Below are 49,965 nucleotides of genomic sequence, written 5' to 3' on the forward strand. Positions count from 1 at the left end.
AATACCGAATTGATCATGGTCTTTTCGCGGATGGCGTATTCTGCGATCACTTCTGCGCCCGAAGTAAGGTCGCGGGGGGTAGGGGGAAAGTAAAAACAGCGCCAGGCACTCACAAATACAATGAAGATGATCATCGCCACGAAAGGGATCTCGTATATTTTGATCTTAAAACGAGTGGTGCTCCAAAGTTCTTTTAAACGGGCCAGTCCCGATCTAAACTTAATATTTAAAAGGGCCGTTGCTGCTATTATCGAAATGAATATGTTAGCGGAGGTCAATGGAATAAAGGCCAGCTGTAAAATAAAAGGCATTACAGAAAAAACAGCTACTCCTAATAATATGGCCAGGGAAATAAGCAGGCCGGGTTTCAGGTCTATTTTAAACAGGTTAATGAGGCCAAAACCTGCAATAAACTGTATGATCGTTAAAAGCAGAATGATCATTATGCCGCTCATAAGGAAATTTTGTATTTGTTAAATGCTGCAATCGTATCCAGTAAAGCCTGTTTATTGGTAACGGTGTCAAACATCAGTCCGCCCCCTTTGGCGGTAATATACCAATTGGCTTTTGACGCTTCAGGACTGTTGGCCCAAATGGTCTTTAAACCGGAGAAATAATAGAATACGGCCGGCTCGGGCACATGAATGTTCAGGCCATGGGCGTTGAAATAATCGGTAGGCGGCACCAGTACCAATACTTTGTCGGCTGATCCTCTTTTTTCAAAAAAGCCGGCTACATTTTTGGCAAACAGGTAATCGGTTTGGTAGCGGGCCAGTTTTCGTTCTTCCAGGTCGAGGTTCAATTTCTGTTCTTTAAAATCTTCCCAATAGGGCATGATCCTTTGATCGAACCAGAATTTATTGGGGGTCAATCCGAAGAAGATCAGGAGCGCCATAATGGAAGTCACCAGTAAAATAAAGCCTTTAAAACCATTGGTGGCGGCGGGAGCGGTTTGCCTGGCTGCAGGTTTGGCCGCTGGCGATGCTGGAACCGGTTGGGGACTGCTGGTGGTTGCAGTACGTGCAGTCTTCTTTTTCTTCATCTAAATGGTTTTATATTTTCAATGGCTGCTAAGCAGGATCTCAGGCTCCATATCTGCGCACACGCGTTTAACGCCTTGATCTTACAAATATTATAACTTTTTATCAGGCTTCCGGGGACTATGCCGGAATAATTTCGGCAATTTTAAAAAAATAAAAACGAAAAATACCAAATGAAGGAAAATAAGCGGGAATAAAAAAGAGGCGTCCGCCAGCTGGCGAATGCCTCTTTACCCAGTGTGATCATAGATATTGGTGGGTTCTTCCGGAATTGGAATCAATCTGTTGTTACCCCCTGGGGGTGGTTTTTCAAAGTGTATTTCTGAACTAAAACAAACAGCTATGCTCTATGCATAGCACAGAACTAATTTCTTAAACTATATGTATGTGGAACTGCTTTCTTCCTGGGTGGTACACAGCGCCTACAAAATCTAAGGTCGCGGATCGTTTTTCGACAGTATATGTGGATTTCCTCTTTTCTCACTAAAATCATTCCTATCTCGTTGTTTCGAGAAAAAAATGTATATGATCAATAAATTTGGTTCGTTTAGTCACAAGCATTATGCCATCCTTTTTTCTCATTACAGGCGTTTCGCATATTCAATAAGTTGAACACTATTCATTTAGTTTTCATATACCTTATGCAGCCCCTGAAATGCCTGATAAAGCGCATGAACTATCTCTTTACATTATCTTATCGGTTATAAAAAGAAAGCAGGTGTGCCTGATAAGGATTGGCACACCTGCTTTGTAGAACTAAATAACACGATCTTTATTAATTCCAGGTGAAGTTGAGCGGTATATGCAGCTTAATGCCATAGTTCCTGCCCATATTGAACACACCGGTGCGGCCGGTTACATTATTAACTGCTGTGTATTTTAAACGGCTTAAATGGCTTTGCCAGGCAATATCGCCCAGGTTGTTTGCTGTAAAGCGAAGACTGAACAGCGTTTTTCCCTGCCGCACGATATCGCCGCCAATGCCGGCATTGATGAGCCAGTAGCCTGGTGTGGCGGTTTCTGTAGCAAAACCGGTAAAAGGATGATCTTGTTTAAATGTATAATCACTCTCGATATCGAGACGCAGATTACGTACCGTTTTTCCTTTGGGAAGCAGGCTTACGGCAAGGTCTGTGAAGAGCCGGGCAGCGGGAATGTTGGGAATATTCTTTGTGCCATCTACCGCTTCAGTAAATTGGGCCCGGGTATAAGAGAATGCATTTTTGAAGTGTAACCAGTCAAGCGGGTGGGGATGGATGTCAATGGCCAGTTCTGCACCATATAAATTCGCATCTTTCTGATCAAAACGATATACGGTCAACTCATCACCGGTTTCAGGATCGTTGAGGATTGAGTCGTTACCGGTACTGTTCAGCACTTTTTCATAAAAGATAAAATGATTGATATGGTTGTAGAACAGGCTGGTTTCCAGCGAAACGTGTTCAGAGTTCAGCTCGAAGCCGCCGTCTATCTGTAAACTGGTCTCAGACTTCAGGTCATTGTCACCGACCTCGTACCGGTTTGTGCCTTCATGTGCGCCATTGCTGGCCAGCTCTGCGAGATTGGGCGCTCTGAAACCACGCGCCACATTGAGCTTAAATGTGAGCAGCTCATTAGCGGCATAACTCAGCCCCACACTTCCTGATACATTGGAAAAATTACGGCTGAAGCCGGTGAATTTGGTCTCGTTATCAATATCCATCGCTTCCCCGTTCACGTGGCGGCTATCGAACCGGAGCCCGCCACTGAGCGACCATTTATTTTTATTGTAATGCGTGTATACAAAACCCCCAAGATCAAACAGATCGTAATCGGGAATAATCGCTTCCTCTGCCTTATTGGTATTGGTTTGCGACATACCGTTTACGCCGATCGTTGTTTTCCAGTATTGGGTGGAAGGCAAATGCCAGCGCAATGCATAATTCACCGTTCTCAAATTGAACCAGGCTTTGGGAGTATTTGCTTCATCGGGATTGCCGTATTCCTGCCGCTGGTTTTGCTGATACCCTAAAGCCAGATCCAGGCTGCCTTTACCTACTGAAAAATTGTTCTCGGATAAGATCTTAAAGTGACGGATATGCTGGTATGGGATCTGGGGACTTATTTTCTTAAAATCGTCGTCGCTTGCAATGCCTTCATCTCCGCCAGGCAGGGCTTTCAGAAAGGCGCCTGTAGCACTGTCGCGATCGCCTTCCACCATACCAATGCGTTGGTCAAAATTACTTACCAGTAAATGGCTATAACCCCAGGAGCCGTTATAGCCGAGCATGCCGCCGAAATTCTGGTTATAGAACTTCGAATTAAATACGCGGCCATCGTATTTATTCTTGTAATCCTCAGCGCCTTTGTATGAACCATATACATTCCAGCTAAACCCGTTCTTTGTGCCCGCCACATCGCCATAAAAACCGCGCAGCGCATTGTTGCTCTGGTATTCACTCAGGATGTTGGCGGTAATACGACCATCGGCAACCGGCCTTTGTGAAATGATATTGATCACACCCGCCAATGCATCACTGCCATACATCAGGGAAGCAGGGCCCTTTAATACCTCTATACGTTGAATGCTGTAATCGTCTATTTCAATACCATGTTCATCTCCCCATTGCTGGCCTTCCTGCCGCATGCCATCGTTGATGGTGACCACCCGGTTATAACCGAGGCCGCGGATAAAGGGTTTTGAAATGGCGGGGCCGGTGGACAAATTATTTACCCCCGGCACTGTTTTGGTCAACGCATCGATGGCATTGGTGGATGACACATTGAAAAGCTGTTCTTTCCTGATCACATCTACTGGCTGGGGCGATTGCCTGATGCGGGTAGCAGCCGACACGCCGGTCACCGTAACTTCCTCATTTTCCACCACGGCTTCTTTGAGGGAAAAATCCTTTTGTGTTTCACCCTGTACGGGTACTGATTCAATAATAGAAGAGTAACCCCGGTAGGTGATCTCAACCAGGTATTTACCGGTATTTAGATTGGTAATGCGGTACATGCCTTTATCGTCTGAGATCGTTCCCTTCTTCAGGTCATGTACATAAATGCTGGCGCCCGGCAGGGGCTCGCCTGTTTTGGCATCGGTTATTTTGCCGGTCAACAAGCTGGCCACCGGCGCAGCAACAGGTACCGGTTGGTTACCGGGAGCAAGTTCCTGCTGGCTATAGCTATAAAAATGAATTAGAGAATATATAAATGTAAGGATCGCACTTACTGATTTCATAAATGAATGATTGAAACAGTCCGTATGGCCTGGTTGGATTAAATTGACTGATTGGTTGTTAAGGGAGCGGAGCACAGATGGCAACAGGCACTGGTGCAAACATCAAATTATTGATGGCTATACCAATACGAGACATGCTGCTACTGCGGGAACTCAGCGGAGCTCAGGCCAGCACGGGGGGAGCGCGAAGCGAATGAAAATACTTATATACCGCAGGGATGGAAAAAACAGGAGCGGCTTGCGGCGGATTCTTCACTGCAACCGGTGGTGTGATAGCCGGAACGGTCGTTTCTGTGAATGGCAGATTGAAATCGTTGATACAACCGCAGGCAAACTGTATTTCCTGGCTGGAAATGGGTTTTGATGGTGTATTATGTTTACCGGGCGCATGCAGCCAGTTGTGCAGGTGAAGGCTCATGCCCATCTTCTGGCTGAACAGCAGAATAAGTAAGACGGTGCTGAGCTTTGTTATAATACGCTTTCCGGTCATCAGTCACAAAAGTAGATAAATTTGCAACAACAGTACAAAAAATAATGTGCTAATATGCTAATCAGCTAATGTGCTGATGCGCAGAAGGTAGTCTGCGCTTCGCGCCTCAGGCTTTAATGCAACTGCACAGCTGCTACAACTATAGACCTGCAAAAGATGTTCACCAAACCAGGTTATCACCTGTATTTATTAGCACATTAGCACATCAGCAAATCAGCTAATCAGCAAATCAGCTAATCCTGTTTTTCGCTCCCCAATCGCTCAGGCTGTTCAGCACGGCCTTGAGGGAATTGCCTTTTTCGGTGAGTTCATATTCTACGCGGGGAGGTACTTCAGCGTACACGAGCCGTTTAATGAGTCCGTCTTTTTCGAGCTCCCGCAACTGCAATACCAGCATGCGTTCTGTTACCTGCGGTATGGAGTCGCGCAGGGCGCTGTACCGCATTTTGCCATGGGTCAGGCGCCAGAGGATGGCCGGTTTCCATCTGCCGCCGATGGTGGAAAGCGTATAGGACATACCGCAATCCTTCTCCATTTGCTGTTTATTAAGGGTATTGGTTGAATTCTCCTTTCGCATTACTTACATTTTTGATAGTACCTAACAACATTTTATGTACCGGCAAATGTACTATGCAGCCAATAGTTTTGCAAGCAATAAAAATGATAACATGAAGAGTTTAACAAACAAGGTCGTATTCATTACCGGTGGAAGCCGGGGCATCGGAGCGGGTATAGCTAAACGTATGGCGGCTGCAGGCGCCGATGTGGTGATCACGTATGTGCAATCTGCCAGTCAGGCAAAACAGGTAACCGATGAAATCACAAAGACCGGAAGTAAGGGATTGGCCCTTCAGGTTGACAGTGCTTCACCAGATGCTATCAGCGGCGCGATAGAAAAAGCCGTTTCAACGTTTGGCCGCATCGACATCCTGGTTAATAATGCCGGTGTATATATTGCCAAACCATTGGCTGATCTAACGCTCGCCGATTTTGAGACCAGCGTGGCAGTGAATGTGCGCGCCGTTTTTGTCGCTGCGCAAAAAGCTGCTCAATACATGCAGTCCGGTGGCCGCATTATCACCATTGGCAGTAATATGGCAGAGCGGGTGACCTTCCCGACCGGAAGCCTGTATGCCATGAGTAAATCAGCTTTAATTGGTTTAACGAAAGGACTGGCCCGTGATCTTGGTGAAAAGGGCATTACAGTGAACCTGGTACAACCGGGTCCTATCGATACCGACATGAACCCGGCGACCAGTGCGCATGCCAGTATGCTCACCAGCGCCATGGCCGTTCAACAATATGGCAAACCGGAAGACATAGCCGAACTGGTTGCTTACCTGGCCAGTGCCGAAAGCTATTTTATGACCGGGGCTGCATTGACTATTGACGGCGGATTTAATATCTAATGAGATGCTGGTATTACAGAAGGTATTCTCTGCTCACTGGTATGGTGGGATTATTACTGTTATCACCAGGCGAATTTGGCAATAACTGTGCAAACTGCAGGATGATAAGCATCAAAAAACCCTCACGGTATTACTGTGAGGGTTTTGTATTTCGACATAATTGATGAGGCAGAGATAATAATGATAATAATGAAACGTTGAGAAGAGGGATTACAAAGACGAAAATGTACCTGAATCCTGCTCCCTGTAGGGCTTCACATCAAAAAATATTTACTCCATTGGACACACTTTTTAATACCAGTAACGCTGTTAAACGCTTTCCCACATGGTATTTTCGGTGGCTATCACCTGCATTGTTCCGTTAGAGGACAATGTTACATTCTTTAATGTGTACAAGCCGGGCTTACAGTTTCCTGGAACTGTTAAACCATCAACGATTGCTTCGGCCGGCAGACTGCCTCCATCACCGGCGTTAACCTTTTCAACGATTTCAATTGATTGCATCGGGCAGAAATAAAGTACCATTTTCCCGAAATTGCTTTCTAATCTAACCGGAGAAATGTTAGCTGTCACTGTTTCACCATGTGACAGTTTTTCTTCTTTCATTCTTTGTTGCAGTACATGCGGCTGAGAATAAGAAGTAATAACTACCGGTGTAGATTTTTCTGACTCTGTGGGCTTGCCCTTTGCACCAAAGAGATTGCTGAAAAGGGAGGTGTGTTCTTTTTTCATATCTCTTAAATTTTTAGTTACTAAAAACAATACTAAAAGAGGTCATCTTATACGTGCGTATAATTCTGGCTTAATAACTTATAGTTCCGATCTAAAAACAGTAAATAGGATACAGCATTGTACAATTCGTCTTTCTTCGGATCTGTTAGCGGTGTTATAAAGGTTCTAGTGCATATTATCGGCTCAAATAGGGTGGAGCTAAAAAGAGGATAATATGATTCAATGATTCTACTAAACTAGACAGCGTTTACCTGCAATTTGCTGCTTGTGTAATATTGGACTGGTGCATGCAAAAAGGTATGCTGAAACAAACTATGCTTTGATCTGGATGTTCTCAAAATGGAGATAATGACCCTGATGTGTTTCGTTAATTCGTCAATCGATCTGGTGCCTGTGTGAAGTTGTTGAATTATCTTCCCCCACTTTGCAAACACACTCGTAATGTGCATACTTCCTATGATAAAAGATCAAAAATTATGCCGGGCAAATTATCCTCACATGCTTCAATACGATCTGTTGTTCTTTTATGATTGCCTTAATTCATTTCGTTCTGTTCTCTTGTTAAACCGTTTTGTCGTTGCCTACACTTCTTTTACCTTACGATGATTTGCTGTTAAGCGTTGGGCAAAAAACGCTGCGTCGCACGCAGTGAAAGAAGTGTTAATACATGCCTGTACTCTTCACTGCATGTATCAAACTGGCCTTAACAAAACAATTGCCGAAGGTGATATTTCTTATTATGTCTTTCTAACCTAATTTAATCATTTTTTCTGGTAAACTAATGCATAAATCCACATTAAAATTTTTTTGCCAAAAGCAGAAAGGCATCACCCCGCGGTAAATGAAAAAGGGGCAATGCCTTTCTGGTGTATTGGTGCTAACAGTTAGTCTACTCAACAGGAATACTTTCCTCTTTCTCGCCGAAAACATATTTGTTAAACCATAGCCAGTTGTGCCAAACGGCTGCTAATCTTTCTTTGGGTTTACTGATGCTATGTCCGAACCCTTTGTAAACGATGAGTCGCGAGGGCACTTTGCGATCCTGCAAACCGCGATATAATTCATAGGCATTCGGAATGGGTACACGCTTGTCGAATTCGCCATGTTGGATGAGCGTAGGCGTAGTTGCCTGGTTAATGTTTGTCATCGGCGATGTTTTAAGATAGATCTCCATATCGTTCCAGGGAGTGTTCTGCAAATATTCGCGCGTAAATGGCGTTATGTCAGTGTTTACATAGTATGTCACCCAGTTTGAAATGCCCGCGCCTACCGAGATGGCTTTGAAAATATGGGTGTTGGTGGTTAAGAAAGCCGAGATATATCCTCCCTGGCTCCAGCCCATGGCGCCCATCCGCGCCGTATCGATCAAACCTTTGCTGTTTAAGTATTCTACGCCGCTCACTACATCCCACATATCACCCACGCCGAGGTTACGCACGTTCAGGGAACGGAACTTTTCTCCGTAGCCGGCACTGCCCCGGTAATTCACCCGCAGCACCAACGCGCCTTTCTCTACCCATTGAATGAGTGGATATACATATGCCGCCGTAGGATCCGGAATATCGGTTCCGGTTGGACCGCCATGGATCAATACCAACAGCGGGTATTTCTTTTTCGGGTCATAACTGGCCGGTTTCGATAGGACGCCTTCGATAGTTATACCGTCCCTGCTTTTCCATTGAATGACCTCACTCACGGGTGTCTTCCAGCCAGCAAGCTGTTCCGTGAAATTGGTGATCTTTTTCAGCGGTTGCCTGAATATGCCCGTATAACAATCGGTCATTTCATTATAATTCCGGGCGAGCAGTGCAATTTTATCGGTGTTCCTGCTGAAAGAGATCGCCATGGAAAGATCATAGGGGAGATCAACCACCTTCGTTTTACCTGTCTTGGTATCTACGGTGAACAGTTTCTGTTTGGTTTTTTCGAGCGCGCTGAGAAATAAGCCGTGTTTGTTCCAATCTACAATTGACCGGTATTCGTCGAGATCAGTGGCAATTTCCCGGCTGCTTTTCGTTTCCATATCATAGACGAACAAGCGATTGTTCTTATAATAGTCTGAAATACTGTCATTCACCGGGCTTTGATACACGAATGCCTTTCCGTCGGGACTCCAGCGGCCGATAAAATCGCCGGTAGGGTTGCGCACCAGGGTATCCACTTTTTTGGTGGCGATGGTAAGCAGCGCTATATCGGATGTAATGCCCGACAGGATGAGCGGATCACGCTGTTTGGTAAAGAGGATCTGTTTTCCATCGGGGCTCCAGGCATAATTGCCCACCGTGAAATGGCCACCGGTAAGCCTTTTAGCTACCGGCAGGACCATGCAATCTGATCTTTTCAATGCCGCCGTATCTTTCTTCGCCGTATCTTTTTTAGTGTCGTAACAGGGAAGATGACCGGCCATTACCACAGAGTCATAACTGAAATCGAGCAGCCACAGATGCCGGTGTTTGTATTCTTCTCCCTCCACGCCAAAAGCGCCATACCGGTCCTTAAGCGTCTTTTCCTGTTTGTTGTCGGGTTCTGTTTTCAGCAGGGCGATCTGTGTTCCGGTATTGTTCCAGCCATAACTTAAGATCCCTTCCTCTTCTTTGGTCACCTGCAGGGCTTCGCCCCCGGCTACAGCAATAATATACAGCTGCGTCTTATCGCCCCGGTCGGCCAAAAAGCTCACGAATCTGCTATCGGGTGTAAAACGGGCAGCATAGCTGCTTCCTTTGACGGTACGGGTAAGCTGCACCGGTGCTTCTCCATCGCGGCTCATCCACAGTTCTGCATCATAGGCATTATCGGCCCAGTCGGTTGTATTGACCGAATAAACGATGGTTCTGCCATCGGGTGAGATCACAGGTTCACCGATCCTTTTCAGGCTTAACCATTTTTCGAAAGAAACAGAAGCGCCTTTTTGCGCCAGAATGGTAGTTGGTAAAAAGATAAAAAGCAAGAGGAGAAGGCGTGTCATATGTTGATGGTTTTTTTAAATGTACAAAAAAGCGCAGGCGGCCCCGGTTATAAAGTGATAAGTGGAATGGTATTTGGCGGGGCCTATTTTCCCCAATACGACGCCATGCTGTAATCGATGGCTTACAATGACCGGTGGCACTGATTTATACGGATTATAGCTTACAGGGATCAAAAAAGATATCCGTTATGGAAAAATGGTTTGTTTTATTAAGGGAAAAGCTGGAATCGTGGCTGGTGATGTTTATAAAAATGTTGCCTAACCTGGTACTGGCGATCCTGATCTTTATCGCTTTCTTTTTCCTGGCCCGGCTCCTGCGCAGGACCTTGTACAATATCCTGCTCAGGGTATCGCGGCAGCCGTCTATCAGCGGGTTGTTTGCCAGCATCTTTTTTATCGTGGTGCTTTTTGTTGGACTATTCATCAGCCTGCAATTGTTGCATCTTGATAAAACCATCGCCTCGCTGTTGGCCGGCGCAGGTATTATCGGACTGGCCCTGGGTTTTGCTTTCCAGGACCTGACAGCCAATTTTATTTCCGGCGTGTTTATCATTTTCAGAAAACCCTTCGATGTGGGCAATATCATCGATACCAATGGCTTTACCGGGATCGTTGAGGAAATACAATTGCGCTCTACTACCATCCGCACCTTCCAGGGCCTGCATATTATGCTGCCGAACAAAGATATTTTCCAGAAGCCGATCACTAATTATTCGCTGAGTGGTAAAAGACGCATCGATGTGGTGTTAAACCTGCCTGGCAGATCGAACCTGGCCCAGACAGAACAGCAAATCCGGAACGCGCTCACTGGTATCAGGGAAGTGAAGGATGACAGAATAGAGATACTATTCACCGATTACAACGGCGACACCGTGAAAATGGAGGTACATTGCTGGATTGACAATACGATTGAAATGGGCTTTATAAATACCCGCGATAAAATATTACGGCAGGTGCATTCAGCCGTTACGCAAGGGCAAAGTTCTCAGCCTGCCAACTCTACCCCATGAACGGTGGCCTGTGCATACATATTTATCCATTGATGATGGATCCACCGTTGGGGTGCAATACCTGTCCGGTCATATAAGAAGCATCCTTCGAAGCCAGAAAGAGATAACTGGGGGCTACTTCAACCGGTTCACCGGCCCTTTGTAAGGGCGTATCTTCTCCATGATGTTTATTGCTTTCTGCATCGAAGCTGCTCATGGCGAGCGGGGTCCAGATGGGCCCGGGCGCAACACCGTTCACCCTGATCTCTTTTTCTACCAGGCTGGAAGAAAGGCTGCGTGTAAATGCGACAATTGCACCTTTGGTGGCGGAATAATCGAGCAGATCGCGATGACCCATGTAGGCCGTTACAGAAGTGGTATTGATGATTGCGCTGCCTTTTGGCATATGCGGCACCGCCGCTTTAGTGATCCAGATCATGGCAAATACATTCACCTGGAAAGTGCGAATGAGGTTTTCTGTTTTAATGTCTTCAATACTTTCGGTATGGTGCTGGGTGCCTGCATTGTTCACAAGGATATCGATACGGCCATACTCTTTAACGGTAGTTTCAACCAGTTGCCGGCAAAAATCTTCCTGGCTGATATCACCCTGGATCAGCAGGGCTTCACCGCCATATTTTTCAATAATGGCTTTTGTATTCTGCGCGTCTTCTTCACCTTTATAATAATTGATGGCAACTTTGGCCCCTTCTTTCGCAAACAGAATAGCTACTGCTTTACCGATGCCGCTGCCGCCACCGGTGATAAGGGCTATTTTGCCTTTGAGTTTTCCACTGGCTACATAATGTACATCATCAACCACCGGTTGATGCTCCATTTGTTTTTCAGTGGTTATTGCCGATTCCTTTTCTGCTGTTGCATTGTTGGCTGTATGGTTCGGTTGCATCGTAATACGTTTAATGGTTTGCTGGTGAAACGGTTCCGGTTTCCAGGTTGATCTTTTCCAGGTCTTTGTCGGCCGGCCCTGTCAGCACTTTTCCGCTGGCATCGTACCTTGCGCCATGGCAGGGGCAATCCCAGGTCTTTTCCGTAATATTCCATGCTACGGTACATTTCATATGGGTGCACCGCGGGTTGATCGCATAGAGCTGACCACTTTCATCTTTATACAAGGCAACGGTGTGTCCTTCCAGTTGAACGATCTTTCCTTCGCCCGGTGCGATCTCGGCAATGGCATCTATTTTTTCCCTGGCAAAAAATCCGGTGATCAATTGTTTGGCCACATCCACGTTCTCTTTTACAAAACTGGTAAAACCTGCTACGGGTTTTATGCGGTTGGGATCGAACAGCTTGATGCCTGGATTTTCCTTGTTTAAAACGATGTCGCTGAGTATGCGGGCGGCCACGGTGCTATAGGTCATGCCATTGCCGCCAAAACCGGTTGCCACCAGTATTTTGCCGGGGTTACCGGGCAGGTGACCGATATAGGGAAGCCCATCTGCCGGTTCAAAATATTGTGACGACCATCTGTACGCGATCTCCTGCACATTGAAATGGGACCTAATGTGGCTTTCCAGTGTATTAAATGAAGCATTTGTATTATCGGTATGGGCAGTTTTGTGGTCTTCACCGCCTACGATCAGGTAAGGCTCGCCATCTATCATTTGTGTTCTGTAATAATGATATGGATCGTACATATCGTAGCTGAGATCGGCCGGGTAGCTTTTGTCGGTGAGGCGAACGGCCATGGCATAAGACCGGTAGGGGGCGCAACGCAGGTGTAACAGGTTTATACCGGGTGGGATATGCGTAGCATAGATCAGCCATCCGGCCTGAATATCGCCGGCATCGGTTTTAATGATCACCGGATCGGTATTCTCTGTATCGTGTACGCGGCACTGTTCCAGGATCGATCCACCCGCTTCTTCAAACGCTTTGGCCAGGGCCAGTACATATCGTAGCGGGTGAAATTTAGCCTGCTGTTTTACTTCAATGGCCTTGTTAAATGGAATGGGCAGCGGAATGGCAGTAACGTAGGCGGCTGGCACGCCGGCTTCGAGGGTTGCTTTTCTGATGGCTTCCAACTCTTCGCTTTGTTTGTCGTTTTGTGAATACAGATAGGCGCTGGCTTCTTCAAAACCACAATCGATCTGATACCGGGCAATGTTGGCTTTAATGTCGTTTATGGCGCCGCGTGTAGCCTGCGCTACGAGATTGGCGTTATCTTTACCAAAATCGTTGGCAATGGTGTTGTAAGGTGTATCGAGCAGCGTATTAAGGTGGGCGGTGGTGCCGCCGGTAGTACCATAACATAAAGAATGGGCTTCGATCAGGAGGCACTGTAAGCCGGCCTGCTGCAGCATCAAAGCCGTGCTGATGCCGGTAATACCGCCGCCGGCAATTACAACATCGTACCTTTTCCCTGTTATAACGGGTCGAGTAGGAATATATGTGGTAGCCGTTTGTTGCCAAAGACTTATGTTGGCGCCGTCCCTTGCTATCATAACATGTTTTATCAAAATACCTGCAAATTTCATCCTGCAGGAAGAACATGTATGATGTAGAAAAAGGAAGCTATACAGGGAAAAAATTCCCCAGCAGGAATTCAGGGCCGGTTAAAACCAAATAAGCGCGCATCGTCGTTGGATTTCCCCAGTGCGAGCTGCGTAATGATCTGGGCAGCGATAATGCTGAAGGTGATGCCATTGCCACCGAGGCCAAGGGCAAAATAAGTATGTGGTTTGCCGGGCAGGTTACCAATATAAGGCAATCCATCTTTGGTAGAAGCAAAAACGCCGGCCCATTTAAAATCCGTTCTGAATGGTATAGCGGGAAACAGTTTGTGAAAGGCTTGCTCCAGTGACCGGGCTTTTGCATGAAGGGCTTTGTCGCGGCGCCGGGGATCGGAAAAATCATCGTCTTTGCCGCCTATGAGAATGCGGTTATCTTCTGTGGTGCGCAGGTATAAATAAGGCCGGTTGGTTTCCCAGATCAATGCATTTTGGTGCCAGTGATGATCGGTGGAATAGGGCTCGCTGATAATGGCGTAGGTGGAATGCAGGGTTTGCACTTTTTGCGAAATATAGCGTGCCGATTCATAACCGCAGGCAATAACCAGTTTACGGGCTTTGATCTTTTTTCCGGTATTGGTGATCAATTCAACGCCGCGTTTGTTTTCCGCGACATGCGTGATGGCGGTATGATCGTAGACTTCCAGTCCCAGTTGTTTGCATTGGTGTAATAGGGCGTGGGTGAGGCTATATGCCTTTACTTCTGCGGCATCACGGGAAAGCAGGGCCGCTTCTTTTTCAAAGCCAAACCAGTTTTTAATGGCGTTTTTGTCGAGCCATTGCAAGGCAATGCCAATTTGTTTGCGGAGCTGAAATTCTTTTTTGAGAAGGGATACATCTTTTTTGTAGGAGGCATATTGCAGACTGGGTCTTTTGCTGAAAGCCACTTCAGGCCATCGGCTGCAGATGGCTTCCAGGTCGGCTATGGCTTTCAGGCAAAGCAGGTAACTTCTAACGGCATCGCGTTCGCCACGCAACCTGATCAGATCTGTTAACGGAGTGTCGATCTCATATTGCAGTAAGGCGGTGCTGGCAGCCGTACTGCCCATACCAACGTGACGTTTGTCTACAACAACGGTCTTAAAGCCGGCATGGCAAAGATGCCAGGCTGCCAAGGCGCCGCTGATGCCTGCACCCATTATAACAATATCAGTATTTATATGCTGCTGCAGGGAAGGGTAGGAGTGAATAATGCCTTTATCGAGCAACCAAAAGGGAAAATCTGATCTCAGATCCATCTGTAGTAACAATTTTGGGTGAAAGGCGCATGATGTATGTTACAAGCTACAAGACTGATAGCAGTCACAGCAGGCAGTGAAAAGAACATGCCAGTGGCCGGTGGCATATCATTTGAAACGGGTGAATATGATAAACTTGTATGAATAAAAGGATCCGTTCTCGATAAAAAAAAGATCGAACCAATAATTCTGCAAACAGTGTGGGAAAGCGGCATTTGGGTGGCCATAATAAGGGCTCAAGCAAGCCGCATTTGGCATTCAGGTTAGGGCCTGGAGTGGGCAAGTTCTTGCTCAATTTGAGGCGAGTCGACATACATAACTTTTTCTTATTATAATTGGATGTACCATCATGGATAATCATGTGTCAGTTACCCATCAGTTGGATTTTTTGTCGGGCGGTGGCGAAATGGGTGAGCGTGTTCGCAATTTTGACTGGGCGAGCACCCCTTTAGGCGATCCTGAAACCTGGGAACAAAGCTTAAAAACCTGTGTACGTATTATACTTACTTCAGCCCAACCCATGTTTGTGTGGTGGGGCCCTTCCCTTATAAATATTTATAACGACAGTTATGCGCGGATCATGGGTAAAAAGCATCCGGCCGGCTTAGGCGCCAAGGCTGAGGATGTATGGCCAGAGATATGGGACCTGCTGGTATCGCGTATTGAAAGTGTAAAACGGAATGAAGGTACCTACGACGATTCGTTCCTTTTTATAATGGAACGAAAGGGCTTCCAGGAGGAAGTGTATGTGTCGTTCAGCTACAGTCCGGCGCCCGGCGATGATGGGGCTGTGAAAGGAATATTTTGCGTATGTACAGAAAATACAGAGCGTATTATCAACGAGCGCGCTCTGCAAATGCTGCGCGACCTCGGTGCAGTGGCTTTCGATGAAAAATCGCCGGATCTTATTTACCGCAATGTAGCTGAGATCCTGGGCAGGAATAACAAGGATTTTCCGTTTGCCATCGTGTATAAACTAAATAAGGAAGGGGGGTCTGCACAGGCGGTTGCATTTACAGGTATAGAACAAGATCAACATTTATTACCCCGGGAGATCGATACTGCAACTCCATCGGCGCTAACCAGTGACTTTTGTAAGGCCTATGAAACGAATAAAGTGCTTGTTGCAGATGTGAATGGCATGCGGGACGAGCTTCCAAAAGGATTCTGGAAAATACCTCCTTCGCAATTTGCATATATACCCATTAGTGCAGTCGGCAGCAAACATCCCTATGCTATTATTGTTGCCGCGCTGAATCCCTGCCGGCAGTTTGACAATAATTTTCAGCAGCTCTGCGAAATGATCGGCGCCCGGGTTTCCCTGGAGATCAACAAAATGCAGGCCCTGGAAGAAGAGCGGAAAAGGGCCGAAGCACTGGAGCAGATCGATAAAGCCAAAACTGTCTTCTTCAATAATATAAGCCATGAATTTAGAACGCCGCTCACGCTTATATTGAGCCCGCTGGAAGAAATGCTTCATCAGCCGAAAAATAATCTGTCCGCTTCGGAACATCAAAACGTTGAAACGGCACACCGCAATGCGCTGCGTTTATTGAAGCTGGTGAATACGCTGCTCGATTTCAGCCGCATTGAATCAGGCCGGCAACAGGCCAGTTATGTGCTTACTGATATTGCTTCCTATACCAGGAACCTCGCGGCGAATTTCAGGTCGGTGATGGAAAAGGCGGGACTGCAACTGATCATCAAGACCGACCGGGTCGTACAGCCTGTGTATCTGGACCGGCAAATGTGGGAGAAGATCGTATTTAATTTATTGTCGAATGCCTTTAAATATACGTTGGCGGGAAGCATAACAGTAGAGCTTTGCGCAGAAGACAAATTTGCCGTGTTGAAGGTAAAAGACACGGGCGTTGGCATTCCGGAAGCAGAGCTGCCGCACATATTTGAACGGTTTCACCGGGTGCAGAACGTTATGGGCAGAACCTTCGAAGGCACCGGTATTGGTTTGTCGCTGGTAAAAGAACTGGTGCTGTTCCATAAAGGTGATATTAGCGTTGAAAGCCAGCCTGGCAAGGGGAGTACGTTTACGGTAAAAATACCGATGGGTAAAGAGCACCTGCCGGAACAGCAAATCACTGTGCAGCTGGAAGAAGAAAGGGTGACATCGGGCATGTACGTTGAAGAAGCCGGCACTTTACTGGTGAAAGACAACAATAAGGCAACATCGCTTACGTTTGAGGATGATAATGAACCCGTGGTGCTGGTGGTGGATGATAATGCCGACATGCGTGAACACCTGCATTCGATACTGGTACATCGCTTTCATGTAATAACTGCTACTAACGGCCAGGACGCCCTGCAAAAGATACAGGAACGAAAGCCAACTTTGATCATAAGTGACGTGATGATGCCGGTAATGGATGGTATAGAGCTGGTAAAAGCGGTGAAGGCTAACAAAGGCACGGCGCATATCCCGGTGATTTTGCTTACTGCCCGTGCAGGTGAAGAATCGAGGATCGCCGGCTGGGAAACGGGGGCCGACGATTACCTTACCAAACCTTTTTCTTCCAACGAACTTATTGCAAGAATTACATCGCAGATAAAAACGCAGGAGATCAGGAGGGAGGCCCTGGTTGATATGGCGGAACAAAGGAGATACTCGAGGAAGCTGGAGGATATGAACCGGGAGCTCATTAAAATGAACGAAGAACTGACCTCATTCGCCTATGTCAGCAGCCATGACCTGCAGGAACCATTGCGCAAGATCCAGATGTTCAGCAAGCGCATTCTCGAAAAAGAAATCAACTCTTTAAGTGAAGAGGGAAAGAACTTCTTTTTGCGGATGGACAATGCCGCCAACCGGATGCAGCTGTTGATCAATGATTTGCTTACGTATTCGCGTACGAATACGTCGCAGAAGCAATTAGAGAAGACAAGCCTCAATGATCTTATAATGGATGTTAAACAGGAGCTCTATGAAAAAATTATGGCTACAGATACCATCATAGAATGCGAACCGTTGCCGGAATTACAGATCATCCCGTTCCAGTTCAAACAATTGTTCACCAACCTGCTTGCCAATTCCATCAAGTTTGCAAAGCCCGGTCAACGGCCGCATATCACTATCACCAGCAACCTCATCGAGGGCAGCCAGATCGATTATCCGACGGCCAATAAAGAAATAAAATACTGGCATATTGCATTTGCCGATAAGGGCACCGGGTTCGATCCGCAATTCAATGAGCAGATATTCGGACTCTTCCAGCGTTTACACGGCAGGAAGGAGTATGAGGGCACGGGTATCGGCCTGGCCATTGCCAAAAAAGTGGTAGAGAACCACAACGGGATCATTCTGGCTGAAGGCAGGGAAAATGAAGGCGCCACCATTCATATTTATCTGCCTGAATAAGCAACCGTTGAGGCCGCTGACAGTTAAGGAACAGCTGGCAGATTTGCAAGCGGAGGCGTTTCTGGCAAGAGCTGTTGCAGATTTATTCACCATTCTACCCAAAAAAGGCTTACCTTTAAAAGAGTAGCAGCTGAAGGCGTACCCATATATGTACATCTATGATCACTCCTTCTCTTCTTCTAACTTTTAACAGTTCTTTAAAATAAAGGATATGACATTTTTAAAAGAACATCTATTAAGTGATCATTACAGTTGGAATAATAATGCAAGCCATTCATTATATGCTACTGAACCAGACCGGCGTGTGTTTGACCGGTTCAATGGCAACCAGGTTCTGTTCATTATTAATTCTTTCGGTAAGTCACTGGGGCGCTTGACATTAGGTGATGGGCGGAAAATAGAGGAACTCATCTCAACGCAATTGCCTGAGCAAAATAAAAGTGAGCTATCTGTATACAACTGGCTGCGTGGCGTGTATCTGTATTACAGCAACTATTGAATTAAATATCAGTAAAACTATTTCCATGAATATACAGGTGTACAATTTAAGCCGTAATACCAGCGATGCTGATCTGCGAAGATTGTTTTCCTCCTATGGTATTGTTGATTCCGCAGAAGTTGTGCGCGATAAATTGAATGGGCGTTCCAAAGGGAACGGCATTATTGATATGCCTGTTGAAAAAGATGCCAGGCAGGCGATAGCAGCACTCGATCAAACGATGATGGATGGGAAAAAGATCTCGGTAAGCGAGTTGCGATTACCACCAAAATGGTAATGCCGCCATTAAAAAACAGTCCGGATCTATAAGGAACGATACAATCTCCCGTTTTTAACTTCTACTAAATGAGCAAGTTAACCTGATTATTGAAGGTTTTTTCCGCTTATACAGTTTAAAGTTGTATCTTCGACCAACTTATTTCCTCCTGCACCTATCTTGATTTCTGCTTTTCAACATTTGTGAAGGTAAGATTCTAAGCCTGGTAGGCCATCATGGCAACTTACCACTATTATTATTTATTTAAATTTCAAACATTGTCATTCGAAAAGTTAAAAATTATTGAGCCTATATTAAAAGCGCTTAACAATCAGGGTTACACCCAACCCACTCCGGTACAGGAGCAATCCATTCCCATAATTCTTCAGCAAAAGGATCTTTTTGGTTGTGCCCAAACAGGCACAGGTAAAACCGCAGCCTTTGCAATACCGGTTCTTCAATTATTGTATCAACAAAAACAAACAATAAAAAGCGCCCCGTCCATCAAAGCATTGGTATTAACGCCAACCCGGGAGCTGGCCATTCAAATACAGGAAAGTTTTGAAGCCTATGGAAAAAATACCGGTTTGAACCAGGTGGTGATCTTTGGGGGCGTATCCCAGGCGGCGCAGGTACATGCGCTGAGAAAAGGGGTAGATATTTTAGTGGCAACGCCCGGCCGTTTACTTGATCTTATTGAACAGAGGATCGTAAACATCAGCAACATAAAGCTTTTGGTGCTGGATGAAGCAGACCGCATGCTGGATATGGGTTTTGTGCATGATGTGCAAAAGATCATCGCAAAGACCCCAAAACAACGGCAAACGCTTTTCTTTTCCGCTACCATGGCGCCGGCCATCCGAAAGCTGGCCAATTCTTTATTGAAAGAGCCGGTCACTGTAGAAGTAACACCGGTTGCAACCACTGCCGAAACGATAAAACAAAAGATCTGTTTTGTTGACAAAAAGGATAAGTCTGCTTTATTGTTACATATGATGACCCATACACAGATCCCGATGGCCCTGGTATTTACCCGAACCAAACATGGTGCTGACCGGGTTGCCCGGGATCTGAACCGCTCTGGTGTACGGGCGGAAGCCATTCATGGGAACAAATCACAGCAGGCAAGGCAAAAAGCTTTGCATCAGTTCAGATCGAAGCAGATAAAAGTGCTGGTGGCAACAGATATCGCAGCCCGGGGCATAGATATTGATGAATTGTCACATGTTATTAATTTTGAATTACCAAACGTTCCCGAAACATATGTTCACCGGATCGGCCGAACGGGGCGGGCAGGGGCAAAAGGCATTGCGCTGTCTTTTTGCGACCGCGAAGAAAGAGCTTATTTACGCGATATACAAAAACTCATTTCCACGGCTATACCCGTTGAAGAGGAACATCCCTTCCGCGATTCGGCCGGCCGGAACGATATACGGCAGCCAGCCAGAAAAAATAATGTAAGCAGAACACAAGCTAATCGTTTTGCCCAGGTTAACAAAAAAAGGCCCAGCTTTAACAAAGCTGTTCAATAAGCATTAAATTGTAAAAGTTTAATTATGACAAACGTTCAGATCGAAAAATTCCTGCAACAGAATTACCTTGACAAAGCGCCTGTAAAGGTCAGTTTTAAGGGAAGAAAACCGATTGTTGGAATATTTATTTCAACACCTGATTACGGTGAGTTAAAAGCAAAAAATTTCTGGCGGATCGTAGGTGAGGTAAATATTGAAAGTTATCGCAAATCAAGAGATATGAATCTGGCGAGAATGTTCAGCGGATCTGAAATGACCAAATTATCTGCACCCTAATAAGTATTTTACATCCTGTTTTTTATGTTACGTTCAATTATTACCGGGTCAGGATCTTATATTCCACCGGTCGTTAAAGTTAATGCCGACTTTATTACAAGGAATTTTCATGGGGTGAACAACCTGCCACTCAATGTTCCGGGCGAAGAAGTTGTGAAGAAGTTTGAGTTGATCACTGGCATAGGGGAGCGCCGTTACGCGCCTGATGAGCTCAATACTTCTGATATAGCAGCGATCGCTGCGAAACTGGCCATTGAAGACAGTGGAATTGATGCAGAAACCATTGACCAGATCATCGTTGCCCATAATTATGGCGACGTGGTGAAGGGTACCGTTCAGTCAGATACCGTACCTTCTGTTGCCTCCCGGGTAAAACATTTATTAGGTATACGGAACCCCGCTTGTGTACCATATGATATATTGTTTGGTTGCCCCGGTTGGGTGCAGGGGATGATACAGGCCGATGTGTATTTCAGAGCCGGTAGTGCAAAGACCTGCCTGGTCATCGGTGCAGAAACACTGTCCAGGGTATTGGACGACTATGATCGCGATAGTATGATCTTTTCCGATGGTGCAGGCGCCTGCATTCTTGAATACAAAGAAACCGGAGATCAGGCAGCAGGAATACTGGGTACCAGCACCCGGTCAGATTGCGTGAGCGAAGTTTCATATATAAACTTTGGCGGATCATACCAGCCCGGTTTGAATGACGATACACGTTATATCAAAATGAAGGGGCGTAAAGTATATGAGTATGCGGTACGTCATGTTCCGGAAGCTATGAAAGGATGCCTCGACAAAAGCGGCATCGCTATTACTGAGTTGAAGAAGATCTTTATACATCAGGCCAATGAAAAAATGGATGAAGCCATTGTAACAGCTTTTTACAATCTGTATGGCATTCAAAAGGCGCCTGAACATATAATGCCCATGAGTATTCATTGGCTGGGAAACAGTTCTGTGGCCACCATTCCAACATTGTATGACCTGGTGTGCAAAGGAATGGTCAAAGACCAGCAGCTTGAACCCGGAGATGTTATATTATTTGCATCTGTTGGTGCGGGTATGAACATCAATGCTGTTTGTTACCGTTGTGCTTCCTGAAATATTAACAATAACATTAGAAGGCCCTTAAAGAATTAATTGGCGATATGCATTTAATGGGCTATCTTTATTAACGACAATTGAGTTTTACAGCATAAAGTACTTTAAACGATCTTTTGCTTTTTTTCCTCCGTAAACTTTCGCTTTTTCTACTTTTTGTGAGTGCTCAGTTCATTTATCACATTTTAATTTTAGAGTAATGAATTTGTACGTTTCCAATTTAGGTTTTCACGTTAGTGACGAAGACCTGAGAAATTTATTTTCGGCTTATGGTAATGTTACCTCAGCCAAAGTAATCACAGACAGAGAAACTGGCAGATCCCGTGGTTTTGGATTTGTGGAAATGTCTGCAGAAGATGAAGGAAAGAAAGCCATTCAAGGGCTGGAAGGAAAAGAAATTGAAGGCAGAAGCATTTCTGTTTCAGTGGCAAGACCTAAAACTGACCGTGGCAATTCCTTCGGTGGTGGCAACCGCGGTGGCGGTGGCTTCAAATCAAGATGGTAATCAATACGCTTGTTTCCTGAAATAATTCAATCGAAATAGCTCATTGAAGTAAGCCCTGGCAAGAGTGCCGGGGTTTTTTTATGTTTTACCAGGTGTCATTTGTACGATTCCCTCCTGAACTATGCAGGGTATTAGTTAAACTTGCATATGGTAAAACTTATTGAGATCACAGGACAGCATGGTATCAGGCTGCGGCCCTTAACACCAGCTGATGCCGAAGCACTGGCTGCTGTTGCCAGCGATCCATCGATCAGCAACTTTGTAAGGGATAGTTTTCCTTCGCCCTATACACTTGCCCATGCAAAAGGATTTATCCAATTCGCCGAGGGTGATCCCCATTTATATTGTTGGGCTATCTTTGAAGGCAGTGCGCTGGCTGGCGTTATCAGCCTTACCCAACAGGAAGATATTTACCGCCATTCCGCAGAGATCGGTTACTGGCTGGGAAGCGATTTCCGGGGAAGGGGAATAAGTACAGAAGCGATCGGCCTCGTTTGCCGGTATGCATTTGATCAATTGAACATCGTCAGGATCTTCGCACATGTATTCGAGCATAACCATGCTTCGCGTAAAGCCCTGTTGAAAAATGGATTTGTCATTGAAGGAATACGGAAGAAAGGATCTATCAAGAACAATCAGTTGCTCGACGATTACCTGATGGCCAAATTGAAATAGCAATGACGGGAAAAATTGGAAAAATAATAGCCCAACGCACGGGCAACAGCGAATTGATAGAGATACTCGCCGATAAATTATCGGGCGCTGATCTTAATTCCCTCCTGCTGGAAGTATTTGCCCGCAGGGCACAGCAGGTAAGCGCACCGGAGCTGTTGAAGCAATATGATAAGAACCGGTTTGTGCAACCTGGAGAAACAGATTACCTGCACCTGCTGGAAAGATCGCTGCAAACCCTGCAATGCCTGAAGCGCCATGACTTCAAAGCTTTGCAGGTATCACCGCTTAGTCAGTTAGGTACCTGCTCAGTGGTGGCTACCGTTGACCAGGATAAAGTTGTTTCGGCTTTGCGCAACTGTGAAGTGTTGTCAGATGCTACCAATGCCCTGGCATTACATATCAGCAGCCAGAAAAAACAAAAAAAGCAAACCGGGGATACACATATTAAATATTGTACAGTACAAAGACATGTACGTTCACAGCCATTTCAGATCAAAGGGTTCTCCCCCCATTTTACCATCGGCTGTATGGTTTCCTCAGGTATTGATACCGGTAATTATACTTTTGAAAAGAAAGCCATTGGCGAGCATTTCGCGGCTTTAGTGGATGTATTGACCACCGTTTTTAAAACGGGTGCGGTAAAGTTCCGGTTACAGCAAAGAGCGGGTTACGGGGAGGCTTTTATCCCTACTGTTATGAAATATCTGCAGGAACGTTTACCCGGCGTGGAAATTACCCGTGATGAAAGCGCTGGTTCTAATAACTATTACCAGGGACTGCAGTTCAAAGCAGATATTTTTGTGCAGCAACGCCATTTCGAGATCGCTGACGGGGGGCTTGTTAACTGGACGCAGCAATTGCTGAACAATAGAAAAGAACGGTTCTTTATTTCAGGGTTCGGACTTGAATTGCTGAATAAGCTGGAAGAGGGCCTGCTGTAATACGTTATGCAAATTTAAATAAAAGCAAGGCGGGTCCGGCCATTTGGCCGGACCCGCCTTGCTTTCTATCGTTATTTTTATTGAATGACCAGTTTACCACTGGTTGATTGACCTTTGCTGCCCTGGATGCTGTAATAATACATGCCGCTTAAGGAACCCGGCAGGATTATACGCTGATTACCGGCAGCGAGCACCCGGCTGAACACCAATCTTCCCATGGCATCATTTATTCTTAATACCCCGCCATTTTCACTGCAAACCACCTGGATGTTCCCGCCCTGCTTAATTACATTGGGATAGAGCGCAGTTTGAAGTTTACCCGTTTCCAGCAAGATGGTATTGGAATAGTATACGGAATCGCTATCAGTCACCTTAATGCGATAGTAGTTCTTTCCATTATCCGGCTGTTCATGTTTGAAGTCGAACAGGAAGCTGCAGGCGTCCCAGCCTTTGGGTTTGCCAATGCTGCTGAAATTAATTCCATTGTGGCTTTGTTCAATATCGAATATAGCCCATTTGCGTAAACACCTGAAGATCCAGCTCAATACATTGGCCCTTCCCTGAGGGTGGCCGCTAAAGTTCTCAACCAGTAAAGGTGTGCCCTTACGGTTGGTTTGAACGATAAAACCGCCAAAACCGCTGGCATCAAAGGTTATTTCCCACCGGCTGGCCGTTGCATTCCATACAATGTCGCTGTCTTCCGGATCGATGAGGGCCGCATCGCCGCTGTAGCTGCAGGGAAGTCCGCTACCATTACTGCTGCTGCCTTCATAATAGGCGATACGTACATTTGCCTTACCCGCGGCATCGGTTGGATGGGCCGGCAGGTTCAGGAAGCTTAAGAAGTCGTTATTGAATGCCGTGAATTCGGCCTGTGTAAAGAACAGGGTGACCCTGCCTGTAGCCGATGCTGCATTGGTGGCAGGCAGTAACTGGTAATGCCTTGCTACAAAGGGTATTCCGCAATCCTGCGGCACCCTCGATTCGATCCAAACATTTGCAGTGACTGTTCCACTCACCGGATTTGCACCCGCCGGCGTCAGCTGTGCGATCAGGCGGCAGCTGCTATCCACGAACAGGTGGGTAGTGGAAATATCGCGGATATTTTTGGTGTTCCTGGTGACCAGGTTGCCTGTCATGAGCGGATGACTGTACACTATAGAGCGGATCTTATAGTCAAAGCCCGGGTTTACCCAGCTAATGCCATCTACGGTGGTGAGTGAACGATTATCCAGGCTGGTGCTTTCACGGCGCAGACTCCAGTTCGCCGTGCTGCCCGAGTCGCGGTAAACGACTATATAATAATCGGCGCCATTCGTAATAGCAATATTGAAAGCGCTCAGGTCAACATAATTCCACGAATAAGCGCTGACGCTGGTATCGGGCAGTGATAATTTCGCCAGTAAAGCGCCTGGCACACCGGCACTATCAGCGCGCACTTCCAGCGCCAGTGCGGTTTTTGTAATAGACGTATGATAATAGGCGCCACCCAAACGGCCGCTTATATCAGGTGTAAAGCGTACAGCTATACGCTGGATGCTGAGCGTTACCCCGGCATCTTCCGAAGTTAGATTAGACGCATCGTATTGATAGGTTTTGCGGTTCACCGGTGAACAATTGAACGCAGCGCCAACGGCCCGGTAGATATCCAGGCGGCCATACCCCCAGGTGGTATTAGGCGTGGGGCCGGCAGCTTCGGTCAATGAGTCTTTGGTCGTATTCGAAAACAGCAGGTTTCGCAGCTGCGAAACGGTTGCGGTTGGATTGGCCTGTAAGAGCAAAGCTACCGCGCCGGTAACCACGGGCGCCGACATACTGGTTCCCTGGTTCTTACGATACAAACCAGGATAAATAATATCTGTTACTGCAGCTGAACTGTTGGTTGAAAATGCGGAGATCACATGTTGGCCTATAGCGGCAATCTCTGGTTTTAATACCCCATCGCGGCGGGGACCATGAGAACTGAAACTTGCAATGGCATCCATTCGGGCCGTGGTGCCGTAATAAGCGCCATTGGCGCCATATGAGTACCAGGCAGGCCTGCCCACATAAGCGGCTGCCGTGATGGCCGAAGTAGCATTGCCCGGCGAACCTACCAGATAGTCGTTGTTGCCCTCGACCAGCGTCAATGCAAAGAAGGCAGGGTTCCTGTAATACATCCAGCCATGTAATGACAATGTATTGGCGGTATTGTTGGTGAGCGTAAGCGTCCACGTACCCATGGGATTGGTACTATTGGTTCCATTCCTTTGAACATAAACATCTACATAACGGTCGCCGTTACCTACCTCAATTTGATTGCTCAGATATACATTAAAAGCATTGCCCATTACCTGGCCCAGCACCGACTGGTTGGCATGGGCAGTTACGGAACCGCCTGTGCCGGGGGCAGTAAAAGTAGCTGAAATATTACTGCTATTGTTTACGTACACCCGGTACTGGAACAGGTCAGGCGCTGTAACAGCAGGCACATTAAAAGAAACTGTTCCGGCAGCGCCCCCTGCCAGCGACAACTGGTTATGGATATTGCTGCCATGATCGTTACCGGCTGAAATGACCACGGCACGTCCCGGTCCGGAAGCAGTAAAATCATCTACAACCAGTTCATATTCCCGGGTACCATCATGGGGGCCAAACTGACTGCCTATGCTCATGTTCAGCACAACCGGTTTGCCCAGGCTATTGGCCAGGTTCTTTAAATAAGCGATGCCATTAATAACATTGGTATTCGAAAAAGACCCGTTGCCACCCTTAATGACCACAATGTCGGCCTCAGGCGCCATACCGGTGTATTTGCGGGTAAGGGGCAATGCGGCGCCATTACCAGCGGCTGTGCCGGCCACATGGGTGCCATGTCCGTTAATGTCGCGCTCGCGAACATAGTTGGTAGGCGTGCCATCCAATTCATCATTGATCTGCTCGCGGGTATATTCAACGCCATAACCCATGCCCACCGGCGAAACTTCGCCGGTGATGGGGCTAATGGTTTGATCCCAGATGCGCAGAATGCGGCTTTTCGTGGTGTCATCGGGGTCGCGGAAATCCGGATGTTTCCAGTCGATACCCGAATCGAAGATGGCAACGATCACCCCTTTGCCCTTATACACCGTATTATTCAATTTGCCCTGGTGCAAAAGGGTGGCGCCGCTGCTGGCAACGGCAATGTCGTTATGCAATTCGTCCATCACCGGCGCTGCGATATAATGAACGCCGGGCAAATTCGAGAGCTGTGTTATTTGATCCGGCGTGACCCATGCCGTTACGAAATGCGGGTATACCGCATTCACCAGCACGCCATTGTTACGAAGCGCATTTACATCGGAAGTATAAATAATGCAATCGTAGCGTTCACCGGCAGGTTGACCCGGCGCTACACGTACCTGAGTAGGCGTGGTCTTGAAAGCGGGAGAATAACTGCCCGTCACCTGTCGCGCGGCAGGTAGATGGGTCAACACGAATTTAAACGCGGGATCGATCTTATCTTCCGGGGAGCGGTTCTGCGAATAACCGGTTAAGTATAACAACACCGAAAGAAAAGTGAAGAGGATGGATCGGTTCGGAAAGAATGTTGAGACCGGAAAATGCACAAGAAGGGCATGACCCTTTTGGGTAGATTTTCTCATAGACAGGTATTTGATTAAAGGTTAATGGAGATAAGCAATTTAAGGAAAAGTATTAAACACTGTTTCGGGGACTTTGGGTAAGTTGGTCATTTACGATGCATTTTGAGGTATTCCGGCGCTTCAATGAACTTTACCTCGGGCATAGCCGCTGCTGTCAATATCTGTTGTAGGGTAGCCACAGCCGTAACTGCGCGCGGCGACGAAGTGCGAACGGTAATGCCCATTTTTCTGAGTGCCTCAGGTTGGGTGGTATAGATAATACAATCATATTTTTTTAGTAAGGTGTCGGAGGGAGACCTTTCGGCGATCAGCAGCCTGAATGGCAGGTCGATCTTCTTATTGGAATTGTGTTGTGCCCATAAGCGGCCGTGTATAAAGGAAAAAAACAACACTGCTATTATTGCCCGGGCAAACATGGGAGAAATTTTTATGTAATTTAATGCAAAGGCAGCAGGTATTGTTTTACTGTAAAAAATAGTGTATTATAGCGGAATTTATGAATGTGATCCTATCTATTTATGAAACAGTTATTCAGGCCCTGGCATGAAGCATAACAATAATTTTGATGTAATAAGGTTGGTGGCAGCCCTTTTTGTGATTACATCTCATGCTTTTTGGATGACGGGTAAACATACCATGGAGCCCCTGATGGTATTTTCAAATAATACAACAACTATTTCCACTATTGGGTTGTACATGTTCTTTTTTACCAGTGGATACCTGGTCACCGTCAGCGCCCTTGCATCAGATAACGCCAGGCATTTTTTAGTCAAAAGATTTTTGCGAATCTACCCTGCCCTCATCGTAGTAGTGCTCATCAGTGTATTTATTGCGGGCCCCTTATTAACGCGGCTTAGTACGGCTGATTATTTTCAGCACCCACGCACCTGGGCCTATTTATTGAACATGGCCGGGATCAGAAAATACTTTCATTTACCTGGAGTTTTTAAAGGCCCGCAATTTTATACAGACGATTTCAATGGACCATTATGGACTATTGGCTTAGAATTGAAACTATATATTTCATTGGCGATCTTAGTGGCCTTTGGCTGGATACATAATAAAAAGTTGCACCTGTTGATCTGTACAAGTTTAATAACGGCTGCATTGGGTATATACATCGTTCGTGATTACGGTTTTGTGCCGGTACGATATATCGGTCAGAAAGATTTTTTGTTGATGGTTTCTTTTTATCTGGGAAGCATGATCGTGGTTGGTAAACCATCAATAACGTTTTTAAAGATCGCCGCTGCTGCCGCCGGTATCTTTCTATTGCTGCGTTTAAGAGGTGTACTTCCAAATATCCTGGTTGATGAGATCGTTTTCTACAGCCTGGCTACTTATTTCCTGGCATTTACAAAAAAGTTCAGGGTACATATCAGGAATGATATTTCCTATGGCATGTACCTGGTTTCCATGCCGGTGCAGCAGGTTTGTTATATTCTTTCGGGGTATAATACAAATCCCTGGTTTAACATAGCGGTTTGTCTTTTGCCTACGATCATCTTAGCCTGGTTATCGTGGAAATATATTGAACAACCCTGTTTGCAATTAAAACACCTGTATAGAGGCCATACCAGCTTGGCACGGCAAGCCGTATAGATTATAAATTATTACCTTCGTTTTTCATTCAGCTTATATGCAGATCAGGGACGTGTTTATGGTTCACAGACTTCAGGGCTGCTCTTTTGAAACGGATGAGTTGCTGAGGAAGGGCTTTAATAAAATACTGGTCGTTGAGCAGGGAAGTGGCACTATTGAGCTGGCAAAGGCGCCCTACGCTATTTCAGACGGCATACTGTACCTGGTGGGGAAAGAAAAACCGGTCGCGCTCCGCGCAAATACGATCAACGGCTATTTATTGCAATTTGAAGACTCGTTCTGGCAGAAGACGCCGCTGAGCGCCAATAACTGTAAGGAAGTTTTGTTCAACAGAAGCATTGACAGTTTTACCCTTCAACCGGAAAAAAAACATTTCGACCACTTGCTGGAATTGTTCGCCTTAACCATACAGGATTTTGAATCGCCCGATTATTCAAATAAACCCGATGTGCTGGCGGCTTATTTGAAAGTAATTATTATCAAAATGGCTAATATTCATTACCTGCTAACGAAAGACACGCCTTCCTACGACAGCAAGTTATTTGAACGCTTTGTAGCGCTGATCAATGAAAAAGGGAATTACTTACATAAAGTGGAAGATTACACAGCGGAGCTGGGCGTAAGCGCCCGCAAGCTGTCGGATGTATGCAGAATGAAAGGCAAGAACGCCAAACAAATGATCCTGCAACACCTGGTAAATGAAGCCAAAAGGGACCTGCAATTCACGTCGAGATCGATCAAGCAGATCGCTGCTGAACTACATTTTTCAACCCCATACCAGTTCAGCAATTTTTTTAAGAATCAAACCGGATCTAGCCCCAATCAGTACCGCGACCAGTTTGTAAAAATTGGTATCTGATATGTGATTTCTGATATTTTCCTGCTGCTGACTGCCCGGTAGTTTTGTGGTTACATAAAACGAATTATATGACCATAAACAAACCAAAAGCAGTGGCGGGCATTACCATTCCCGACAGCGTTATTGCAAAGCACGCGACAGAGTTATTACTTGAGCATGGCACAGCATTCATTTACAATCACTCGTTGCGGGTGTTCGTATTTGCGGCTTTAAATGGCAATAGGAGAAAGATCAAATATGACCCCGAATTATTGTATGTAAGCGCTGTTTTTCATGACCTGGGCCTTACCCAACACTACAGCAGCCCCGATAAACGGTTTGAAGTAGATGGCGCCAATGCGGCATATGATTTCCTGAAAGGTCATGGATTATCCCCGGCATCGCTGCAACTGGTTTGGGATGCCATCGCATTACATACCACCATCGGGATTGCAGAATATAAGGAAGCGGAAGTGGCTTTGCTGTATTCCGGGGTGGGATTGGATGTAATGGGCGAGGGGTATCACGAGTTAACAGAAGCCAACCGTGAAGCGATCATTAAACAATTTCCCCGCGATGGCTTCAAAAAGAAGATCATTCCTGCTTTCTTCGATGGATTCAAACATAAAACAGAGACCACTTTCGGCAATATTAAAGCAGATGTATGCGCTTATATGATCCCGGGCTTTGAGCGCAGGAATTTTTGTGATTGTATTTTACAATCGCCCTGGAGCGAGTAGATGGAGATGCGGGAAATAATTGCTATCTTTTTGTGGTAATTATTAAGCTATGCAAACTAATATACTCTGGACTGGACGTGAATATTATTCGCTGGAGAACTGTTTGATCAATACCAGCGAAACAGGTGCTGAAATTGCCTCCACGATCATTGGAAGCTATCAGGGAAAAATTTACCAGGTAGCTTACGAGATCAAAACGAACGCGCATTGGGAGACCGTGTTTGTGGCCATCAGGAGCCGCCATAGCAACCAAATGCAAACCATACAATTGCAAGGCGATGGAAAAGGTAACTGGGTAATGGATGGCAAAGAGGCCGAACAATTCAATGGTTGTATTGATGTTGATATTTCTTTGACGCCTTTTACGAATACCCTGCCAATACGCAGGCTGAAGTTGCAGAATCAACAGGAGCAGGTCATCCAGGTGGTCTATTTTGATCTGATGGAACAGCGTATGGCACCGGTACGCCAGCAATACCGCAGGCTCTCTGCTACCGAATACCGCTATGAAAATATTCCAAATGATTTTGAAAGCAACATTGTTGTAGATGAATCAGGATTTGTGGTAGACTATCCCTCCTTGTTTGTGCGAAGCGCAGCTATTAAAACGGCTTACGGGCTGCCGGCTGCTTTCAATTGAAAAACAAATGTGAAATAAACATAGGGGATGTCGGCTGGCAGTGTTCGGGTATAATATTTGAGCTTAGCTCTTTGGTTTAACGGTATTTTAAGGATCCACATATGCAAATAAACCGCTGTAAAGCGTTAGGGGAATGGCCTGGCTGTAGTCTGATATATTCATCCGCTTAAAAATCATATTATGGATAGTCATTCTGCTCAGCACCGGCGGTTTCCCGCAGTGGCCACGGTAGCCGTTTTGTTTGTGCTGTGTATCGCCGCTGTGCACTACGTAATTGCCAAAGAGCTTCCTGCCATCTCGGGGCTTGTTGAAATAAAACCAAGCCTGGTTTTCCTGGATATTCCCACACCATTGCCTTTTGTCATTGATTGTATTCTGGCGCCCGCCTTGTTCCTGTTGCTTTATCCGCTGGTGCTCCTGTTTACGCCCGGCCGGTCGGCCATTGGGCAACGGCTGGGGGCCGCTGTTTCCGGATTATTTGCATTATTGATCTGTATGCTTGCAGGCGGATTGATCTATTACCTCGTACAGGATCAACTACCTTTGAACATCCGGAATGGCATCAATTCAATGGGCATCATTGCCGATATTCATATTCCTTATCCAGGCTTTGAAACCATAAGCCTTCGCGGAAGTTTGATCTTATTTATTTGTTTTAATATCGGTACTTTCATCCTGGTAAGAAAATTACGTAAGGAACCGGCGCCCGGCTTAACCCGCGAACAAAGGATGACGCCATATGAGCGGATCCTGCGCGAGAAGCGTATGCAGGAGAAACAAATGATGGAAGCAGGGCGGAATGTGCAAACTGCCGGATTCAATTACCATGCACAAAGCAAAACGCATGACATAATCGAACATGGCGGCAAGGCAGTAGCTGCTGTTCAAGACAGTTACCGGCACCAGTCGGCTGTATGCCGGAGCCAACCGGTTCTCACCATTAAGCCGGAGGCAATCTATTATATGCCGAAGTAATATGATAGGTTGAAGATTGTGATTGCACCGTTCATATATGCTATCCGAAAAAAGGGCCCGTAGAGGCCCTTTCCTGTTCAATGGAGCTTTTACAACGCTGTTTCAAAAATGCTTTCAGCAGTATATACTTTCAATACCGGTTCTTTGGCAAAATCTTTTCTTACTTTTTCAACCAACTCCCTGTAAATACCGCTGGTATGATAAGCATCGGCATCTTCCCTGGTTGCCCAGCTTGTCATCGAAATATAGTCGTCTGTTTTTTCAACAGGTTCCAGCAGCCTGCAGTCCAGATTGCCTTTTTGTTTTCTTACCACCGGAACAACCTGTTCGTTGTAAAGCTTTTTAGCTTGTGCCAGGTTTTGCGGCAGGAAACTGAGGAACGTTAGGCGGACAATCATAAAACCTCCTGTTTTTTAAGATGAATAAAACTGATTCAGCAACGGGATTTCAGATGTGCGGATATTCAGTGAGGAGGATAAGTAGGCAGGAATCGGATGGAAAAGGTACAACTAAATATGATAAAGCCTACTAAATTATTGCCCCTAAATAGGTGATTTTGCTCAGTGAAAGCCATACAAAGATGATCATTCATATACTGTTCACGCAGGTGTGACATCGGTTTCAATTCCCAGTAGCGCAAACATAAATTATTGCCAACTGTGTACAAAATATATTAGTCCACTACATTTGTAGAATAATTTTGACAATATTCTTGCACAGCCTATCTTTGATTGCTAACACAACTTCAAGGTGTACCAGTGGGTGCTAAGCGCAGCCCATGTCGTGATCTCAATGGTCATTTTCCAAAAATGAATGATTGTTCAATTGCTGCCATTGCCGCAGGAAGTTTGCTGCTCCTGTAAATACATATATCGTTAAGGTTAACTATAATATATATAAACGATGAGGATCATTACATTCTTTGCATTTTTATTGTTGCTGTTCATGCCTGCGCGGATACTTGCACAGAGCCGAACGGTGAATGGCATTGTTAAGGCAAAAACAACGGGCCTGCCGTTGGCTGGTGTAACGCTGCTGGGTAATACTGGTAATAATACCAGTGTCTCTGACGCCAGTGGTAATTTTTCCATTACCGTTAGTGCCAATACATCCATTACCATTTCCCATGTTGGCTACGAAACACAACAGGTGGTCATTGATTCATCAACCAATTACCTGGTGATCGAATTATCGCCTGCCGATAAATCGCTGGATGCTGTAGTGGTTACGGCGTTGGGTGTATCCCGCCAGCGGAAATCACTTGGCTATTCAACACAGGAACTAAAGACCGCCGATATTGCTGAAGCAAAGGAGCCAAACCTGGTAAATGCACTGGCCGGAAAAGTAGCCGGAGTGCGCATCACCAATACCCAGGGCGATATGGGCTCTTCGCGTATTATCATCCGCGGAGAAACCTCTATTGCAGGCAATAACCAACCGTTATTTATTGTAGATGATATTCCGGTCGACAATTCTCAGTTGGGCGCTGGCGGTTCCCGTGACTACCGCAACGCTATTGCAGATCTGAATGCAGAAGACATTGAATCGATAAGTGTTTTAAAAGGTCCTAACGCTGCTGCCCTCTATGGCTCGCGGGCGGCCCATGGTGTCATTCTTATCAAAACCAAAACCGGCCGCAAAAAACAGGGACTGGGAGTGACCATTAATTCCAACACTACATTATCCAGTTTGTTGATATTACCAGATTACCAGAATGTTTTTGGTCAGGGCTCGGAAGGGAAATTCAGTTATGTCGATGGAAAGGGCGGGGGTGTTAACGATGGCGTTGATGAAAGCTGGGGACCCCGCTTAGACGGACAACTGATCCCGCAGTTCTATTCAAATGGTACGCCTGTGCCATTTGTAGCACATCCTGATAATGTGAGGGATTATTTCAGAACAGGAATTACCCTTAATAATAATATTTCCCTGGAGGGTGCAGGTGAGGGTTATAACTACCGCATAGGCTTTGGTAATGAAAAGCAAAGCGGTATTATACCAAACAGCGAAGCCCGGAAGAACAACGTAACCTTCAATGCGCAGTTTGCCGTTACGCCTAAAGTGAAGATCAGCGTGAACGCCAATTACATTGTTTCCAATGCGCCCAATTTGCCTGGCTCAGGCGGCAGAAGGGCAACCAGCACCATGTTGCAATTTACCTGGTTCGGCCGCCAGGTTGATATAGAGAAGCTGCGCAATTATAAAGATGCCAATGGCAATACGTTTAACTGGAACAATAGTTATTACAGCAACCCGTTCTGGGTGGCCTATGAAAATACAGTAAGCCAGCGCAGGAACCGCTTTATTGGCGCGGTAAAGCTGGACTATGCAATAGCCGACGGACTTAACTTCACTGTTCGCACAGGCAACGACTACTATAATGACCGGCGAAAGATCAAAATAGCCTATGGAACGAATGGAACACCGTTCGGTTCTTACCAGGAAACGGGGTACACCGTCAATGAAAATAATACGGAGGCAAACCTTCGGTATAATAAGGAAATAAATGAAGATTTCAGCCTCGATGTGCTGGTTGGCGGCAACATCCGCTCAAAATATTATGAAGAGAATGATCAACAGGCGCCCCGGCTGGCGGTGGCAAATGTTTATACACTGTCGAACTCAAGGGATCCGCTCATCTCTTCGAGCTTTTATTCCAAACTAAGAACATACAGTGTATTTGCTTCTGCGCAGATCGGATATAAGAATTATGCGTTCCTGAATCTGACAGCCCGTAATGACCGCTCTTCAACATTGCCGAAGGAAAACCTGTCTTATTATTATCCTTCTGTAAATGCCAGTTTTGTGCTGTCAGAAGCCTTTAATATAAAAGGATCTGTACTGAATTATGCCCGTATTCGCGGTGGCTGGTCGAAAGTGGGTGCCGATGCAGATCCATACCAGTTGGTCAACACCTACAATTTCAATGCGCCATTTAATGGCAATCCGCAACTCACAACAACAGGCATAGATCTGAACCCTGATCTCAGATCGGAAAGCACCAATTCAACCGAGCTGGGTTTTGAAGCCGGCTTTTGGAAGAACAGGGTGCGGCTCGATGTAAGTTTATACAATACGAATAGTATCGACCAGATCTTAAAGGTAGATGTAAGCGCTACTACGGGCTATAGCCAAAAGCTGTTAAATGCGGGAAAGATCAATAACAAGGGGATTGAGGTGCAGTTAGGGGTGACCCCGGTAAGAGCCAAACACTTCCAATGGGACGTTGATATCAACTATGCTGCCAACAGAAGCAAGGTGCTTAAACTGGATGATGAAGGCAGACTGCAGAACTATGTATTGGGCAGTTACCGCAGCGTACAGGTGATCGCATCGGTTGATAAAGCGTATGGAACCTTGTTCGGCAATGCTTACCTGCGCGATGCCGCCGGTAATATCATCGTCAATAACAGCGGCATTCCCCAGGCCGATCCGAATAAAAAAGTGCTGGGAAAATATACACCCGACTGGATAGGCGGTATCACCAACAGTTTCTCTTATAAGAACATTCATTTATCATTCCTGGTCGATGCCAGCATTGGCGGATCATTATTTGCAGGGTCCAATTCAACCGGCAGTTATACGGGGGTATTGGCCATGACCCTGCCTGGCAGAGACGCTGCGCATGGCGGCCTGTATTATTATTATCCCGGTAATAACAAAGCGAATGGCACGGTAGCCCTGCCAAAAGGGGGTAATGCGCCCGGTGGAGAAACGGTTTATGACGATGGCATGATCTGGAAAGGGGTCAGGGCCAATGGAAGTGAGAATACAACAATTATTCCTGCCTCGCAATATTACAAGGCGCCCAGAAGCATTGAGGAGCATTTTGTGTACAGTGCAGATTATGTAAAATTCCGCGAATTAAAGATCGGGTATACCATCCCGGCGCAGTGGATCAAAAAGATCAGGCTCGTAAGCGCTACGGTTTCGCTGGTGGGCAGGAACCTTTGGATAATAGACAAAGCGGTGCCCAATATCGATCCCGAAACAGCTTTTACCAATGGTAACGCCCAGGGGTTGGAAGATCTATCAAACCCCACCGTAAGAAGTTATGGACTTAACATTAACCTGAAATTTTAAACGTAATATCATGACCAATCATATAAACAGGATCTTTATCACAGGGTTGATCTTACTGGCGGTATCATGCAAAAAGGAACTGGTAGACATTAACAAGAATCCGAACGCCACGGAGAATCCGCAGCCCGATTACCTGCTTACGGCTGCGCAGAAGATCTCATCCGATCTTTATTGGGGCGCAGATAATAATTTTAATTCCACCCTGCTCATCATTCAGCATTGGGCCAAAGTGCAGTATACCGAACCCGATCGCTATATTTTTTCGAACAGCAGTTTCACCTCGCTTTGGAACACCGGTTATGCGCAGAGCATCACGAATCTTAACACTATTATCCGGTTGCCCGATGAGAAAGCAAATGTGAATTATAAGAATGTAGCGTTGATCCTGCGTTCCTGGGTATTCAGTTTGCTGACAGACGCCTATGGCGACATTCCGTACAAACAGGCAGGTGATATCAAAAATAGCTTTACACCGGCCTATGACACCCAGAAAGATGTATATTTTGGTTTGCTGGAAGAATTAAAACAGGCATCTGCTGCTTTAACAAACAGTGGCAATCCCATTTCCGGCGACGTTATATATGGAGGTAAGATCGATCGCTGGAAAAAGTTTGCCAACGCCTTGCGTTTGCGTATCGCCCTGCGCATTGCTGACCGTGAACCGGAAAAAGCAAAACAAACGATCAACGAGGTGTTGGGTGATGCCGGTGGGCTCATCAGCAGCAATGCGGAAACGGCGCAATTCACGTACAGTACTTCTCCCCAGCAGAACCCGGTAAGCGCCTGGTTCGATACCCGGGATGAATTCCGGATCGCTAAAACCATCCTGGATAAATTAACGGCATTGAATGATCCCCGCATACCCATATTTGCGAATAAACCTACTGATCCATCAGTTACCAGTTATGTGGGTGTACCCAGCGGTTTAACCACCAGTGATGCCAATAACCTGGGCTTTGCCAAAACCTCGCGGCCCGGTTCTTTCTTTTTTGCACCCACATCACCTGCGGTGATCACCAGTTATGCAGAAGTATTGTTTAATCGTGCAGAGGCCGCCGCGCGGGGCTTTACTACAGAAAATGCCGGTGTTTTGTACAATGCAGCCATCACGGCGTCTTTGCAGCAATTTGGCATAACTGATGCAAATACCATCAATAACTATTTAGCGCAGGCATCCGTTCAATATGATGCTGGTAATTATAAAAAGTCGATCGGTGAGCAAAAATGGATAGCCTTATATGGACAAGGATTGGAAGCTTTTGCAGAATGGCGCCGCCTTGATCATCCTCAGTTGACGCCGGCGGTGGCAGGGGTACTGGATAAGAAGATCCCTGTGCGGTTCATATATCCCGGTACTGAACAATCGCTCAATGGTGATAATTACAGAACGGCGGTGAACAATCAGGGGCCCGATAATTTGCTGACGAAGCTGTGGTTCGATCAGTATTAACAATAAAAGCTACCTGGTTATTAAGAATTTGGATCCGCTGACGTAATGATTATTTATCGTTTCAGTACGGTCCCGGTTTTTACCGGGGCCTTTTTCATTTATGAGCTGGTGTAATTAAATATGGATTAATAAGTCCACTTATTTTGTGGACTAAATAAATCTTTTTAATATTGTACCGTAATTAAAACTGAAACGTAAATAATAATAACCAGCTTACCCTGCCGGTTATAAAGAACTGCGCTCATGTCGAACATCAACCACATATTCATGCCTCATATGCCAGCACTATCATCGGCTGGCTGTTGTTGTTGCTATTGTTGTAACTGAACAGTCCATTGACCTTATTGCGATTTCGTTTATATAAATTATTAAAAGAAGTATGACCAGGTCAACCATCTTTTTACCGGAAGGACATAATAGCTGTTTTGGCCGGGCAGGCCCTGATGGTTTGTTCGTTTAAAAAAAGAAGCCGGAATTGTTGCGAGCAATTCCGGCGGAAACAAGGCGTTAAGGGCAGATAGTGATTGCGAGTCCCGTCTGCCCCGCCTTATTGTTAATTACCAAAACAAATATAATGACAAAAGCTGTTAGTGTATGGCTTTCGCTTGCACTGCTTGTTCCATTTATTTCATTTTCACAGGAAAGCCCTGAAAACACCCATCCTGCGAAGGTCGTAACGAATAATATCAATCTTTCCGGCCGCATCATCGATGACAAGACAAAAGCGCCATTACCGGGCGCCACCATTCATATCAAGGGCACTACCCATGAAGTATCGGCCGACGATAAGGGCAATTTCAAATTTGTAACCGGTCAAAAACTGCCATCTGTTTTCCTGGTCACTTATGTTGGCTACCAGGCCCGGGAAATAACCATTACGCAGCCTGACAATATTGTTATCACCTTGCATGAAAGTAATTCACACCTGAACGATGTGGTGGTGGTAGGGTACGGTACACAATCCAGGAGAAATCTGATCAGTTCTATCACCAAAGTAAATGCCGCCGAGGTTAAGGAAATACCGGTAGCCGGTGTTGATGCCCAATTGCAGGGGAAAGCTGCCGGGGTACAGATCAATTCAAATACCGGTGTGCCGGGCGATGGCGTTTTTATTCGTGTCAGGGGCGCTACTTCCATTAATGCCAGCAATGATCCCCTGTACGTGGTAGACGGTGTTTTTATTAATAATACGAGTCTGCAAACGGTAAATACCGGTGGCCGGGCCACATCGCCGATTGCCGACCTTAATCCCGCCGACATCGAGAGCATTGAAGTATTGAAAGACGCCAATGCTACTGCTATTTATGGCGCTCGTGGCGCTAATGGCGTGGTGATCATTACCACCAAACGCGGGAATTATAATGCAGCGGCCCGCATTAACTTGAAGGCCTCCACGGGCTGGGCGAAAGCGCCTGAGTTGTGGACATTGACTTCCGGGCCTGAACATGCCGAAATTGTCAATGAGTTCTATGCCAATTCTTACCAGGATGCCGTTGCTGCCAATGATGTCGCCGGGATGGCTAAATACAGGTACCGGCCGTTCCGCGCATTGACAGACAATCCAGCAGCCACCCCGGCGCCACGCGGATTGCCGGAAGACCAACAGACCTATGACCGCTTACACAAATTATTCCGTACGGCCAGGCTGCAGGAATATGATCTTTCATTACAAGGCGGCAGCAAAAGCACCAAATACTATATTGGTGCAGGGTATACCAGCCAGGAAGCGATCATCCGGCCGGTTGATTTTAACCGGGCCAGCTTCAAGCTAAACCTCGATCAAAAAGTGAATGAGGAGGTACAGGTAGGTGTTAGTAACAGCCTTTACCGAAGCTTCAGGAACCAGGCGCGGGCAGGGGATGGGCCACAGGGTGGATTATTGCAATCAGCCCTGCATACGGCCACTTATTTGCCGGAATTGAATGCCGACGGTACGCCGGCCCGGTGGGCAGGATTTGATAACCTCGATGTGCTCATCAATAATTATGATGTAAACACCATCAGTCTGCGGTATATTGGCAACCTGTATGCCGATGCAGAGATCTTACCTGATCTGAAATTCCGCACCAGCTGGAGCCTCGACTATAATCATTACAATGAATCGGAATACTGGAACAACCTGACACAGTTGGGCGCTGCACCTACGAATGGGTTGGCCACTTCCATTCAAACCCAGAACACTACCTGGATCAATGAGAATACCTTGCAATACCGGAAGAATCTCTTTGGCCAGCATGCCCTTGGTATTTTGGTAGGTAATTCTATCCAAAGCAATTCATTGCGCACAGATTCATTGTCGGGATCCGGGTTTCCCAATAATTCCTTTACGTCAATAGCGTCGGCCGCTACCCGTTCTTCTTCGCAGAAATTCGCCAGGGCCAACCTGGTGTCGTTCTTTTCGCGGGTAGATTATAATTACAGCGGCAAATATTTCCTCGAGTTCAGTATCCGTGCCGACGGATCGTCGCGGTTTGGCAAGAATAATCAATTCGGTTACTTCCCCTCAGTAGGCGCCGCCTGGCGCGTCAGGGAAGAAAATTTCCTGAAAGACCTGAACTGGTTGAGTGACCTGAAGATCAGGGCGAGTGTGGGATTGACGGGTAACCAGAATGGCATCAACAATTTTGCAGCCCTGGGTCTTTGGTCGGGTGGTGCGGGTTATCCGGATAATACCGGCGGCACCGATCAACCCGGCACTGCACCCCAACAACTCGGAAATGCTGATCTGAAATGGGAAAAGACACGCCAGGCGAATATCGGCGCAGACATCGCTTTCCTCAATGGCGCACTTGCCGTAGAAGTGAATTTCTACTCCAAGTACACGACCGACGCCTTGTTGCAATTGCCTATTCAGGCTATTTCCGGATTCAACAGCTATTCTACGAATATGGGGGAGATCAGCAACAAAGGCTATGAAGTAAGTATCTTCTCGCATAATATCCGGAGAAAGGACCTCAGCTGGACAACCAGCTTTAATATCTCCGGCAACGTGAACAAGATCGAAAAACTGCCTACGGCTGTCAACTATTACAACCGCGACTGGGTGCGCTTACAGGAAGGACATTCATTGTATTCTTTCTGGTTATATAAGCAACAATATGTGGATCCGCAGACAGGCGCTGCTGTTTTTGAAGATGTAACGAAAGATGGGGCTATTACTGTTGCCGACCGGCAGATCCTGGGCAGTGCGATCCCTAAATTGTTTGGAGGCATTACCAATAACCTGCGCTACCGCGATTTTGATCTTGGAATATCGTTTACCTATCAGTATGGCAACAAGATATTTAACCTGAACCGCTTCTTTGGCGAAGGTGGTGGTACCCGCGATGGCAACCGGGTGTTATTGGCAAGCCAGCTGATCCGATGGCAAAAACCGGGCGACATTACCGATGTTCCCCGCGTAACAGCCTACGGAAACAATTATACGCTGGAACAGAACAGCCGATTCCTGGAAGATGGATCATTTATAAAATTGAACGCATTAACGTTTGGTTATACCATTCCACAGCGCATCGTATCGAAAGCGCATATCCAGAATATTCGCTTCTATTTCGTGGGCAGTAACCTGTTATGGATCAAAAAATATACAGGCCCCGATCCGGAGTCGAATGTAACTGCCAGTCAGAACGTGCAGGGTCTCGATCTGGGTACGCCGCCGCAGCCACGCAGCTGGCAGTTGGGCCTTAATGTTACCTTATAAACCTTTTTAAAATTATTGACATGCGTATTGTTAAATATATAGTTCCGCTGTTGGCGGGCCTGTCCCTGGGGGCCTGCAAAAAGTTTTTGGATGTAGAGCCGGTTGACTCAGTAACGGATGCCCAGACGATCGTGGACAAAAGCTCTGCAGAAACGGCCACCCGGGGCTTATACCGTGCCCTGGCTGCTGATGGTTATTATGGACTTACTTTTCCGGCGATCGGTTATTTGTCGGGCGACAATGTACAATGGACGGGCTCACAATCGATCGTTCAGCAGTTCATTTCGCATAATGTAAGGGCAGACAATGCCTATATAGCGTCAGCCTGGGGCGCCATTTACGCCACCATCAACCGCGCCAATCACATCATTGCCAAAGTGCCTGCAGTTACAGATCCCCTGTTAACACAAGGACTGAAGGACCAGCTTACCGGGGAAGCCTATTTTGTAAGAGCACTCGCTTATTTCGACCTGGCCCGCACCTGGGGAGGTGTTCAGTTGGCATTAACGCCAACCAACTCTGCATCCGATAAAAATGGCATTCCAAAAAGTTCGCTGGCAGAAACCTATGCGCAGGTATTAAGCGATCTCACCACTGCTGAGCAACTCTTGCCAGAGACGACCAATCGTTACCGGGCAACCAGGAAAACAGTGTGGGCCCTGCGTGCGCGGTACCACCTGTATAAAAGCGAATGGACGCTGGCGGAGACCTACGCTTCGAAATTGCTGGGCGATGCTGCGAACTATCAGCTGGTAAAACCCTACAGCGCTTTTTTTGCCAACAACGTAGTGGCTACACCCGAATCTATCTTCGAATTATCATACAGCGCTACCTATACCAACGGACATCGCAACCAATGGCAACCACCTGCTAATAATGGAACGCGGCAATGGGCGCCGGGTGATGCTTTCATCACGTTGGTGAATGATGCTACTATAGGTGGCAACCGCAGTGCACTGGTAGCAAAAACATCTCAGGGACTTTGGTATGGTAATCTGTATTATCGCAGTCCGGCCACCGACCCGGCCTATATCCTTCGCCTGGCAGAACAATACCTCATCCGGGCAGAAGCAAGGGCACAGGAGAAAAAATTCACCGAAGCGCTGAGCGATCTGAATGCGGTGCGCAGCCGCGCGGGTCTTACCCCCAGCACAGCGATAACGCAAGCTGAAATATTAGAGGCTATAGAAAATGAAAGAAGGATAGAATTTGCGTTTGAACCGCATCGCTGGTTCGACCTGGTGCGTACTGAGCGTGCAGATGATGTATTGGGCCTTACAGATAAAAACAAATGGGTCTTGCCCTTCCCGGCATCGGAAGTGCTGATTGATAAATCACTGGAACAAAATTTTGGTTATTAATTAAATCAGTCACCAATGAATAAGCAATATACTACCGCATGGAAAGGGTATGAAAAGATAGCCTTCCGCTTTGTTTTCATTTATTTTTTTATCCAGGCTGTACCGCTTGACTGGCTCTATTACCAACAGGTTTTTGCCATTGATTGGCTGCACCTGCGGTACAGCGATATCTTAGTCCTGGCGCATTATATGCCGCAGTTTAAACCTGGTGCACAAAGTTTTGCGGCCTGGGGCATTGTAGCGCTTGTTGCTGCTATTGGTACTATTGTCTGGACACTGCTGGATCGTAACCGCGAAACAGAATACAATAACGCGTATTACTGGATCCGGGCGATCGTTCGATACAGACTCGCCATCGCTGTTATTGCTTACGGGTTCATTAAGGTCTTTCCTTTACAATCGCCTTATCCCTCGCTCAGCAATTTGAACACCCCTTACGGCGAATTCACCCGCTGGAAATTGTTTTCGATCAGTTTGGGAATAGTGCCTGGTTACGAAAGCTTTTTAGGTTTTGTTGAGGTGTTTGCCGGTTTATTATTGTTTTACCGCAAAACAGCCTCGGTAGGCGCTGTTGTTATTTTGCTCTTCACCGGTAATGTATTTATGTCGAATATAGCGTATGAAGGGGGAGAAGTAGTGTATAGTCTGTATTTGATCGTGTTCGCCCTTTTCATCTTGGTCTACGATCTGCAGCGGCTCACTGCCTTGCTCGTCTTGCAGAAGCCGGTTATGCCTAACCGGTTCCAGCCGCTATTTACAGCGAAATGGCAGGTGTACGGCAGAAGTCTGTTGAAAGCGGCTGTTATTTTCTTTTTTGTGGCGTTGTATAGTTTTAAAACCGCTACAGGTTATAAGAACGATCCTTACCAGTTCCCTGTTGCAAAAGGCTTACCGGATGCGGCCGGTATTTACAATGTTTCCTCATTCCGTATAAATAGCGACACCATTGCTTACTCGAAACACCATCCCCTGCGCTGGCAGGATGTGGTATTTGAAGAATGGAATACCATTAGCATCCGGTCGAACCGGCCGGTAAAGATCGACTCGAATAATGTGGAACGGATCAATGCTGCTGATAACGATAAGACCTATGAACTGGAAGGAACGATCGGCAGGCATTATTACAGCTATACAATAGACACCGTGCATCAAATACTCACCCTGCAGAATAAAAATAAGTTTTACAGCCAGGAACGGCTCCTGCTGCATTATATACGGCCCAATGACAGCACGATAACAGTTTTTGGCATCCATGAAGGCCGCGATTCCATCTTTGCCACGCTCCAAAAGATCAATAAAAAATACCTGTTGAAGGAAGTAGAACGGCAGGGCCGAAGCAAATCGTTGAAGCTATAAAATGGTTCGGTTCCATCATCAAAAATAAAAAACCATGTCAACCATACAAAACGAATACATAGCCACTGAACCGGTAATAAAACATACCAATGGTAATGCTTATTCAGCAGGACCAGCGCCAGCCGATCCGGTTTTTACTGCGTGGACCTTCTGGCAAAAATTGCTGTTCCGGATCGCCTGTATATTTTTTGTTTGCATATCTATTCCTAATAGTGCAGAATGGTATAAGATCGTATTTAGTATCGACTGGACGAATCTGCATTACCGCGATCTGTATGATATCGCCCGATTTGGTTCCGGTATAAACTTTTTTGGCAACAAATTATTTGGAAGCACCCTGCTGGGTTATGCGAACTGGATCATTACATTGATAGTTGCCATCGCAGGTGGATTGCTATGGACCTGGATCGTTCGCCGCCGCAATACAGAAAGAAAAGAATACAATCTCCTCTATTACTGGTTGCGGGTGGTAGTGCGATACAGGGCTGGTATCGGTATAATCGGATTTGGTTTCACCAAACTGTTACCGGTGCAGATGCCGTATCCATCATGGGGTGTTTTGAATACCAATGTAGGTGATCTTACCGCACAGAAATTGTATTGGTTATCCATTGGCATAGTACCCTGGTACCAGATCTTTGCAGGTGTGGTGGAAGTGCTGGCAGGTACCTTGTTGTTGTTCCGCAGAACCACTACTATCGGTTCCATCTTACTGTTCAGCGCGCTGGCTGATATCGTTTATGTAAATTTTGCCTACGACGGTGGCGTGCATGTGTACAGCAGTTATTTTGTATTACTTGCCGCTTTTTTATTAGTGAACGATGTACCTAAATTATACAGGCTGCTGATCCTGGAAAAATATACGGTACCCGTCAATTTTTACCCGGTCTTCAGTAAACAATGGCAACGGTACACAAGGATAGGGTTGAAGGCGCTTACCCTCATTGTGTTCCTGGGTGTGTTCTTTTATTTGCAGCTGATCAATTTCCTGTATGATCCATATAAACAACCATCTGTAGCGGGGTTGAAACAGCTGCGCGGCAATTACGCGGTGTCAGAATTCCGCATCAACAACAAAGTTATTCCATACGATCCCACAGATACCGTACGCTGGCAGGAAGCTACTTTTGAAAAATGGACCACCCTTACCTTCCGGGTGAATAAGCCGGTACCGCTGGATCTCTCGAATGGTGGCGGCGATCCGCAACGCGATATCAACCGCACTTTTGAAATTGCCGGCGTTGGCGGCGGACAACGGGTATTTCATTATTACGCCGATACCGTCAATAACGTATTGTACCTGCAGGATAAATACAAAGAGATCCCTGACAGAAGGAACAGGGCTTCCGGCGTTGGTGGTGACGGTGGCACCGACAAAAACCTGAATACAGCACGTAATAAAGCTGCTACAGAAAAGAACGAAACGAAAGATACAGCAGCTGATCATTTCATTCCTGCGGAAGCCTGGAAGAATATCGGCAACGAAGTTACTAAGATCGATCCGCGGGCAGCTTCCACCCGGCGAAACCGGGAATTTGCTGAAGCCCTAGAAAAGGAAAAGCGAAACCGCATGATCCTTCATTACCAAACTACCGATGGATCACGTGTAGTGCTGACAGGTATCAACGAAAACAAAGATTCTATTTATGTGGTGCTTGACCGCATCAATCGTCCTTATGCCTTATCAGAAAGCAGTTTACAGGCAGGGAAGTATTAACATCACTATGAACAAACTGTATATCGCTTGCATGAGCATGATTGTTTTTTCATGCAATAGCCACCAGACTTCGTACCCGGAATCAAAAACTGAGCATATCCGCCAAGCAGATACCACCGGATGGCCAGCACGCTTTGGCCTGGGCCGTCCGGCTTCAGCTGCCGGGATCGCAGCCATGGATATTGACGTAAGTCCCGATGGTACGGGATTGCCACCTGGCGAAGGGAAGGCGGAAGCAGGAAAAACAGTCTATATGAACAGATGTGTTGCCTGTCATGGCACCGAAACCACCCCGGGTGATGCGAAGTTGCTGGGACCTGTTCTGATAAGTAACAATCCCGGTAAAGCAAAAACCATTGGTAATTACTGGCCCTATGCCACCACCTTATTCGATTATGTACGCCGTGCAATGCCCTACAATGAACCGGGTACATTGAGCGATGAGGAAGTGTACCAGGTTACGGCATTTTTATTAGCGGCTGCAAAAGTGATCCGGCAACAGGATGTGCTGAATGCGCAAACATTACCCAACATAAAAATGCCTGCCCGCGAACGCTTTGTTCCGGATGACCGCAAAGGCGGACCGGAGGTCCGGTAACTCTTATGAGAACCTGCCCCCAAAGCCGGGGCAGGTTATTAAAATATGCCAATAAAGTTATTTGGCGCTTTGTGGGCGCTCAGTTTATGAGCCAGTATAATTTTTAAAATGGCCCAATGAAAGAAAACAAAAAGAAGACAGAACAGGAGCTAATTACGCCGGTGGCAAAGCCGGTCAGCAGGCGAATACTGCTGGGAGGCGCTGCAACCGCCGCTGTAGTATTGTTAAAATCGTCTTACGGACAGATTATCCAAAAAGCCATTAGCCAGGCGGAACTGAAAATAAATGATCCTACCAAAGTGCTGGGGCCACCCCCTGGCGAATTGGGCACCCGGTCAAAGTTTGAAAAGCCGGTGAAGAAACCGTCTGATACTTCATCGCGCACACCTTTGCAGGATCTGTATGGAACCATTACGCCGGCTGACCTGCATTATGAACGCCATCATGCCGGGGTGCCGGTGATCGATCCGCAGCAGTATTCGCTCACCATACATGGCATGGTAGAGAAACCCCTGGTGTTCACTTTGGCCGACCTTAAACGTTTCCCTTCAGTAACAAGGACCTTTTTTCTCGAGTGTTCGGGGAATTACCGGGGTGGTAAGGAAACACTGAGGCCGCAGGAGATCTGCGGCCTCACCAGTCAAAGCGAATGGACGGGGGTGATGTTATCGACCTTGTTCCGCGAAACAGGCGTTAAACCAAAAGCCAGCTGGTTTTTGGCAGAAGGTTCAGATGCCGCCGTAATGTCACGCAGCATACCGGTAAGCAAAGGCTGGGAAGATGCCATGATCGCTTACGCGCAGAACGGGGAAGCCATCCGCCCTGAGCAGGGCTATCCGGCCAGGTTATTGCTGCCGGGTTGGGAAGGGAATACCAGCGTAAAATGGTTGCGACGGCTGGAGCTGTCGGATCAGCCTTTTATGACGCGGGAAGAAACTTCAAAATATACGGAAGCGGTAAAAGATGGTAAGATCAGGCAGTTCAGTTTTGTGATGGATGCACGGTCGATCATTACCTATCCATCCTATCCGCAACAGGTGCAAAAAGGCTGGATGGAGATCAGGGGCATTGCCTGGAGCGGCCGCGGTAAAATTCATAAAGTGGAGGTAAGCACGAATGGCGGCAGAACGTGGAACCGCGCTAACTTGCAGGAGCCGGTGCTTGATAAAGCACATACCGCATTTCGCTATTTATGGGAATGGAAGGGTGGGGAAGCTGAGATCATGAGCCGCGCCATCGATGAAACCGGTTATATACAACCAACGATGAAACAATTGAAAGAAGCGCGTGGCGTTGATATGGGCGGTTATCACCTCAATCCTATAACATCATGGCTTGTGCAACGTGACGGGAGCGTGATCAATAAACCGGTCTAGTTGACAGCGTTGATCAGGTTATTAAGTTATTGGGTTATTGAGTTATTCATACATTAGATCCAGTCGAAGATTCAAGAGCAAGGAGATCCCAAAATCTCAAAATCCAAAAATCAATTATAAACAAAAGTCGAAATTTTGAGCACATACGATGCCATAGTAGTAGGTTCCGGGCCAAATGGATTATCAGCGGCTATTACAATGCAACGTGCCGGCGTAAAGGTCTTATTGCTGGAAGGCAAAGAAACGATCGGGGGTGGATTGCGCACCGCTGAAATTACCTTGCCGGGTTATCTGCATGATCTCTGTTCGGCCATACATCCCATGGCGGTGGCTTCTCCTTTTCTGGCTACGCTGCCCTTGCAGGAACATGGATTGGAGTTTATCTACCCCGATGTGGCTGCGGCGCATCCCTTTGATGACGGCACAGCAGCGGTATTAAAAAAGTCCTTCACCGAAACCGCCCGCTCCCTTGGGGCAGATGAACAGAACTATACAAAGCTGCTACAACCCTTTCTGAAAAGCTGGCCACAGATCGCTGGGGATATACTTGGCCCTTTTCAGTTTCCCAAACATCCATGGCTGATGGCGCAATTCGGGATAAAAGCACTTACTTCTGCCAGTTATCTATCCGGGAAATTCAGTACCGCCAAAGCAAAAGGCCTATGGGCCGGTATGGCGGCGCATTCCATACAACCATTGACAAATGCTGCCACTTCGGCTATCGGACTCGTGTTGATGGCGGCAGGCCATTTAAAAGGATGGCCCCTGCCCAAAGGTGGTTCTGTTGCTATTGCAAATGCACTGGCTTCCTATTTTATCTCCCTCGGTGGAAAAATAGAAACGAACAGTTATATACAATCGCTGGATCAGTTGCCCCCAGCCAAGGCTGTGCTGCTGGATGTCACACCGCGGCAGTTACTGCAAATAGCCGGTAAGCGGTTCTCACCGGGTTATACCCGGCAACTCCAACGATATCGGTACGGCATGGGCGTTTTTAAAATTGATTGGGCATTACAGGAGCCAATACCTTTTACGGCGCTCGAATGCCGGCAGGCAGGCACTGTACATATTGGCAATACCATTGAAGAGATTATTAAGAGCGAACAACTATCAGCAAAAGGCATTCATCCGGAAAAGCCATTTGTATTGCTGGCGCAGCCCAGCGTATTTGATAGCACAAGGGCGCCAGCCAATAAACATACAGCATGGGCTTATTGCCATGTGCCGCATGGTTCAACGATTGATATGACCGCGGCCATTGAAAACCAGGTAGAGCGGTTTGCACCGGGATTTAAAGATCTGATCCTGGCAAGACATACGATGCACACCGCCCAGATGGAAGCTTACAACCCAAATTATATCGGAGGCGATATCAATGGCGGCATAATCGATCTCAGGCAATTGTATACGCGCCCGGCTATCCGCTGGTCGCCCTATACAACACCAGCTAAAGGAATATACATTTGCTCATCTTCCACACCACCCGGCGGTGGTGTGCATGGAATGTGTGGGTATCATGCCGCCCGCAAAGCATTGCAGCAAATTTTTTCAATTACCACATAAATTATTTTTTTTAACGGGATTCCCAAGCAAATAAAACAACATGTCGTACCAGCACGTGAATGCAGAAAGTGTAACAGTTAAAGAAAACGCCTATCCATCCAGCACAACCAAAAGATCCATATTCAGCCACTTTACCGAAGACATCTGGGCCATCATTATCGGCAGTATCGTCATTGTGACTATTTTGGCATTGACCATTTTTGTGACCGGTTTTACATTGCCTTTACCCGGCTATCAATGGCAAAACAGCAGCGAGCTGGTAAATAAAGTGTTGTCGGGGAAGAATATTTTACTGATCATACAAACCGGTTTGATCTTCCTGCTGCTTTCGGGGCTGGCCATCCGCTTATCGGGCGGCAGCCTGAAAAATTATGCGGCTGGTTTTGTGATCGTGTATCTGCTGGCCATTACCGCGCTTATCGTAGAAGGTAATAGCGCCATCACCTATTATGGACTGGAATATGTGGTTTTTGCCCTGGTATTGGGTTTACTCATCGGCAATCTCACCCGCATTCCGGTATGGCTGAAAGAAGCCGCGCGTTCAGAATTCTTTATTAAAACAGGGCTTGTC

The 49,965-nt window shown here is 46.5% G+C and carries 39 protein-coding genes (1 of these 39 running past the window's edge); 26 read left to right on the forward strand and 13 right to left on the reverse strand.

Features of this window, described 5'->3' with window-relative positions; genetic code table 11:
- The 5 genes from JT717_RS14575 to JT717_RS14595 all read right to left on the reverse strand — a co-directional run.
- Positions 1-455, reverse strand: partial view of a hypothetical protein gene (locus JT717_RS14575; RefSeq protein ID WP_205511214.1) — the 5' portion only. The gene continues 925 nt to the left of window position 1, outside the view; 455 of the gene's 1,380 nt are visible here — the first part of the coding sequence; its start codon is at positions 453-455; the stop codon falls past the left edge of the window.
- Positions 452-1,042, reverse strand: a complete 591-nt coding sequence (locus JT717_RS14580; protein ID WP_205511215.1) for a hypothetical protein — start codon at positions 1,040-1,042, stop codon at positions 452-454. Before JT717_RS14580 ends, JT717_RS14575 begins: the two co-directional genes overlap by 4 nt.
- A gap of 773 nt (positions 1,043-1,815) precedes the next feature.
- Positions 1,816-4,260 carry a TonB-dependent receptor gene (locus JT717_RS14585; RefSeq protein ID WP_205511216.1) on the reverse strand — a complete coding sequence of 815 codons (2,445 nt, stop codon included), beginning with the start codon at positions 4,258-4,260 and terminating at the stop codon, positions 1,816-1,818.
- Between the two features lie 163 nt (positions 4,261-4,423).
- Positions 4,424-4,750 (reverse strand): hypothetical protein, encoded by a 327-nt coding sequence (locus JT717_RS14590; protein WP_205511217.1) that lies wholly within the window; start codon positions 4,748-4,750, stop codon positions 4,424-4,426.
- 229 nt (positions 4,751-4,979) lie between these two features.
- Positions 4,980-5,327 (reverse strand): winged helix-turn-helix transcriptional regulator, encoded by a 348-nt coding sequence (locus tag JT717_RS14595; RefSeq protein WP_205511218.1) that lies wholly within the window; start codon positions 5,325-5,327, stop codon positions 4,980-4,982.
- Positions 5,328-5,418: 91 nt separating this feature from the next.
- On the opposite strand from JT717_RS14595, the gene JT717_RS14600 reads away from it, so the two are divergent.
- The gene (locus JT717_RS14600; protein ID WP_240348091.1) at positions 5,419-6,159 is read left to right on the forward strand and encodes an SDR family NAD(P)-dependent oxidoreductase; all 741 of its coding nucleotides are present in this window, start codon (positions 5,419-5,421) and stop codon (positions 6,157-6,159) included.
- 309 nt (positions 6,160-6,468) lie between these two features.
- On the opposite strand, the gene JT717_RS14605 is transcribed toward JT717_RS14600, so the two are convergent.
- Both JT717_RS14605 and JT717_RS14610 read right to left on the reverse strand, forming a co-directional pair.
- The gene (locus JT717_RS14605; protein WP_081155902.1) at positions 6,469-6,891 is read right to left on the reverse strand and encodes a hypothetical protein; all 423 of its coding nucleotides are present in this window, start codon (positions 6,889-6,891) and stop codon (positions 6,469-6,471) included.
- 889 nt (positions 6,892-7,780) lie between these two features.
- Complete coding sequence (locus JT717_RS14610) at positions 7,781-9,856, reverse strand: S9 family peptidase (protein ID WP_205511220.1); 2,076 nt, start codon at positions 9,854-9,856, stop codon at positions 7,781-7,783.
- 188 nt (positions 9,857-10,044) lie between these two features.
- Here JT717_RS14610 and JT717_RS14615 point away from each other — a divergent pair, with 188 nt between their 5' ends.
- Entirely contained in the window at positions 10,045-10,866 is an 822-nt protein-coding gene (locus JT717_RS14615; protein WP_205511221.1) for a mechanosensitive ion channel family protein, read from the forward strand.
- Between the two features lie 22 nt (positions 10,867-10,888).
- On the opposite strand, the gene JT717_RS14620 is transcribed toward JT717_RS14615, so the two are convergent.
- The 3 genes from JT717_RS14620 to JT717_RS14630 form a co-directional block, all read right to left on the reverse strand.
- Entirely contained in the window at positions 10,889-11,752 is an 864-nt protein-coding gene (locus JT717_RS14620; RefSeq protein WP_205511222.1) for a glucose 1-dehydrogenase, read from the reverse strand.
- 10 nt (positions 11,753-11,762) lie between these two features.
- Complete coding sequence (locus JT717_RS14625) at positions 11,763-13,310, reverse strand: FAD-dependent oxidoreductase (RefSeq protein WP_205511223.1); 1,548 nt, start codon at positions 13,308-13,310, stop codon at positions 11,763-11,765.
- Between the two features lie 101 nt (positions 13,311-13,411).
- On the reverse strand, positions 13,412-14,614 hold the full coding sequence (locus JT717_RS14630) for an NAD(P)/FAD-dependent oxidoreductase (protein ID WP_205511224.1): 1,203 nt from the start codon (positions 14,612-14,614) through the stop codon (positions 13,412-13,414).
- 349 nt (positions 14,615-14,963) lie between these two features.
- Between JT717_RS14630 and JT717_RS14635 the strand changes: the two genes are divergently transcribed.
- From JT717_RS14635 to JT717_RS14675, 9 genes are all read left to right on the forward strand, one after another.
- A complete protein-coding gene (locus JT717_RS14635; protein ID WP_205511225.1) occupies positions 14,964-17,984 on the forward strand; it encodes an ATP-binding protein in 3,021 nt (1,006 codons plus the stop codon).
- 211 nt (positions 17,985-18,195) lie between these two features.
- Entirely contained in the window at positions 18,196-18,483 is a 288-nt protein-coding gene (locus JT717_RS14640; RefSeq protein ID WP_205511226.1) for a hypothetical protein, read from the forward strand.
- A gap of 25 nt (positions 18,484-18,508) precedes the next feature.
- Positions 18,509-18,760: an RNA recognition motif domain-containing protein gene (locus JT717_RS14645; protein ID WP_205511227.1), complete on the forward strand. Its 252-nt coding sequence runs from the start codon at positions 18,509-18,511 to the stop codon at positions 18,758-18,760.
- A 257-nt stretch (positions 18,761-19,017) separates the two neighbouring features.
- On the forward strand, positions 19,018-20,271 hold the full coding sequence (locus JT717_RS14650) for a DEAD/DEAH box helicase (protein ID WP_205511228.1): 1,254 nt from the start codon (positions 19,018-19,020) through the stop codon (positions 20,269-20,271).
- 24 nt (positions 20,272-20,295) lie between these two features.
- On the forward strand, positions 20,296-20,547 hold the full coding sequence (locus tag JT717_RS14655; RefSeq protein WP_205511229.1) for a short-chain dehydrogenase: 252 nt from the start codon (positions 20,296-20,298) through the stop codon (positions 20,545-20,547).
- Positions 20,548-20,571: 24 nt separating this feature from the next.
- Positions 20,572-21,651 (forward strand): 3-oxoacyl-ACP synthase III family protein, encoded by a 1,080-nt coding sequence (locus JT717_RS14660; RefSeq protein WP_205511230.1) that lies wholly within the window; start codon positions 20,572-20,574, stop codon positions 21,649-21,651.
- Positions 21,652-21,850: 199 nt separating this feature from the next.
- Positions 21,851-22,156 (forward strand): RNA-binding regulator, encoded by a 306-nt coding sequence (gene rbp, locus JT717_RS14665; RefSeq protein ID WP_205511231.1) that lies wholly within the window; start codon positions 21,851-21,853, stop codon positions 22,154-22,156.
- A 147-nt stretch (positions 22,157-22,303) separates the two neighbouring features.
- Positions 22,304-22,831 (forward strand): GNAT family N-acetyltransferase, encoded by a 528-nt coding sequence (locus JT717_RS14670; RefSeq protein WP_205511232.1) that lies wholly within the window; start codon positions 22,304-22,306, stop codon positions 22,829-22,831.
- 2 nt (positions 22,832-22,833) lie between these two features.
- Positions 22,834-23,772 (forward strand): hypothetical protein, encoded by a 939-nt coding sequence (locus tag JT717_RS14675; RefSeq protein WP_205511233.1) that lies wholly within the window; start codon positions 22,834-22,836, stop codon positions 23,770-23,772.
- Positions 23,773-23,849: 77 nt separating this feature from the next.
- On the opposite strand, the gene JT717_RS14680 is transcribed toward JT717_RS14675, so the two are convergent.
- A complete protein-coding gene (locus JT717_RS14680) occupies positions 23,850-27,395 on the reverse strand; it encodes a S8 family peptidase (RefSeq protein WP_205511234.1) in 3,546 nt (1,181 codons plus the stop codon).
- 86 nt (positions 27,396-27,481) lie between these two features.
- A complete protein-coding gene (locus JT717_RS14685) occupies positions 27,482-27,811 on the reverse strand; it encodes a hypothetical protein (protein WP_205511235.1) in 330 nt (109 codons plus the stop codon).
- A 127-nt stretch (positions 27,812-27,938) separates the two neighbouring features.
- Between JT717_RS14685 and JT717_RS14690 the strand changes: the two genes are divergently transcribed.
- The 5 genes from JT717_RS14690 to JT717_RS14710 all read left to right on the forward strand — a co-directional run bounded on the left by JT717_RS14690 (position 27,939) and on the right by JT717_RS14710 (position 32,190).
- Positions 27,939-28,997: an acyltransferase family protein gene (locus JT717_RS14690; RefSeq protein WP_205511236.1), complete on the forward strand. Its 1,059-nt coding sequence runs from the start codon at positions 27,939-27,941 to the stop codon at positions 28,995-28,997.
- A 58-nt stretch (positions 28,998-29,055) separates the two neighbouring features.
- The gene (locus JT717_RS14695) at positions 29,056-29,856 is read left to right on the forward strand and encodes a helix-turn-helix domain-containing protein (protein ID WP_205511237.1); all 801 of its coding nucleotides are present in this window, start codon (positions 29,056-29,058) and stop codon (positions 29,854-29,856) included.
- A gap of 68 nt (positions 29,857-29,924) precedes the next feature.
- The gene (locus JT717_RS14700) at positions 29,925-30,575 is read left to right on the forward strand and encodes an HD domain-containing protein (protein ID WP_205511238.1); all 651 of its coding nucleotides are present in this window, start codon (positions 29,925-29,927) and stop codon (positions 30,573-30,575) included.
- A gap of 49 nt (positions 30,576-30,624) precedes the next feature.
- On the forward strand, positions 30,625-31,215 hold the full coding sequence (locus JT717_RS14705) for a putative glycolipid-binding domain-containing protein (protein ID WP_205511239.1): 591 nt from the start codon (positions 30,625-30,627) through the stop codon (positions 31,213-31,215).
- A 180-nt stretch (positions 31,216-31,395) separates the two neighbouring features.
- A complete protein-coding gene (locus tag JT717_RS14710; RefSeq protein ID WP_205511240.1) occupies positions 31,396-32,190 on the forward strand; it encodes a hypothetical protein in 795 nt (264 codons plus the stop codon).
- A gap of 89 nt (positions 32,191-32,279) precedes the next feature.
- Here the strand turns inward: JT717_RS14710 and JT717_RS14715 are convergent, their stop codons facing one another.
- Positions 32,280-32,588 (reverse strand): antibiotic biosynthesis monooxygenase family protein, encoded by a 309-nt coding sequence (locus JT717_RS14715; RefSeq protein WP_205511241.1) that lies wholly within the window; start codon positions 32,586-32,588, stop codon positions 32,280-32,282.
- Positions 32,589-33,093: 505 nt separating this feature from the next.
- Here JT717_RS14715 and JT717_RS14720 point away from each other — a divergent pair.
- The 10 genes from JT717_RS14720 to JT717_RS14765 form a co-directional block, all read left to right on the forward strand.
- A complete protein-coding gene (locus JT717_RS14720; RefSeq protein ID WP_205511242.1) occupies positions 33,094-36,273 on the forward strand; it encodes a SusC/RagA family TonB-linked outer membrane protein in 3,180 nt (1,059 codons plus the stop codon).
- 10 nt (positions 36,274-36,283) lie between these two features.
- A complete protein-coding gene (locus tag JT717_RS14725) occupies positions 36,284-37,723 on the forward strand; it encodes a SusD/RagB family nutrient-binding outer membrane lipoprotein (protein WP_205511243.1) in 1,440 nt (479 codons plus the stop codon).
- A 574-nt stretch (positions 37,724-38,297) separates the two neighbouring features.
- Positions 38,298-41,423: a SusC/RagA family TonB-linked outer membrane protein gene (locus JT717_RS14730; protein WP_205511244.1), complete on the forward strand. Its 3,126-nt coding sequence runs from the start codon at positions 38,298-38,300 to the stop codon at positions 41,421-41,423.
- A gap of 20 nt (positions 41,424-41,443) precedes the next feature.
- On the forward strand, positions 41,444-42,784 hold the full coding sequence (locus JT717_RS14735; RefSeq protein WP_205511245.1) for a RagB/SusD family nutrient uptake outer membrane protein: 1,341 nt from the start codon (positions 41,444-41,446) through the stop codon (positions 42,782-42,784).
- A 15-nt stretch (positions 42,785-42,799) separates the two neighbouring features.
- Positions 42,800-44,140, forward strand: a complete 1,341-nt coding sequence (locus JT717_RS14740; RefSeq protein ID WP_205511246.1) for a DoxX family protein — start codon at positions 42,800-42,802, stop codon at positions 44,138-44,140.
- 34 nt (positions 44,141-44,174) lie between these two features.
- Positions 44,175-45,857 (forward strand): hypothetical protein, encoded by a 1,683-nt coding sequence (locus JT717_RS14745; RefSeq protein ID WP_205511247.1) that lies wholly within the window; start codon positions 44,175-44,177, stop codon positions 45,855-45,857.
- 31 nt (positions 45,858-45,888) lie between these two features.
- Positions 45,889-46,455, forward strand: a complete 567-nt coding sequence (locus tag JT717_RS14750; RefSeq protein WP_240348094.1) for a c-type cytochrome — start codon at positions 45,889-45,891, stop codon at positions 46,453-46,455.
- A gap of 116 nt (positions 46,456-46,571) precedes the next feature.
- Complete coding sequence (gene soxC / locus JT717_RS14755) at positions 46,572-47,831, forward strand: sulfite dehydrogenase (RefSeq protein ID WP_205511248.1); 1,260 nt, start codon at positions 46,572-46,574, stop codon at positions 47,829-47,831.
- A gap of 135 nt (positions 47,832-47,966) precedes the next feature.
- Positions 47,967-49,394 (forward strand): phytoene desaturase family protein, encoded by a 1,428-nt coding sequence (locus JT717_RS14760; protein ID WP_255552992.1) that lies wholly within the window; start codon positions 47,967-47,969, stop codon positions 49,392-49,394.
- 40 nt (positions 49,395-49,434) lie between these two features.
- Positions 49,435-49,965 (forward strand): hypothetical protein (locus tag JT717_RS14765; protein ID WP_205511249.1); only part of this gene is annotated, 531 nt, incomplete at its 3' end.

Source organism: Longitalea arenae, assembly GCF_016924755.1.
Taxonomy (GTDB): Bacteria; Bacteroidota; Bacteroidia; order Chitinophagales; family Chitinophagaceae; genus Niastella; species Niastella arenae.

Bases quoted from the DNA above. Each gene is read 5' to 3' on its own strand.
- JT717_RS14580 (WP_205511215.1), bottom strand. From the start codon at position 1,042: ATGAAGAAAAAGAAGACTGCACGTACTGCAACCACCAGCAGTCCCCAA.
- JT717_RS14585 (WP_205511216.1), bottom strand. From the start codon at position 4,260: ATGAAATCAGTAAGTGCGATCCTTACATTTATATATTCTCTAATTCAT.
- JT717_RS14590 (WP_205511217.1), bottom strand. From the start codon at position 4,750: ATGACCGGAAAGCGTATTATAACAAAGCTCAGCACCGTCTTACTTATT.
- JT717_RS14595 (WP_205511218.1), bottom strand. From the start codon at position 5,327: ATGCGAAAGGAGAATTCAACCAATACCCTTAATAAACAGCAAATGGAG.
- JT717_RS14600 (WP_240348091.1), top strand. From the start codon at position 5,419: ATGAAGAGTTTAACAAACAAGGTCGTATTCATTACCGGTGGAAGCCGG.
- JT717_RS14605 (WP_081155902.1), bottom strand. From the start codon at position 6,891: ATGAAAAAAGAACACACCTCCCTTTTCAGCAATCTCTTTGGTGCAAAG.
- JT717_RS14610 (WP_205511220.1), bottom strand. From the start codon at position 9,856: ATGACACGCCTTCTCCTCTTGCTTTTTATCTTTTTACCAACTACCATT.
- JT717_RS14615 (WP_205511221.1), top strand. From the start codon at position 10,045: ATGGAAAAATGGTTTGTTTTATTAAGGGAAAAGCTGGAATCGTGGCTG.
- JT717_RS14620 (WP_205511222.1), bottom strand. From the start codon at position 11,752: ATGCAACCGAACCATACAGCCAACAATGCAACAGCAGAAAAGGAATCG.
- JT717_RS14625 (WP_205511223.1), bottom strand. From the start codon at position 13,310: ATGATAGCAAGGGACGGCGCCAACATAAGTCTTTGGCAACAAACGGCT.
- JT717_RS14630 (WP_205511224.1), bottom strand. From the start codon at position 14,614: ATGGATCTGAGATCAGATTTTCCCTTTTGGTTGCTCGATAAAGGCATT.
- JT717_RS14635 (WP_205511225.1), top strand. From the start codon at position 14,964: ATGGATAATCATGTGTCAGTTACCCATCAGTTGGATTTTTTGTCGGGC.
- JT717_RS14640 (WP_205511226.1), top strand. From the start codon at position 18,196: ATGACATTTTTAAAAGAACATCTATTAAGTGATCATTACAGTTGGAAT.
- JT717_RS14645 (WP_205511227.1), top strand. From the start codon at position 18,509: ATGAATATACAGGTGTACAATTTAAGCCGTAATACCAGCGATGCTGAT.
- JT717_RS14655 (WP_205511229.1), top strand. From the start codon at position 20,296: ATGACAAACGTTCAGATCGAAAAATTCCTGCAACAGAATTACCTTGAC.
- JT717_RS14660 (WP_205511230.1), top strand. From the start codon at position 20,572: ATGTTACGTTCAATTATTACCGGGTCAGGATCTTATATTCCACCGGTC.
- rbp (WP_205511231.1), top strand. From the start codon at position 21,851: ATGAATTTGTACGTTTCCAATTTAGGTTTTCACGTTAGTGACGAAGAC.
- JT717_RS14670 (WP_205511232.1), top strand. From the start codon at position 22,304: ATGGTAAAACTTATTGAGATCACAGGACAGCATGGTATCAGGCTGCGG.
- JT717_RS14675 (WP_205511233.1), top strand. From the start codon at position 22,834: ATGACGGGAAAAATTGGAAAAATAATAGCCCAACGCACGGGCAACAGC.
- JT717_RS14680 (WP_205511234.1), bottom strand. From the start codon at position 27,395: ATGAGAAAATCTACCCAAAAGGGTCATGCCCTTCTTGTGCATTTTCCG.
- JT717_RS14685 (WP_205511235.1), bottom strand. From the start codon at position 27,811: ATGTTTGCCCGGGCAATAATAGCAGTGTTGTTTTTTTCCTTTATACAC.
- JT717_RS14690 (WP_205511236.1), top strand. From the start codon at position 27,939: ATGAAGCATAACAATAATTTTGATGTAATAAGGTTGGTGGCAGCCCTT.
- JT717_RS14695 (WP_205511237.1), top strand. From the start codon at position 29,056: ATGGTTCACAGACTTCAGGGCTGCTCTTTTGAAACGGATGAGTTGCTG.
- JT717_RS14700 (WP_205511238.1), top strand. From the start codon at position 29,925: ATGACCATAAACAAACCAAAAGCAGTGGCGGGCATTACCATTCCCGAC.
- JT717_RS14705 (WP_205511239.1), top strand. From the start codon at position 30,625: ATGCAAACTAATATACTCTGGACTGGACGTGAATATTATTCGCTGGAG.
- JT717_RS14710 (WP_205511240.1), top strand. From the start codon at position 31,396: ATGGATAGTCATTCTGCTCAGCACCGGCGGTTTCCCGCAGTGGCCACG.
- JT717_RS14715 (WP_205511241.1), bottom strand. From the start codon at position 32,588: ATGATTGTCCGCCTAACGTTCCTCAGTTTCCTGCCGCAAAACCTGGCA.
- JT717_RS14720 (WP_205511242.1), top strand. From the start codon at position 33,094: ATGAGGATCATTACATTCTTTGCATTTTTATTGTTGCTGTTCATGCCT.
- JT717_RS14725 (WP_205511243.1), top strand. From the start codon at position 36,284: ATGACCAATCATATAAACAGGATCTTTATCACAGGGTTGATCTTACTG.
- JT717_RS14730 (WP_205511244.1), top strand. From the start codon at position 38,298: ATGACAAAAGCTGTTAGTGTATGGCTTTCGCTTGCACTGCTTGTTCCA.
- JT717_RS14735 (WP_205511245.1), top strand. From the start codon at position 41,444: ATGCGTATTGTTAAATATATAGTTCCGCTGTTGGCGGGCCTGTCCCTG.
- JT717_RS14740 (WP_205511246.1), top strand. From the start codon at position 42,800: ATGAATAAGCAATATACTACCGCATGGAAAGGGTATGAAAAGATAGCC.
- JT717_RS14745 (WP_205511247.1), top strand. From the start codon at position 44,175: ATGTCAACCATACAAAACGAATACATAGCCACTGAACCGGTAATAAAA.
- JT717_RS14750 (WP_240348094.1), top strand. From the start codon at position 45,889: ATGAGCATGATTGTTTTTTCATGCAATAGCCACCAGACTTCGTACCCG.
- soxC (WP_205511248.1), top strand. From the start codon at position 46,572: ATGAAAGAAAACAAAAAGAAGACAGAACAGGAGCTAATTACGCCGGTG.